General features: G+C 62.7%; 57 protein-coding genes, 4 tRNA genes, 1 pseudogene and 1 riboswitch (1 of these 63 only partly in view). Of the genes and pseudogenes, 28 read left to right on the top strand and 34 right to left on the bottom strand.

Annotated elements, in window-relative coordinates; all coding sequences use genetic code 11:
- Positions 1-275: 275 nt before the first annotated feature.
- Positions 276-527 (top strand): annotated as a pseudogene (gene miaE / locus H146_RS18135) (tRNA isopentenyl-2-thiomethyl-A-37 hydroxylase MiaE); the annotation flags it as partial.
- An 11-nt stretch (positions 528-538) separates the two neighbouring features.
- Here miaE and H146_RS0101610 read toward each other — a convergent pair.
- Both H146_RS0101610 and H146_RS0101615 read right to left on the bottom strand, forming a co-directional pair.
- The gene (locus H146_RS0101610) at positions 539-1291 is read right to left on the bottom strand and encodes a UDP-2,3-diacylglucosamine diphosphatase (protein ID WP_019950101.1); all 753 of its coding nucleotides are present in this window, start codon (positions 1289-1291) and stop codon (positions 539-541) included.
- Between the two features lie 57 nt (positions 1292-1348).
- Positions 1349-1846, bottom strand: a complete 498-nt coding sequence (locus H146_RS0101615) for a peptidylprolyl isomerase (protein ID WP_019950102.1) — start codon at positions 1844-1846, stop codon at positions 1349-1351.
- Between the two features lie 208 nt (positions 1847-2054).
- On the opposite strand from H146_RS0101615, the gene H146_RS0101620 reads away from it, so the two are divergent.
- Complete coding sequence (locus H146_RS0101620; protein WP_019950103.1) at positions 2055-3731, top strand: glutamine--tRNA ligase/YqeY domain fusion protein; 1677 nt, start codon at positions 2055-2057, stop codon at positions 3729-3731.
- Positions 3732-3763: 32 nt separating this feature from the next.
- The gene (gene cysS / locus H146_RS0101625) at positions 3764-5134 is read left to right on the top strand and encodes a cysteine--tRNA ligase (protein WP_019950104.1); all 1371 of its coding nucleotides are present in this window, start codon (positions 3764-3766) and stop codon (positions 5132-5134) included.
- 67 nt (positions 5135-5201) lie between these two features.
- Here cysS and folD read toward each other — a convergent pair whose 3' ends face one another.
- A complete protein-coding gene (gene folD, locus H146_RS0101630; protein WP_019950105.1) occupies positions 5202-6059 on the bottom strand; it encodes a bifunctional methylenetetrahydrofolate dehydrogenase/methenyltetrahydrofolate cyclohydrolase FolD in 858 nt (285 codons plus the stop codon).
- Positions 6060-6236: 177 nt separating this feature from the next.
- Here folD and H146_RS0101635 point away from each other — a divergent pair.
- From H146_RS0101635 to H146_RS0101675, 9 genes are all read left to right on the top strand, one after another.
- A tRNA-Pro gene (locus tag H146_RS0101635) sits at positions 6237-6313 on the top strand.
- 66 nt (positions 6314-6379) lie between these two features.
- Positions 6380-6456, top strand: a tRNA-Arg gene (locus tag H146_RS0101640).
- An 82-nt stretch (positions 6457-6538) separates the two neighbouring features.
- Positions 6539-6613: transfer RNA gene (locus H146_RS0101645), tRNA-His, on the top strand.
- A gap of 272 nt (positions 6614-6885) precedes the next feature.
- Complete coding sequence (gene tig / locus H146_RS0101650) at positions 6886-8226, top strand: trigger factor (protein WP_019950106.1); 1341 nt, start codon at positions 6886-6888, stop codon at positions 8224-8226.
- 85 nt (positions 8227-8311) lie between these two features.
- Positions 8312-8932 carry an ATP-dependent Clp endopeptidase proteolytic subunit ClpP gene (gene clpP / locus H146_RS0101655; protein WP_019950107.1) on the top strand — a complete coding sequence of 207 codons (621 nt, stop codon included), beginning with the start codon at positions 8312-8314 and terminating at the stop codon, positions 8930-8932.
- Positions 8933-8997: 65 nt separating this feature from the next.
- On the top strand, positions 8998-10290 hold the full coding sequence (clpX, locus tag H146_RS0101660; RefSeq protein WP_019950108.1) for an ATP-dependent protease ATP-binding subunit ClpX: 1293 nt from the start codon (positions 8998-9000) through the stop codon (positions 10288-10290).
- Between the two features lie 159 nt (positions 10291-10449).
- Positions 10450-12867 (top strand): endopeptidase La, encoded by a 2418-nt coding sequence (lon, locus tag H146_RS0101665; protein WP_019950109.1) that lies wholly within the window; start codon positions 10450-10452, stop codon positions 12865-12867.
- A 165-nt stretch (positions 12868-13032) separates the two neighbouring features.
- Complete coding sequence (locus H146_RS0101670; protein ID WP_019950110.1) at positions 13033-13305, top strand: HU family DNA-binding protein; 273 nt, start codon at positions 13033-13035, stop codon at positions 13303-13305.
- Positions 13306-13556: 251 nt separating this feature from the next.
- Positions 13557-15392, top strand: coding sequence for a SurA N-terminal domain-containing protein (locus H146_RS0101675; RefSeq protein WP_019950111.1), 1836 nt, complete (start codon positions 13557-13559; stop codon positions 15390-15392).
- 145 nt (positions 15393-15537) lie between these two features.
- Here the strand turns inward: H146_RS0101675 and H146_RS0101680 are convergent, their stop codons facing one another.
- From H146_RS0101680 to H146_RS0101710, 7 genes are all read right to left on the bottom strand, one after another.
- On the bottom strand, positions 15538-15828 hold the full coding sequence (locus tag H146_RS0101680) for a YkgJ family cysteine cluster protein (RefSeq protein WP_019950112.1): 291 nt from the start codon (positions 15826-15828) through the stop codon (positions 15538-15540).
- A 2-nt stretch (positions 15829-15830) separates the two neighbouring features.
- On the bottom strand, positions 15831-16667 hold the full coding sequence (locus H146_RS0101685; RefSeq protein ID WP_019950113.1) for a 6-pyruvoyl trahydropterin synthase family protein: 837 nt from the start codon (positions 16665-16667) through the stop codon (positions 15831-15833).
- Positions 16667-17311 carry a 7-carboxy-7-deazaguanine synthase gene (gene queE, locus H146_RS0101690; protein WP_019950114.1) on the bottom strand — a complete coding sequence of 215 codons (645 nt, stop codon included), beginning with the start codon at positions 17309-17311 and terminating at the stop codon, positions 16667-16669. Before queE ends, H146_RS0101685 begins: the two co-directional genes overlap by 1 nt.
- 2 nt (positions 17312-17313) lie before the next feature.
- Positions 17314-17997, bottom strand: a complete 684-nt coding sequence (gene queC / locus H146_RS0101695) for a 7-cyano-7-deazaguanine synthase QueC (RefSeq protein ID WP_019950115.1) — start codon at positions 17995-17997, stop codon at positions 17314-17316.
- Positions 17998-18203: 206 nt separating this feature from the next.
- Positions 18204-19232: an asparaginase gene (locus tag H146_RS18140; protein WP_156826652.1), complete on the bottom strand. Its 1029-nt coding sequence runs from the start codon at positions 19230-19232 to the stop codon at positions 18204-18206.
- A gap of 40 nt (positions 19233-19272) precedes the next feature.
- Positions 19273-19890, bottom strand: coding sequence for a CBS domain-containing protein (locus tag H146_RS0101705; protein WP_019950117.1), 618 nt, complete (start codon positions 19888-19890; stop codon positions 19273-19275).
- Between the two features lie 71 nt (positions 19891-19961).
- A complete protein-coding gene (locus H146_RS0101710) occupies positions 19962-20462 on the bottom strand; it encodes a hypothetical protein (RefSeq protein WP_019950118.1) in 501 nt (166 codons plus the stop codon).
- A 300-nt stretch (positions 20463-20762) separates the two neighbouring features.
- On the opposite strand from H146_RS0101710, the gene H146_RS0101715 reads away from it, so the two are divergent.
- Complete coding sequence (locus H146_RS0101715) at positions 20763-20975, top strand: hypothetical protein (RefSeq protein ID WP_019950119.1); 213 nt, start codon at positions 20763-20765, stop codon at positions 20973-20975.
- 207 nt (positions 20976-21182) lie between these two features.
- Positions 21183-21776, top strand: a complete 594-nt coding sequence (locus H146_RS0101720) for a hypothetical protein (protein WP_156826653.1) — start codon at positions 21183-21185, stop codon at positions 21774-21776.
- A 107-nt stretch (positions 21777-21883) separates the two neighbouring features.
- Here H146_RS0101720 and H146_RS0101725 read toward each other — a convergent pair whose 3' ends face one another.
- Positions 21884-22480, bottom strand: coding sequence for a rhomboid family intramembrane serine protease (locus tag H146_RS0101725; RefSeq protein ID WP_019950121.1), 597 nt, complete (start codon positions 22478-22480; stop codon positions 21884-21886).
- A gap of 198 nt (positions 22481-22678) precedes the next feature.
- Between H146_RS0101725 and H146_RS0101730 the strand changes: the two genes are divergently transcribed.
- The gene (locus H146_RS0101730; protein WP_019950122.1) at positions 22679-24073 is read left to right on the top strand and encodes an ethanolamine ammonia-lyase subunit EutB; all 1395 of its coding nucleotides are present in this window, start codon (positions 22679-22681) and stop codon (positions 24071-24073) included.
- On the top strand, positions 24070-24891 hold the full coding sequence (eutC, locus tag H146_RS0101735; RefSeq protein ID WP_019950123.1) for an ethanolamine ammonia-lyase subunit EutC: 822 nt from the start codon (positions 24070-24072) through the stop codon (positions 24889-24891). The genes H146_RS0101730 and eutC overlap by 4 nt, the downstream gene beginning before the upstream one ends.
- Before the next feature lie 185 nt (positions 24892-25076).
- On the opposite strand, the gene H146_RS0101745 is transcribed toward eutC, so the two are convergent.
- From H146_RS0101745 to H146_RS0101780, 9 genes are all read right to left on the bottom strand, one after another.
- The gene (locus H146_RS0101745) at positions 25077-26543 is read right to left on the bottom strand and encodes a cobyric acid synthase (RefSeq protein ID WP_033195369.1); all 1467 of its coding nucleotides are present in this window, start codon (positions 26541-26543) and stop codon (positions 25077-25079) included.
- Positions 26544-26643: 100 nt separating this feature from the next.
- On the bottom strand, positions 26644-26916 hold the full coding sequence (locus tag H146_RS20515) for a type II toxin-antitoxin system RelE/ParE family toxin (RefSeq protein WP_083920754.1): 273 nt from the start codon (positions 26914-26916) through the stop codon (positions 26644-26646).
- Complete coding sequence (gene relB / locus H146_RS0101750; protein WP_019950126.1) at positions 26906-27094, bottom strand: type II toxin-antitoxin system RelB family antitoxin; 189 nt, start codon at positions 27092-27094, stop codon at positions 26906-26908. The genes H146_RS20515 and relB overlap by 11 nt, the downstream gene beginning before the upstream one ends.
- Before the next feature lie 69 nt (positions 27095-27163).
- Positions 27164-31270: a cobaltochelatase subunit CobN gene (gene cobN / locus H146_RS0101755; protein WP_019950127.1), complete on the bottom strand. Its 4107-nt coding sequence runs from the start codon at positions 31268-31270 to the stop codon at positions 27164-27166.
- A gap of 150 nt (positions 31271-31420) precedes the next feature.
- Positions 31421-32518, bottom strand: a complete 1098-nt coding sequence (gene cobW / locus H146_RS0101760; RefSeq protein WP_019950128.1) for a cobalamin biosynthesis protein CobW — start codon at positions 32516-32518, stop codon at positions 31421-31423.
- Between the two features lie 30 nt (positions 32519-32548).
- A complete protein-coding gene (locus H146_RS0101765; protein ID WP_019950129.1) occupies positions 32549-32959 on the bottom strand; it encodes a cobalamin biosynthesis protein in 411 nt (136 codons plus the stop codon).
- A complete protein-coding gene (locus tag H146_RS0101770; protein ID WP_019950130.1) occupies positions 32956-34323 on the bottom strand; it encodes a cobyrinic acid a,c-diamide synthase CobB in 1368 nt (455 codons plus the stop codon). The genes H146_RS0101765 and H146_RS0101770 overlap by 4 nt, the downstream gene beginning before the upstream one ends.
- Entirely contained in the window at positions 34323-34934 is a 612-nt protein-coding gene (gene cobO, locus H146_RS0101775) for a cob(I)yrinic acid a,c-diamide adenosyltransferase (RefSeq protein ID WP_019950131.1), read from the bottom strand. The genes H146_RS0101770 and cobO overlap by 1 nt, the downstream gene beginning before the upstream one ends.
- Positions 34931-36826, bottom strand: coding sequence for an AAA family ATPase (locus H146_RS0101780; protein WP_019950132.1), 1896 nt, complete (start codon positions 36824-36826; stop codon positions 34931-34933). Before H146_RS0101780 ends, cobO begins: the two co-directional genes overlap by 4 nt.
- A 119-nt stretch (positions 36827-36945) precedes the next feature.
- Positions 36946-37161, bottom strand: a riboswitch (cobalamin riboswitch).
- A 92-nt stretch (positions 37162-37253) separates the two neighbouring features.
- On the opposite strand from H146_RS0101780, the gene cobT reads away from it, so the two are divergent.
- From cobT to H146_RS0101835, 11 genes are all read left to right on the top strand, one after another.
- Entirely contained in the window at positions 37254-38291 is a 1038-nt protein-coding gene (cobT, locus tag H146_RS0101785) for a nicotinate-nucleotide--dimethylbenzimidazole phosphoribosyltransferase (RefSeq protein ID WP_019950133.1), read from the top strand.
- Between the two features lie 38 nt (positions 38292-38329).
- A complete protein-coding gene (gene cobS / locus H146_RS0101790; protein WP_019950134.1) occupies positions 38330-39100 on the top strand; it encodes an adenosylcobinamide-GDP ribazoletransferase in 771 nt (256 codons plus the stop codon).
- A gap of 6 nt (positions 39101-39106) precedes the next feature.
- Positions 39107-39631, top strand: a complete 525-nt coding sequence (gene cobU / locus H146_RS0101795; RefSeq protein ID WP_019950135.1) for a bifunctional adenosylcobinamide kinase/adenosylcobinamide-phosphate guanylyltransferase — start codon at positions 39107-39109, stop codon at positions 39629-39631.
- Complete coding sequence (locus tag H146_RS18145; RefSeq protein WP_019950136.1) at positions 39624-40253, top strand: histidine phosphatase family protein; 630 nt, start codon at positions 39624-39626, stop codon at positions 40251-40253. Before cobU ends, H146_RS18145 begins: the two co-directional genes overlap by 8 nt.
- A 26-nt stretch (positions 40254-40279) precedes the next feature.
- Positions 40280-41221, top strand: a complete 942-nt coding sequence (gene cbiB, locus H146_RS0101805; RefSeq protein WP_033195360.1) for an adenosylcobinamide-phosphate synthase CbiB — start codon at positions 40280-40282, stop codon at positions 41219-41221.
- A 32-nt stretch (positions 41222-41253) separates the two neighbouring features.
- Positions 41254-42318, top strand: coding sequence for a threonine-phosphate decarboxylase (locus tag H146_RS18150; protein ID WP_019950138.1), 1065 nt, complete (start codon positions 41254-41256; stop codon positions 42316-42318).
- Positions 42315-42962 carry a 5,6-dimethylbenzimidazole synthase gene (bluB, locus tag H146_RS0101815; protein ID WP_019950139.1) on the top strand — a complete coding sequence of 216 codons (648 nt, stop codon included), beginning with the start codon at positions 42315-42317 and terminating at the stop codon, positions 42960-42962. Before H146_RS18150 ends, bluB begins: the two co-directional genes overlap by 4 nt.
- A gap of 119 nt (positions 42963-43081) precedes the next feature.
- Positions 43082-43633 (top strand): hypothetical protein, encoded by a 552-nt coding sequence (locus tag H146_RS0101820; RefSeq protein ID WP_019950140.1) that lies wholly within the window; start codon positions 43082-43084, stop codon positions 43631-43633.
- A gap of 43 nt (positions 43634-43676) precedes the next feature.
- A complete protein-coding gene (locus H146_RS0101825; RefSeq protein ID WP_019950141.1) occupies positions 43677-43832 on the top strand; it encodes a YqaE/Pmp3 family membrane protein in 156 nt (51 codons plus the stop codon).
- Between the two features lie 37 nt (positions 43833-43869).
- On the top strand, positions 43870-44514 hold the full coding sequence (locus H146_RS0101830; protein WP_019950142.1) for a metallophosphoesterase: 645 nt from the start codon (positions 43870-43872) through the stop codon (positions 44512-44514).
- A 93-nt stretch (positions 44515-44607) separates the two neighbouring features.
- A tRNA-Pro gene (locus H146_RS0101835) sits at positions 44608-44684 on the top strand.
- An 86-nt stretch (positions 44685-44770) separates the two neighbouring features.
- On the opposite strand, the gene H146_RS0101840 is transcribed toward H146_RS0101835, so the two are convergent.
- The 5 genes from H146_RS0101840 to H146_RS21820 all read right to left on the bottom strand — a co-directional run bounded on the left by H146_RS0101840 (position 44771) and on the right by H146_RS21820 (position 47933).
- Positions 44771-45904: a tyrosine-type recombinase/integrase gene (locus tag H146_RS0101840; RefSeq protein WP_019950143.1), complete on the bottom strand. Its 1134-nt coding sequence runs from the start codon at positions 45902-45904 to the stop codon at positions 44771-44773.
- A 1-nt stretch (position 45905) separates the two neighbouring features.
- Entirely contained in the window at positions 45906-46118 is a 213-nt protein-coding gene (locus H146_RS0101845) for a hypothetical protein (protein WP_019950144.1), read from the bottom strand.
- A gap of 157 nt (positions 46119-46275) precedes the next feature.
- Entirely contained in the window at positions 46276-46515 is a 240-nt protein-coding gene (locus H146_RS0101850; protein WP_019950145.1) for a hypothetical protein, read from the bottom strand.
- Between the two features lie 48 nt (positions 46516-46563).
- Positions 46564-47406 (bottom strand): DNA adenine methylase, encoded by an 843-nt coding sequence (locus tag H146_RS0101855; RefSeq protein ID WP_019950146.1) that lies wholly within the window; start codon positions 47404-47406, stop codon positions 46564-46566.
- Positions 47403-47933, bottom strand: a complete 531-nt coding sequence (locus H146_RS21820) for a hypothetical protein (RefSeq protein ID WP_026351683.1) — start codon at positions 47931-47933, stop codon at positions 47403-47405. The genes H146_RS0101855 and H146_RS21820 overlap by 4 nt, the downstream gene beginning before the upstream one ends.
- Positions 47934-48016: 83 nt before the next feature.
- Between H146_RS21820 and H146_RS0101865 the strand changes: the two genes are divergently transcribed.
- Complete coding sequence (locus H146_RS0101865; protein ID WP_019950147.1) at positions 48017-48253, top strand: hypothetical protein; 237 nt, start codon at positions 48017-48019, stop codon at positions 48251-48253.
- A 259-nt stretch (positions 48254-48512) separates the two neighbouring features.
- Here the strand turns inward: H146_RS0101865 and H146_RS0101870 are convergent, their stop codons facing one another.
- From H146_RS0101870 to H146_RS20130, 9 genes are all read right to left on the bottom strand, one after another.
- Positions 48513-48944 carry a hypothetical protein gene (locus H146_RS0101870; protein WP_019950148.1) on the bottom strand — a complete coding sequence of 144 codons (432 nt, stop codon included), beginning with the start codon at positions 48942-48944 and terminating at the stop codon, positions 48513-48515.
- Positions 48945-49269: 325 nt separating this feature from the next.
- On the bottom strand, positions 49270-50310 hold the full coding sequence (locus H146_RS22275; RefSeq protein WP_019950149.1) for a RecT family recombinase: 1041 nt from the start codon (positions 50308-50310) through the stop codon (positions 49270-49272).
- Positions 50307-51413: a YqaJ viral recombinase family nuclease gene (locus tag H146_RS0101880; protein ID WP_019950150.1), complete on the bottom strand. Its 1107-nt coding sequence runs from the start codon at positions 51411-51413 to the stop codon at positions 50307-50309. The genes H146_RS22275 and H146_RS0101880 overlap by 4 nt, the downstream gene beginning before the upstream one ends.
- A 68-nt stretch (positions 51414-51481) precedes the next feature.
- Positions 51482-51742, bottom strand: coding sequence for a hypothetical protein (locus H146_RS18155; protein ID WP_019950151.1), 261 nt, complete (start codon positions 51740-51742; stop codon positions 51482-51484).
- Positions 51739-51951, bottom strand: coding sequence for a hypothetical protein (locus H146_RS0101890; protein ID WP_019950152.1), 213 nt, complete (start codon positions 51949-51951; stop codon positions 51739-51741). Before H146_RS0101890 ends, H146_RS18155 begins: the two co-directional genes overlap by 4 nt.
- Complete coding sequence (locus H146_RS21160; RefSeq protein ID WP_156826654.1) at positions 51944-52111, bottom strand: hypothetical protein; 168 nt, start codon at positions 52109-52111, stop codon at positions 51944-51946. The genes H146_RS0101890 and H146_RS21160 overlap by 8 nt, the downstream gene beginning before the upstream one ends.
- Before the next feature lie 478 nt (positions 52112-52589).
- Positions 52590-53693, bottom strand: coding sequence for a helix-turn-helix domain-containing protein (locus H146_RS20525; protein WP_026351685.1), 1104 nt, complete (start codon positions 53691-53693; stop codon positions 52590-52592).
- A gap of 5 nt (positions 53694-53698) precedes the next feature.
- Positions 53699-54400 carry a hypothetical protein gene (locus tag H146_RS21170; RefSeq protein WP_156826655.1) on the bottom strand — a complete coding sequence of 234 codons (702 nt, stop codon included), beginning with the start codon at positions 54398-54400 and terminating at the stop codon, positions 53699-53701.
- A 902-nt stretch (positions 54401-55302) separates the two neighbouring features.
- Positions 55303-55614 carry the 3' end of a LexA family protein gene (locus H146_RS20130; RefSeq protein WP_169433450.1) on the bottom strand. Its footprint extends 369 nt past the window's final position, so the window shows 312 of its 681 coding nt (coding positions 370-681); the start codon falls outside the window, past its right edge; its stop codon occupies positions 55303-55305.

The raw sequence follows: 55614 nt of genomic DNA on the forward strand, positions 1-55614 counted from the left end.
TACCGTTGTTGCTGGTGTAGTCTGATGCAAAAATGTTCTCGCAATCGGACCAGTCGATTCTCTGACTCATTTGCACCAACTCGTGGCGCATGTTGATGACGTCATCAAGGTAGATGTTGAGCAGGTCACGCTGTGGATTCTGGCGCTGATCGCGGGGAGTCATGTCGATTTCTCACGATTTTGGCGAGGATAGACCAGATTTTACGCCGAAAAGGGAGCATCATCCAGGCGCATAATCATGATTTCACGGTGATTTTTGGTTTTTCAGGACCGACTATATCGAGGCGCGCTCCTGCGAGCGTTTCGCCTGTCTGCTACCGCATCTGGACGCCGAAATGGCGAAATTTTACCGCTCGCTGGTGAAATCGGAGGGGCGCCACTTCGAGGACTATCTGGCACTGGCGGCACAGTACGCCGGCGAGCCGATTGATGAGCGAGTGGCGTTTTTCGGTGAGGTCGAGCGCTCACTGATCGAAGCGCCCGATTCGCAGTTTCGTTTTCACAGCGGCGTACCGCAGCGCGACTGAGCGCGCGGGGGTCAGTAGGGCAGTTCGCGCAGGCTGAAGCTTTCAAGCGTCAGGGTGATGCCCTCCTGGCGCACCTCCCAGCCGATATCCTCGTTCCAGCGCCAGTCGCCTACCACGAAGCGCTTGGCCACCTCGTCGTCATGCAGGCGAAAATCGTGCACGTCGGGGCGGTGGGTATGGCCATGAAGCAGGGTGCGGACGTGGCACTTGAGCATAATGTCATCAACCGCTTCGGGAGTGACGTCCATGATGTCGTCACTTTTGCTGCTGTTGGCGGTGCCGGAGCCCTCGCGCATGCGGTCGGCGAGCTGGCGGCGCTGCTCGAGCGGCAGTGCCAGTGTCTGCTGCTGCCATTGGGGATCGCGGGTCATGGCGCGAAACGCCATGTACTCCTCGTCCTGAGTGCAGAGGCTGTCACCATGCATCAGCAAAAGCGGCGCGTCGTCGCCGAGGCTGATCAGGGCGGGATCGTCGAGCAGTACCGCGCCGGTCAGCTCGGCGAAGCGCCCGCCCAGCAGGAAGTCGCGATTGCCGTGCATCACGTAGAGGTGACCGCCGGCACGAGTATAGGCGCGCAGCGCATCGATCACCTGCTGCTCGAACTCACCGATGGCGTCGTCACCGATCCAGCTTTCGAACAGGTCGCCCAGGATATAGAGCGTATCGGCACCGCTTGCACGCCACGTCATATAGTCGAGAAAGGCCTGCGTCAGCTCCGGGGCATCCGCCTGCAGATGCAGGTCGGCAATAAAGAGTGTGGTCATGAACTCTCCTGCTGAGGCGGCGCCTTGCCTGCGGGCGCCGCTGTTTTTTTGTCGTTTTCAGTCTGCCGTGCGCCGCGCGCTGTACAGCACGACATCCTCGGACGGCACGTCGGCATGCCCGCCGCGGCGGGTGGTGGCGACCGCTTTGATACGGTCGACCACGTCCATGCCCTCGACCACTCGGCCGAACACGCAGTAGCCCCAGCCCTGTGGCGTGGGGGCACTGTGATCGAGGAAGGTGTTGTCCGCCACGTTGATGAAAAACTGCGCCGTCGCCGAGTGCGGGTCGGCGGTGCGCGCCATGGCGAGATGGCCGCGGGCATTTTTGAGGCCGTTATTGGCTTCGTTTTTGACCGGCGCGTTGGTTGGCTTTTGTACGAAGTCGCTGTCGAAGCCGCCGCCCTGCACCATGAAACCGTCGATCACGCGGTGGAAGAGGGTATCGTTGTAGTGGCCGGCGTCGACATAGCGTTCGAAGTTGGCTGCGGTCTCGGGGGCCTGATCATGAAAAAGCTCGATGGTGATGTCACCGGCGCTGGTAGAAAGAGTAATCATCAAGGTTTCCTGAGCAGAAAAAATGGTCCGACGCGCAGCAGCGTTACGGCGCGTGGCCCCGGTGGTGCATGGCATGGCCCCCCTGGGGCAGGGTATAATAGCGGCTTTGCCCGGACAGGCGAAACCTTCTGAAGTCCTTGCTGCGCCTGCCGTCTTCTCTTTCAATGAGCCAGCAAAAGCGCTTTTCAACGAGGCCCGATTCCCCCCCATGAGCACAGACAGCACCAGTGCCCCGAATTTTATTCGCAATCAGATCAGTGAAGAGCTCGAGCAGGGTCGCCTGAACCAGCTGGTGACGCGGTTCCCGCCCGAGCCCAACGGCTTTCTGCATATCGGCCATGCCAAGTCGATCTGTCTCAACTTCGGGCTTGCCGAGCAGTTCGGCGGCCGCTGCCATCTGCGCTTTGACGACACCAACCCGGCGAAGGAAGAGCAGGTCTATATCGACGCTATCCGCGACGATATCGAGTGGCTCGGCTTTCACTGGAGCGGCGATGTGCGCTACGCCTCTGACTACTTCGAGCAGCTCTACGAGTGGGCCTGCCATCTGATCCGTGAGGGGCTTGCCTATGTCGATGATCTGGATGCCGAGCAGATGCGTGAATATCGCGGCACCCTGACCGAGCCGGGTCGCCCCAGTCCGTGGCGCGAGCGCAGCGTGGCGGAGAATCTGGCGCTGTTCGAGGCGATGCGCAACGGCGATTTCGAGGAGGGCGAGAAGGTGCTGCGGGCGAAAATCGACATGGCGTCGCCCAATATCAATCTGCGCGATCCGACGCTCTACCGCATTCGCCATGCCGCACACCATCAAAGCGGCGAGCGCTGGAAGATCTATCCCGCCTACGACTTCACCCACGGCCAGTCGGATGCCATCGAGGGTATTACCCACTCGCTGTGCACGCTGGAGTTCGAGGATCACCGGCCGCTGTATAACTGGTTTCTGGAGAATCTGCCGGTACCGTCGCAGCCGCGCCAGATCGAGTTTGCCCGGCTGAATCTTAATTATACCGTTACCTCGAAGCGCAAGCTCAAGCTGCTGGTGGATAACGATATTGTCGACGGTTGGGACGATCCGCGCATGCCGACCATCTCGGGCATGCGTCGGCGCGGCTATACGCCGGCGTCGGTGCGCAAATTCTGCGATATGGTGGGTGTGGCGCGCGCCGCCGGGGTGGTTGATATTCAGATGCTCTATCACGCCATCCGCTCCGATCTGGAAGAAAACGCACCGCGCGCCATGTGCGTGATGAAGCCGCTGAAGGTGGTGCTGAGCAATCTCGAGGAAGCATTCGAGCAGCGCTTCGAGGTGGCTGGTCATCCCGCCCGCGAGGACATGGGCACGCGCTCGCTGCCGCTGACCCGCGAGATCTGGATCGATCGCGACGACTTCATGGAGGAGCCGCCGAAGAAGTTTTTCCGACTCGCCCCCGGTCAGGAGGTGCGCCTGCGCAACGCCTACGTGATTCGCTGCGACGAGGTGATTCACGACGACAGCGGCGAGGTCAGCGAGCTGCGCTGCAGCGTCGATCTGGAGACGCTGGGGCGCAACCCCGAAGGGCGCAAGGTCAAGGGCGTGATCCACTGGGTCAGTGTGGCCCATGGGGTGCCGGTCGAGGTGCGCAACTATGACAACCTCTTTACCGTCGAGGCGCCCGACCGCGATCGCGACGGTGACTTCCTCGATCATCTCAACCCCGAGTCGCTGGAGACCGTGCAGGCGATCGGCGAGCCGGCGCTGGCTGAAATCGAGCCGGAGAGCCGTTTCCAGTTCGAGCGGGTCGGCTACTTCTGCGCCGATCGCTACGACAGCGCGCCGGGGCGGCCGGTGTTCAATCGAACCGTCAGTCTCAAGGATGGCTGGGCGAAGGCGCAGAAAAAGGCGTGATGAGTGTGACAAAAGGATGCGGGGAAAACCCTATGCAGATCTACAACACCCTGACGCGGCGCAAGGAGACCTTTACGCCTCTCGATGACAACCGGGTGAGCATGTATGTCTGTGGCATGACGGTCTACGACTACTGCCATCTGGGCCATGCGCGCATGCTGGTAGCCTTCGATGTCATTGCCCGCTGGCTGCGTCAGCGCGGCTACGCGCTCACCTATGTGCGCAACATTACCGATGTCGACGACAAGATTATCGCCCGTGCCGCTGAAAACGACGAGCCGATCGCAGCCCTGACCGAGCGTATGATCGAGGCGATGCACGAGGATGAGCGCCGTCTCGGGATGCAGCGCCCCGACCTCGAGCCGCGCGCCACCGGTCACGTCGACGACATCATTGCCATGATCGAAACGTTGATCGACAGGGGGTACGCCTACCGGGCCGACAACGGCGATGTCTATTACCGGGTGCGGCGTTTTGCTGCCTATGGTGCGCTCAACAATCGCGACCTCGACGAGATGCGCGCCGGTGCCCGGGTCGAGGTGGAGGCGCACAAGGAGGATCCGCTCGACTTCGTGTTGTGGAAGCACGCAAAGAATGGCGAGCAGAGCTGGCCCTCTCCCTGGGGCGAGGGGCGGCCGGGCTGGCACATCGAGTGCTCGGCGATGTCGACCTGCTGTTTGGGCAACACCTTCGATATTCACGGTGGCGGTCCCGATCTCGCCTTTCCGCACCACGAAAACGAGATCGCCCAGAGCGAAGCGGCCACCGGGCAGCGCTATGTCAACACCTGGATGCACGCTGGGGCGCTGCGGGTCGGCAGCGACAAGATGTCCAAGTCGCTGGGCAACTTCTTTACCGTGCGCGATGTGCTCGAACACCATCATCCCGAGGTGGTGCGCTATCTTTTCGTGGCCAGCCACTACCGCAGTGCGATCAACTACGCGCCGGAGACGCTCACCGATGCGCGTCGTTCGCTGGAACGCTTCTACAACGCGCTGGAGAGCGTGACGCCGCAGCAGGGCGAGGTCGACAGCGGCTACGCCGAGCGTTTCGCCGCCGCCATGGATGATGACTTCAATACCCCCGAGGCGCTGGCGGTGCTGTTCGAGCTGGTGCGCGAGATCAACCGTCGTCAGGGCGAGGATCCGACCGCCGCGGCGGTGCTGGCTTTCGAGCTGCAGCGGCTGGGGAGCGTGCTGGGGCTGCTGCAGTACGCGCCGCGGGATTTTCTGCAGGGGGGCAGCGATATCGACGAGGCAGAGATCGAGCGACAGATCGAGGCGCGCAATGCCGCCCGGCGTGAGAAAAACTTTGCCGAGGCGGATCGCATCCGTGACGCCCTTGCCGCGCGCGGTATTATTCTCAAGGACAGTCGCGACGGCACCAGTTGGGTGGTCGAATAACCCGCCTGGACTATTGCATCGACGTCACTGAAAACCTTGATGCCCGCGGCGGGGCTGGGGCGGACTTTCAGTTGCCGTCGTGCAGCTCGGCGGCGCGCAGGGTGTTCTGCAACAGCGAGGCGACGGTCATGGGTCCCACGCCGCCGGGTACCGGGGTGATCCAACTGGCGCGCCGACGAGCGCCCTCGAAGTCGACGTCGCCGACCAGGCGGCCATCGTCCTGACGATTGATGCCGACATCGATGACAATTGCTCCGGGCCGGATCCATTCGCTTTTGACCAGTCCGGGCTGTCCTACCGCCACGATCAGCAGTTCGGCGCTCTCGACGTGCAGCCCGAGGTCATGAGTGAAACGGTGGCAGACGGTGGGCGTGGCGCCGGCCAGCAGCAGTTCCAGCGCCATCGGCCGGCCGACAATATTGGAAGCGCCCACCATGGTGGCGGTCAGGCCGCGCACTTCGAGCCCGCTCTCCTGCAAAAGCGTCATGACGCCCATCGGGGTGCAGGGGCGCAGCGTCGGTCGGCGCTGGGCGAGGCGGCCGACGTTGCAGGGGTGAAAGCCGTCGACGTCCTTGTCGGGACGAATGCGTTCCAGCAGTGGGCCGGCGTCCAGCCCCTCGGGTAGCGGCAGTTGCAGCAGAATGCCGTCGACGCTGTCATCGCCGTTGAGGCGGTCGATAAGGGCTTCCAGCTCGCGCTGCGTGGTGTTTTCCGGCAGCGCATGATGAAAGGAGGCGATGCCTGCCTGATCACAGGCGCGGCGTTTGTTGCGCACGTAAACCTGCGAAGCGCTGTTATGACCGACCAGGATCACGGCAAGGCCGGGAGGGCGTTTGTCGCGGTGCTGTCGTGTTTCGACCTCTGCCGCCACACGCTCGCGGACCCTCTGGGCGATGGCCCGGCCATCGATCAACTCTGCGCTCATCTCTTTCCTGTCCTGTTCCGTGAAGCCCGCGCCATGGCGAGGGCAGGGAAGGCGGCAATTGTCGCATCCCCCGTCGTACAGTCAATGCAGGGAGCTGCGATGGTGGCGCTTGACGATTCGAGGGGATCGGGTAAAATGCGCCTCGCACTGATAGCGGCTCGCCGAAATCCGGTGTAACGGGGTATAGCGCAGTCTGGTAGCGCGCCTGCTTTGGGAGCAGGATGTCGGGGGTTCAAATCCCTCTACCCCGACCAGTGCCCTGATTTTTAAACATTTTTTGAATGTCGGCGGTTGACGCCAGTGGCTGCGGCCAATAGAATGCGCTCATAGCTCAACCGGATAGAGCAACGGCCTTCTAAGCCGTAGGTTGCAGGTTCGAGTCCTGCTGGGCGTGCCACTCCCTGTAAGCCTTGACATCATGGGCATGACTGCAAAAGGTGCTGGTTGATAACGGGAAGTGGTGGCAGCAGTAAAAAATGGTGGGTGTAGCTCAGTGGTAGAGCCCCGGATTGTGGCTCCGGTGGTCGTGGGTTCGATCCCCATCATCCACCCCATTTTTAAAGCGGCAGGGCTTCTCGGGCCTGTCGCTGCAAGGGCAGCCAGGGGCTGCCCTTTTTGCGTTTATGGCGTCTCTCTCTTTTTCCCGCCGCATTCCAATGGCGAATCGCTCATTGATTTTGACACTCGGGTTTCAGTTGCCCTTGAAAATCGTCATGAGCGGCGCCAACTAAAGGACAAGCTTGCCAGTACCGGGCGAGGTTTCTAGAATCTTCGCCCCTGAGTTTTTCATTTCGAACACGCCACGCGAGAGGGCAGAGGATCATTCATGCAAGTTTCAGTCGAGACGACTTCACCGATCGAGCGGCGCGTCACCGTGCAGGTTCCGGCCCAGGAAGTGGACAGCAGCGTCGATGAGCGACTTCGGGATACCGCTCGCCGCGTACGCTTGAATGGTTTTCGCTCCGGCCACGTGCCCATGACGGTGGTACGGCAACGCTTTGGTCGCGACGTCCGCAACGAGGTTGTCGACGAGGTGATGCGCCAGCACTACGTGCGCGCGATCTCCGAACAGGCGCTCAATCCGGCCGGTTATCCCGCTATCGAGGCGACCGTCAACGAAGCGGGACGCGACCTGGAGTTCGTCGCGACGCTGGAGGTCTATCCCAGCATCGACCTGACGCTGCCGGAGGGCGTTGAAGTAGAGCGTCCTCAAGCCGAGATCACCGATGCCGATGTTGATGAAATGATCGAAACGCTGCGCAAGCAGAATGCCCAGTGGCAGGATGTAGAGCATGCCGCAGCCGATGGTGATCAGATCACTTTCGACTTTCAGGGCTACCTCGGTGAAGAGCCTTTCGAAGGCGGCAGCGCCGAAGGTCATCAACTGGTGCTGGGTTCGGGCAATTTCATTCCCGGTTTCGAGGATCAGATGGTCGGTGTTGCGCCCGGCGAGCAGCGCGAGGTTCGCGTGACTTTTCCGGAAGACTACCAGGCAGAACACCTCGCCGGGCAGGAAGCGCTGTTCAGGACCACCACGCACAGCGTGCAGTCGCAGCAGCTGCCGGAAATCGACCACGAGTTCATGACCCGCTTCGGCGTCGAAGACGGCGACATGGCGCGTTTTCGTGAAGAAGTGCGCAACAACATGGAGCGTGAGCTGAAAAACGCCGTCGACAACCGCGTCCGGCAGCAGCTGATCGACGCCCTCAAGGCAGGCAATGAAGTGCTGGTGCCGAGTGCGCTGCTCTCTCAGGAAGTTGAGGGCCTCAAGCGCCAGGCGGCACAGCAGTTCGGTCTCGGTGAGGACTTCGATGTCTCCCAGCTGCCCGATGAGCTGTTCGCCGACCAGGCACGTGGCCGCGTCGAGGTGGGACTGCTGCTCGCCGAGGTGGTCAGCCACTTCGAGCTGGATGCCGACGATGACGAGATTCGCGCCTTCATCGAGGAGCAGGCCGGCCAGTACGAGAATCCCGAGCAGGTGGTCGAGCACTACATGGGCAACGAACAGATGAAAAATCAGGTCAAGTCTGCCGTTCTGGAACGCAAGGCGGTCGATGCGCTGCTGGAAAAGGCCAGCGTGGTCGAGGCGCCGATGAGCTATCAGGAAGCGCTGCAGGCGGCTCAGCAACAGGGCGAGGCCGAGCAGGAAGAGACCGGCCAGGCTTGATGCCCGGGACAGCGAGTGTATTGCCCCTTACCGTGGGAGCCTCTGTGGCTCCCTCATTGGCCCATACGAATTGCAGGGTAGCCCTATGACGAGCGATTTCGATATTACCAACGCCGGTGGGCTGGTCCCCATGGTGGTGGAGCAGAACGCACGCGGCGAACGGGCCTATGACATCTATTCGCGCCTTCTCAAGGAGCGCGTTGTCTTTCTTGTCGGCCCGGTCGAGGATTACACCGCCAATCTGATCGTGGCGCAGCTGCTGTTTCTCGAGTCGGAAAACCCCGACAAGGACATTCATCTTTACATCAACTCGCCCGGTGGCTCGGTAACTGCAGGCATGTCGATCTACGACACCATGCAGTTCATCAGACCCAATGTTTCGACCGTCTGCATCGGGCAGGCGGCCAGCATGGGGGCACTGCTGCTCGCCGGTGGTGCCAGCGGCCAGCGCTTCTGCCTGCCGCACTCGCGTATGATGATTCACCAGCCGCTGGGCGGCTATCAGGGGCAGGCGAGCGATATCGAGATTCATACTCGTGAAATTCTCACTATCCGCAAGCGGCTCAACGAGATTCTGGCGCATCACACCGGGCAGGACGTTGAAAAGGTGGCACGCGATACCGATCGCGACAACTTCATGAATGCCGATGAAGCGGCCGAGTATGGCCTGATCGACTCGGTACTGGCACAGCGCCCGGTATCCTGATAGCGTAAAATTCTGTATTTGATCTGGTGGCGGCATTAGTGCCGCTGCCTTCAAGAGGTACGCGAATGGCTGACGGCAAAGGCAAGGATGAAGGCGGCAAGCTGCTCTATTGCTCGTTTTGCGGCAAGAATCAGAACGAGGTACGCAAGCTGATTGCAGGCCCCTCCGTTTACATCTGCGATGAGTGCGTTGATCTTTGCAACGACATCATTCGCGAAGAGGTCGTGGAATCCGAGGCCTCCGATGACGAAGAGCGTCTGCCCGCCCCGCGAGAAATCCGTAACACTCTGGATGACTACGTCATCGGTCAGGATCGCGCCAAGATGGTGCTGTCCGTGGCGGTTTATAACCACTACAAGCGCTTGCGCGTCGGCCAGCAGCAAAAGGGTGACGAACAGGTCGAGCTGGGCAAGAGCAACATTCTACTGATCGGTCCCACCGGTAGTGGCAAGACCCTGTTGGCCGAAACCATGGCGCGCCTTCTCAACGTGCCCTTCACGATTGCCGACGCCACTACCCTGACCGAAGCCGGTTACGTGGGTGAAGACGTCGAGAACATCATCCAGAAGCTGCTGCAGAAGTGCGACTACGACGTCGAGAAGGCGCAGCGCGGTATTGTCTATATCGACGAGATCGACAAGATTTCGCGCAAGTCGGACAACCCCTCCATCACCCGCGACGTTTCCGGTGAAGGGGTGCAGCAGGCGCTGCTGAAGCTGATCGAGGGTACCACGGCTTCGGTACCGCCGCAGGGCGGACGCAAGCATCCGCAACAGGAGTTCCTGCAGGTCGATACCGGCAATATCCTGTTCATCGTCGGCGGCGCTTTTGCCGGTCTCGACAAGGTGATCAGCGACCGCGCCGAGCGTGGCGGGATCGGTTTCAATGCGGTGGTGAAGAGCAAGGATACCGACAAGGGCGTGGGCGATGTGCTGGCCGGCGTCGAGCCCGAGGATCTGGTCAAGTATGGTCTCATTCCCGAGTTCGTCGGTCGTCTGCCGGTGATTGCCACGCTCAACGAGCTGGATGAGGATGCCCTGATCCAGATTCTGACCGAGCCGAAAAACTCGCTGATTCGTCAGTATGTGCGCCTGTTTGATATGGAGGGCGTCGAACTCGATTTCCGCGAGGACGCTCTGCGCGCGGTGGCCAACAAGGCGATGGTTCGCCGCACCGGGGCTCGCGGGCTGCGCTCGATTCTCGAATCGGTGCTGCTCGACACAATGTACGAAATCCCCTCCACTGAAAACGTGGTCAAGGTCGTCATTGACGAGAATGTGATCAGCGGTGACAGCAAACCGCTGCTGATCTATGCCAACCAGCAGGAGAGCAAGCTGGTGGTCGGCGACGAGCGATAATACGCCGCCATGGTACACAACGGGGGGCCCGGGCGGCCCCCCGTTCGTGTCGGCGTATTGAATTGGCAGTCTGACTGCATTTCCCGCCCGTGCCTCCTCAATTTTTGGGCATGAACTTCGCTCGAGGCGACCCACACATTAGATTCGAGGATGTCTGCGATGGAGTCCAGTCCCGCACAGACGTTGAATATACCCCTGTTACCGCTGCGCGATGTGGTGGTCTATCCGCAGATGGTCATACCGCTGTTTGTGGGCCGCGAAAAATCGATTCGCGCCCTCGAAGCGGCGATGGAGTCGGACAAGCAGGTGCTGCTGGTCGCCCAGCGTGACGCCGGCCAGGATAACCCCGAAATTGCCGATCTGTTCGACATTGGTACCGTGGCCAGCATCATGCAGCTGCTGCGACTGCCCGACGGTACGGTCAAGGTGCTGATCGAGGGCAGCTCTCGGGCCGATATCGACCACATCGAAGAGCATGCCGATGACGACGAAGGCTTTCCTGTCGCCAATGTGACGCTGCGCGAGAGCCAGCCGCTCACCGATCGCGAACAGGAGTCGCTGGTGCGCGTGCTGCTCGATCAGTTCGAGCAGTACGTCAAGCTGTCACGCAAGGTGCCCAACGAGGTGCTCAGCTCGCTGCAGGGCATCGAGGATGCCAGCCGGCTGGTGGATACCATCAGCGCTCACCTGTCGCTCGATATCGGTGACAAGCAGTCCCTTCTCGAGATGGATCGAGTGCGCGACCGTGTCGAGCACCTGATGGCACTGATCGAGTCGGAGATCGATCTGCTGCAGGTAGAAAAGCGCATTCGCTCGCGTGTCAAGGAGCAGATGGAGAAATCCCAGCGCGAGTACTATCTCAACGAGCAGATGAAGGCCATCCAGAAGGAGATGGGTGAGCTCGAGAATACGCCCAATGAGGTCGAGCAGTACGAGCAGAAGATCGGCGAAGCCGGTATGCCGGCGGAAGCCGAAGAGAAGGCGCATCAGGAGCTCAACAAGCTGAAAACGATGGCCGGCGCTTCGGCGGAGGCTACCGTGGTGCGCTCCTGGCTCGACTGGATGCTGGCGATCCCGTGGAAGAAACGCACCCGCGTGCGTCACGACATCAGCTATGCCGACCGCGTCCTGGAAGAGGATCACTACGGCCTTGAAGAGGTCAAGGAGCGTATCCTCGAGTATCTCTCGGTACAGAAACGGGTACGCAAGCTCAAGGGGCCGGTGCTCTGTCTGGTGGGGCCACCCGGGGTCGGCAAGACCTCGCTGGGGCAGTCGATCGCTCGCGCCACCAACCGCAAGTACACCCGCCTGGCGCTGGGAGGCGTGCGCGACGAGTCGGAAATCCGCGGTCATCGCCGTACCTATATCGGCTCGATGCCGGGCAAGCTTCTCCAGCGTATGAGCAAGGTGGGCGTGCGCAATCCGCTTTTCCTGCTCGACGAGATCGACAAGGTCGGCATGGACCATCGCGGCGACCCTTCCTCGGCACTGCTTGAAGTGCTCGATCCAGAGCAGAACGACAAATTCAGCGATCACTATCTTGAGCTGGATTACGATCTTTCGGACGTGATGTTCATCTGTACTGCCAACTCGATGAACATTCCCGGGCCGCTGCTGGATCGCATGGAGATCATTCGCATACCGGGCTATACCGAAGACGAAAAGCTGGGCATCGCGCGACGCTATCTGGTACCCAAGCAGCTCAGGGCCAACGGCCTCAAAAAGGATGAACTTGGCTACAGCGACGAGGCGTTGCTGGAATTGATTCGCTACTACACCCGCGAAGCCGGGGTGCGTGAGCTCGAGCGTCAAATCGCCAAGGTGGCGCGCAAGGTGTTGCGTGAGCGTATCGAGAATGAGCAGGCGCAGGGGGCTACCTCTACCCAGCAGCTGGATGCCGACGACATAGAACGTTATGCTGGTGTCAGACGTTACAGCTACGGTATCGCCGATCATAGTCATCAGATCGGTCGCGTCACCGGTCTTGCCTGGACATCCGTGGGCGGCGAGATTCTTAATATCGAATCGGTCGTGACCCCCGGCAAGGGGCGGATCAACAAGACCGGTTCGCTGGGCGATGTGATGAAGGAGTCGGTGAGCGCGGCGCATACCGTGGTGCGCTCCCGTGCCGAGGCGCTTGCTATCGATCCGGAGCGCTTCGAGAAGGAGGACCTTCATATCCACGTTCCCGAGGGAGCCACTCCCAAGGATGGCCCCAGCGCAGGCATTGCCATGGTGACTGCCATGGTCTCGGCCTGGACCGGTCGCCCCGTCAGAGCAGATGTTGCCATGACCGGCGAGGTCAATCTGCGTGGTGAGGTGATGCCGATCGGTGGTTTGAAGGAGAAACTGCTGGCGGCAAGACGTGGGGGAATAAGGATCGCGCTGATTCCGGAAGAAAATCGCCGCGATCTCAAGGAGGTACCTGATACTATCAAGGACGCGCTTGATATTCGTCCTGTGCGCTGGATCGATGACGTTCTCGATATTGCGCTGGTCAGTAATGACGAGACCGGTTTTGACGATAACCGCATGGATGAAAAACCGGCCAAGCAGACATCAGTCAATACGCACTGAGTGTTTTTTTGCTGATTGTTGTGCGGCAAAGCCCGCCACTGTGCGCTTTGCTGCCGACATTGCTTGACGGTATTTTCACCCATTGATATAAATTAGCTCTCGTTGTGGTTGCGTATGGTGTTTGGTTGCCGCGCTGAAAAACTGGTTACAATCAAGGGGTGAAGAGTGAACAAATCCGAACTGATTGAGGCGATTGCCGCTTCCGCCGATATTCCCAAGGCTTCGGCGAGTCGTGCGCTTGATGCCATGATCGACTCCGTGACTGACAGTCTCCGCAAGGGTGACACGGTTTCACTGGTCGGTTTTGGCACCTTTAGTGTCAAGGAGCGGGCGGCACGTACCGGTCGTAATCCGCAGACTGGCAAAAGCATCGAGATCAGTGCTGCCAGAGTTCCCGGCTTCAAGGCGGGCAAGGCACTCAAGGACGCCGTCAACTGATACGTCCTGCCAAATCCGAAGAGCGGCGTCCGACGGCGCCACAAACCTCTTCGTCGACATGGGCGCACCTTTCAATGGTGCGCCTTTTTATTGTCTGCCGGGGCGATAGACACTTTTCGCACCCCGGTTGTATGCCCATCGAAACGAGACCTCTTCAGCCACGCCGCGGTGGGTGGCATGTCGATTCAGCTCATATGTCGTTATAATCCGCCGCAACGATTTTTTACCAACCGGGAGTGGGGACCTGCCGCATGCTGCAACAGATCAGGGATCGGGCACAGGGCTGGGGTGCCAAAATCATTGTGGCGCTGATCGCACTGACCTTCACATTTTTTGGCGCAGAGTCCCTCGTAAGCTACTTCGGTAGCGGGGCCAGCGGTAACAACGCCGCGACGGTCAACGGTGAGAGCATCAGTCGTCAGACGCTGCAGACCGAGGTGTCGCGGGCCATTCGCTCCGGCAGGGTGCCGCCCGACCAGCAGGAGCAGGCGCAGCAGGCGATTCTCGACTCATTGATCACCCGCGAAGTGGTGGATCAGTACGCTCGCGAAGGAGGGATGGCGTTCACCGATCGCCAGCTCGATCAGATGCTGGTCAACCGGCAGGAGTTTCAGGACAGCCAGGGCCGTTTCTCTGCCGAGATTTTTCGCAATCGCCTCAATAGCGCTGGTTTCACGCCGGATGCTTTCCGCCAGCAGCTGCAGGAGGACATGCTCGCCCAGCAGCTACAAAACGGCCTGATTGCTGCCACCTTCGTGCTGCCCTCAGAGGCTAAGCAGCTGGCCGCGTTGCGCTTTCAGCAGCGCAGCTTTCGCTACACTCGCCTGACCGATGCCGATTTGCAGCAGCCTATCGAACTTGATGAACAGCAGCTGCGCGACTGGTACCAGTCGCACCAGCAGCAGTTCCAGCGTCCCGAACAGGTGCAGCTGGCGTGGATCGAGCTGAATCGTAACCAGCTACCGCAAAGCGATCAGTCGATCGACGAAGCGCAGCTTCAACAGCTTTATGACCAGCGTCGTGCCAATGCGCCGCGCCAGGTCTCCGACATCATTGTCAGATACGGCGATCAGCGTAGTCGTGAAGAGGCTCAGGCGCGGGTCGAGGAGATTCGTTCCAGACTTGCCAACGGCGCCGATTTCGCCGAACTGGCGCGCGAATATTCCGATGACCCCTCTACCGCCAGTCGTGGTGGCAGCCTTGGCACGGTCAATGAGGGCATCTTCGGTAACGCCTTCGATCAGGCTGTCAACAGCACGGCGCCGGGCGATGTTGCCACGGTGGAAGATGATGGTTATTTCCATGTGCTGCGCGTTGACGGTATCGATATCCCCCCTTTCGATCAGATGCGTGACGAGCTCGCTGCCGAAGTGCGTCAGCAGCGCAGCGGCGAGCGCTTCCAGCAGCTGGCGCAGCAGCTCAGCGATCAGAGCTTTTCCGCCGATGACCTGCAGAGCGTGGCCGATAACCTGGGCCTTGAGCTGCACCGCAGTGGCTGGGTGGATCGCAATGCCGATGACACGGATCAAAAGATTCTCACCGAGCCCGGCGTGATGGAGGCGGCCTTCAGTAATGAGGTGCTCAATGACGGTTACAACAGCGAGCCGATCGAGCTGGGTGACGATCGCCGCGTCGTGCTCCGCGTGCTGGATCATCGTGAAGCGACCACGCTGGCGTTTGATGAGGTTCGTGATCAGGTGCGTCAGGCGGCGCTCGAGAGCCGCCGTCAGCAGCTTCTCGCCCAGCGTGCCGATGATATTGTCAGCCAGCTGCGCCAGGGTGACACGCCCGCCGGCGTCGAGTGGAGCGAGGCGCAGAATATCACTCGCGATGGCGGCGGTGATCTGCCCGCGGCACTGGTCAGTGCGGCCTTTACTATCGCCCATCCGCAGGGCGAAGGCACCAGTTTCGGCCATCAGGTCGTCAACGGCGATCAGGTCGTCTTTGCCATCGACAGCGTCAGCGCCGACCCGAGCGATCAGCAACTGGCCAATCTGACCGAGCAGCTATGGAACCTGCGCTCGCGCGAGAACGTCAGCGATGTAACCGGAGCGCTGCGCAACGAGGCCGATATTTCAAGGCAATAAGGAAAACGCTGAATAAATCGCCGAACGAGATGAAGGGCAAGGCGGCCGGAACGCAGACTCGAAGCAACGCGTAGAGAACGCCCGTAGGGCGGCCCGTCAGGGCAAGTTGCCGAAGGCAACGCGTCACGCGAGACATAACAAAGGGTCAGGCGCTGTCGCGTTCGAGCCACTCGATATTGCGCAGCGCCTCGTCGCGATGGCTGCCGCAGAGTTCCAGGTCGAAACCGAAGCGCCGGCACACCGCCGGGCGGCGCGGGTCGCCGAACAGACGACAGAGGTTATCGTCATCGAGCTGCACGCAGCGCACGCCGGCGGGCTTGCCGTGCGGCATGTCGGGAATCGGCGAACTGATCGAGGGGGCAATGCAGCAGGCGCCGCAGCCGGGGCGGCAGCCATCGACTGCGGCCGTGCTGGTAGCAATCAGGGTAGTCGCCATGTTCAGGCGCTGCGCGCCGCTGCCACGGCGCCCTTGTCGATCCCTTCAAAGGCCTGCACCTGCACGTGACCGCCCACCAGGGCGGCGCTCTCACTGGCAATCCAGTCGGCAATGCACTCCACCGTAGTGGTGCTCGGCAGTATCTCGACCCGCTCGCCTGGCAGCTCGATCACGAAGTGGCCCTGAGGGGCGTCGTAGGCGATACGGCAGCGTTCGCTGTGCTGACGCACAATATCTTCGCGATCGGCGAGATAGATATCGTCCAGTCGCTGTGCCCAGCGCTGTTCCAGTACCGGGCTGCGCTTGCCGTTGTGGTGGATTGCCAGCCGCGAGCGGTGGCCATGGGCGATACGCTGGCAGTTGCCACGATGGCGGCGCAGGCCGTGGCTGTAGGTATAGCCGGCTCCTTCGATGACCTCTTCGCGCAGTGTCACTCTGATCTGCGCTACCCGCGGCGGCGGACGTCTGGACAGCTCATGAGAAAGATAGGTCTCCAGCCGCTCGATGCTGATGTTCGCCCAGGGCAGCAGCGAATAGGCCTGACGCGGTGCGCGCATCTCCAGCGACCAGGGGGAGCGGGTACGCAGTCGTAGCCCCTCGCGGCACTCTTCGATCTCGACACCGGGCGCCTTGGTGGGGACCAGCAGGGTGTGATCGAGGCTGTCGTCAATGCGCGACTTGATCCACGGCTTGACCTCGCCGAAATCGAACAGCATACCATCCTCGCCCAGCTCACCCTCGAGCTCGACGTCGATGTGATAGCTGGCCCCCACCAGTCCGCGGCGCGGGCACCATAGCGAGACATCCAGCGCGGTGAGTTCCTTGACGAACAGCATCATCAGTCGATACCTGCGATCTTGTGGGTCTGCAGCGACAGCCGCCACTGCGGATGCGCCATGCAGTAGGCTACCGTTTCGGCCATGGTGTTGCCTTCGCCGCCGCGCGGCGCCAGGTCCATGGGTTGCAGAAAAAAGTGTTGAAAGTCGAGGTCGCGAAACTGCGCCGGATCGGCCTCTATCTGCGGATAGACCAGTTTCAGCTCGTGCCCCGAACGCTGCTTGAGTTGTGCGCGCCCCTTGGGGCTGACGCAAAGCCAGTCGATCCCCGCGGGCGCGACGATGGTGCCGTTGGTTTCGACCGCGATCTCGAAGCGCCGGGCATGAAGCGCTTCGATCAGCTCCACATTCAGCTGCAGCAATGGCTCGCCGCCGGTAAATACCACCAGCGGCGTGGCACTGCCACCCTGGGCCGGCCACAGGGCGTCGATATGGGCGGCAAGCGACTCGGCGCCGCGAAAGCGGCCGCCGTTCCGGCCGTCGGTGCCGACGAAATCGGTATCGCAGAAGCGGCAGATGCTGCGCTCACGGTCCTGCTCACGGCCGGACCACAGATTGCAGCCGCTGAAGCGGCAGAACACCGCCGCACGTCCGGCCTGACCGCCTTCGCCCTGCAGGGTGTAGAAGGCTTCCTTGACGCTGTACACGGCTACACCCCGGACGCACGGTAGGGCAGCGGGTCGGTGATGCCCTGCTCGGCGAATGCCTTGAGACGCTCGCGGCAGCTGCCGCACTCGCCGCAGGCCAGCGCCTCGCCCAGATAGCAGGTCCAGCTGTTGGCGTAGTCGAGCCCCATCGCCAGCCCTTCGGCAAGAATCGTGGCCTTGCTCTCGTGCAGATAAGGGGCACGAATCTCCACCGGGGTGTAGTTGGCGATCGCCGCCACCGCATTCATGCGCGCGACGAACTCGGGTCGGCAGTCGGGGTAAATGGCGTGATCGCCACCGTGGGCGCCGTAGTAGCAGAGTCCGCACGCCAGGTTGACCGCATGACCTATCGCCAGCGACAGCAGAATCATGTTGCGGTTGGGCACCACGGTCGCTTTCATGTTCTCTTCGGCGTAATCGGCGCGTGGCATCTGCTGGCTGGCATCGGTCAGCGCCGAGGCGCCGATCAGGCCGTGAATGGCGCGGATATCGACCAACTGATGGGCAACGCCCAGTTCGCGGCAGACGCGTTCGGCCACCTCCAGCTCGCGGCTGTGGCGCTGGCCGTAGTGGAACGAGAGGGCGTGCACGTCGTAACCCTCGCGCAGGGCGCGGTGTAAAACGGTGTAGGAGTCCATGCCGCCGGAATAGATCACGACGGCGCGTTGAGACTGTTGGGTGGTCATGACGGAGAATTTCTTTGCCGATGGAAATCGACGCCCGGGATCCGGTCCGGACGATTGGGAAGGCGGTATTTTAACCCGGCAAGCGATATTTGTCAGCCGGCTCACTTTTTATACCGTTATCTTGCTATACGCTATAGCAACAACGCCTTCCGTAATGCGAATCGTCAAGGTAGAAACTGCGGCAACCCCATCGTGGAGGGCGCTGATCAAGGGTGGAAATTCTGCCGCAACGTGTCACCGTGATAGCCACTTGCCAGCAGCCAGTGTAGTCGGGTAAAGGCCGCTTCCGGCGTCATGTCGCTGCCGTCGATCACACCGGTAGCCGCCAGTGCCCGGCCGGTGGCGTAGTTGGCGAGGTGAGTAGCGCCAAGAGGGCACTGACTGATGACCACGATCGCCGTACCGGCCTCGATAGCCTCACGCAGCGCCTGCGCCAGCGCGGCGTCTTCCGGTAGATTACCGCTGCCCCATGCTTCCAGCACGGCGCCGTCGGCGCCTTGTAGCAGCGCCCTGGCCTGCCACGCCTCGATGCCGGGCCACAGTGTCAGCCGTACCACCTTCGTGCCGGCCGGAGAGCAGGGGAGGCTGGCTGCCCCGAGCGGGGCGCGGTGAGGCTGACGGCATCGGCCGCCGTCCTTGAGCTGCCATTGAGTGCGCCATACACCAAGGGGTTCGGCATTGGGCGTGGCAAAGGCGAGGTTATCGGCGGTATGCCACTTGCGTGCAAAACGAGCGTCGAGCAGCTCACCGCCAAAAGCCACCAGAACGCCTTGCAGCTGCGGCAGTGCGGCGGCCATCAGGGCCTGCTCGAGGTTGTCCGGGCCGTCGCTGCCGGGCGCTTCGAGCGGCCGTTGGGCCCCGGTCATAACCACCGGGCAGGGCAGTGCCGACAGTTGCCATGCGAGACTGGCGCCACACCAGGCCAGGGTGTCGGTGCCATGAATCACCACTACGCCGTCGAGGTTTGCATCCTGCTCGAGATGGTGTCGGATATCGCCAGCGATGCGATACCACTGCGCCGGGCGCGCGCTGCTGGAGTCGATGGGATCGTCGTACTCGACGAAACGCCGTGCCGGCAGCACCTGCCGGCGCGCTTCGGGCAGCTGGTTCAGGGCGTGCTCGGCACGAGCGGCGAAGTCACCGGCGGGCGCCAGCCCTGCAAAGCCGGGTCGCATACCGATGGTGCCGCCGGTTGCGATGATCAACACCCGGCGGTGGTCAGGGTCACTCGTCACTGTCTCGATTACCTGCTGGCCCGGAGTCGGACGCGACGGTTTACAGATCGTGCCCGAGTACCACAGAACGGATCGCCGAGAAGCTGTGCGCCTCGGGCGGATGATCCAGATCGATGCCCAGGGCGTGACTTACTTCACGGGCCGAAATGACCCCCCGAATGCGCAGCTCGCCGTCTTCGTTATGGTCGGTCACCAGCACGTGCCGATCGCCGGAAGTGCGCAGGGTCAGTACCAGATCGCCGACCGTGGCGCGCTCCAGGCGGGCATAATCGACGGCGTGCACGTCATCGCGAGTCAGCTTGAGCATATCGACGGTGACGTCTTCGCGGTCGATATGGCGATCCTGCATGGCACGGGTAATGGCGTTACCGCCAAAGAGAATGCGCGCGCTGACCACGCCGGTGAATTTCCCCTGACCGTTGATGACCAGCAGCATATGGATGCGATTCTGGCGCATGGTCTGCAGGGCGACGTCGGCGCTTTCGTTGGCGTTGACAGTCCAGGCACGGATTTCGAGAAAGTCGGTCAGCAGTTCGAGCGCCGGGCTTTCCATGCTCAGCGAGGAGGCCGTGGTATGCAGCCCCGGTCTCGCGATATGAGTGGCGCTGTCGATCTCCTTGAGCGGGAGCTGGGTCCAGGGGGAGGGCTGAGTATCCATGACGTAGAAGTCTCCTGATATAACGAATCGGTCGCTGTCGTGCCTGTCTCGCGGTCCGTCGCGATGGCGTTTCAGAGATGAGGCTTGAGATCGCCGCGAACCATATCCACAAAAGTGATGAAGCGGGTGTCGCCATCGTCATCGTGGCGATCCACCCGGCAACCGAGCTGCATAGTGCTCTGCACCAGTAGCTCGTCGAAAATTTCCAGCGTTACCGGCACCGCAGGGCGGCTTCCCGGTGCAATGGCGCCGTGTTCGAGAGTGAAGGTCTCCAACATGGTAGCGCGCACTTTTGTCGTACCGCCTTCGCCCAGTACACGCCGAACGAACAGCCAGCCTTCGCAGGCCAGGCTGTTCTCTTCGTCGACGCGGCGGTTGAACAGTGTACGGTAACAGGCACCTTCGCTGGCAGCACGTTCAGCCATGCTTTTGTAAGAGGCTGTCATACGGCTTGCCATGGCGCCGGACTTGGCCAGCTTCTGCACCGCCGCGCGATGCTCGCCATCCAGCTTCTCCTGTCGCGAGAAGCGCTGCCAGTGGCGATACTCCTGCAAGATTGAGGTCACATCCATCCCTGTCTATCCGCTCGCTTGATGTATCGGGTGCCTATCTTCGCCGATACGCCGGGCAAATCGCCAGCCCATCTGCAGGCGATCATGGCGCAGACACCGATTATCAGAGTGAATAAAGCCTGTGCTGCTGTGTCTGTATAAATCACGTCCAGAAAATTTTGCATTTCGGAGCGCTTTCGCTATTGACCGCTGTCAGGGAATCGTGGATTCTGTACACATGCTGTACAGGAGAGGTCGAAGGAGCGATATCTCCTGTTCGGCACCATGGAGGGAATCGCCTCACGAACAAGGAGTGTTCACATGCCGGAACTGACCTGTCACCGCTGCGGTAGCGATAGTCTTGACGTTGTAGAAGTTCCCATGGACTGGGATGAAGTCTGCTGCAGGGATTGCGGCGAATTCATCACTACCTGGGGAGCTGCTTCGCAGGACAATCAGCACTCACCACTGGTGCACGCCTGTTTTCAGACGCAGCAGCTGGCACGCAGCATGGGTATATCGCTGGCAAGCTGAATACTTGTCGGTGCAGTAAAAAAAGGGTGTTGCTATCAGGGACGATAGCCCTTGTCAGGATGACAATGCGCCCGGGCAGAAAAACGGCGAGCCAAAAGCTCGCCGTTTTTGTGTGCCCGGGCAGCCTGCCGGAATTGTGCCCGGGCGCCACGCCCTGGCTACACTGAATGCCACTGACGAAAGCGTTAACAGGGGCGGATTGAAAAGATGAGCAAGCGAACATGGATGGGTGCCGCGACGCTGCTGTTACTGGCGGGCTGCGGGCCCTCGCACTACGTTATCGACAACGAGGCATCCTCGAGCGGTGAGGTGCATACCGTTCAGGGCAGCGATGGGGTCATGATGGGCGCCGTCGCCTTTAACCGGCCTGCCACCGACGTGAACGATGCGCAGCGCCAGCGCTGTCTGCAGTCCACGCTCGAGCCGCAGCCGGTGCAGGTCGAGCGTGGTGAACTGATGACGCCGGTACAAAAGAGCGATCTATCCTTTAACACCACGGTCACTGATGATCGCAGCGAGCGCAGCGCGCTAACCGGGGCCACTAGCTGGCAGGGGCGCGATATCGCCTACCGTCTGGAATTGCAGACGCTGGCCGAGGGCAATTACTACTACTTCGATCAGCTCGGCGAGCGTGGCGTGGCCGCCGAGGGTCAGGCGCCGCGTTTCGAGCCGATCGGTGCCTGGAGCGAAGCGGCACCCATGCAGGTACATCAGGGCCTGGAGGCATTGACCGAGCGGCTGCAGAGCTGCCTTGCCGGTGCTGCAGCGGGTAGCGCCGCGGCATCGAGTGCCGGTAGCTGATCGCTGAGCATTGATGTTAAAAGCGGGGTGTCGTCAGCGACGCCCCGCTTTTTTATGTGCCTGGTCTGTCTCGGTTCTTCCGGTGCGGACGCAATGCAGCGACGGCCTCAGGGCGACAGCAGTTGCTCCATAAAGCGCGGCCCCAGTTGCGGCGCCATCCACAGCATGAACGCCACGCCATAGGCACCGCCCCACAGGTGGGCGCTGTGGTTGACGCCGTCACCGCCGCGGCGTCCGGCGTAGATCGACCAGGCGGTGTAGAGCAGTGCGAAGACAATCGCCGGCACCGGTACGACGAACACATAGAGCGTTGACCAGGGGGCGGCCAGAATGAAGGCAAACAGCACCGCCGAGACCGCCCCCGAAGCGCCAAGGCTGCGGTAACGGTTGTCACTGCGGTGAGCGAGGTAGCTGGGCAGGATCGCCACCACAATGCCGCCCAGGTAGAAGGCGACAAAGCCGATTGCGCCGATCATCGACACAAAAAAGGACTCGATGGCGCGGCCGAAGAAGAATAGCGTAACCATGTTGAACAGCAGGTGCCGGCCGTCGGCGTGCACGAAGCCGTGGGTCACGAAGCGGTAGAGCTGTCCGCGTCCGATCGCCGGTGGCCAGAACAGCAGCGCCTCCAGCAGGCGACGGTTACTGAAAGCGGGAATCGAGACCGCACAGGTCACGACGATCAGCAAAATGGTCAGGGTCATTCCTTTCTCTCCAGCAGTACGACAGCAGGGCGCCGCCCCCTTACAAGGATAAACCGCAACGCGGATCAGGTGCGGATCGATTTTGCCGCTTTACCCCGTGCGCTGCTTGTTTATGCTGAAAGATAGCCTCCCGGTCGAGGTGGGCAGGCATCACAACACACCGTAACCACAATAACGCTATTGGCGGGAGGTGGACGCATGAGTTGCTGGTACTACGACACCGGTGGTCGACGCTACCGCTTCGAGAGCCTGCGTGAGCTGATGGCCTGCGCCACACCGGCGCGCTCCGGCGATGAGCTGGCGGAAATCGCTGCGGCCAGCGGCGAGGAGCGCGCCGCGGCGCAGCTGGCACTTGCCGAGGTGCCGCTGGCGCGTTTTCTCGAGGAGCCGCTGATCCCCTACGAAGAGGACGAAGTCACCCGACTGATTATCGACCGCCACGACGCCGCGGCGTTCCGGCCGGTGGCGGGGATGACGGTGGGCGAGTTTCGCAACTATCTGCTCTGCCATGACGTGGGCAGTGAGCAACTGAGCCGACTTGCCCCCGGTCTGACGCCTGAAATGGTGGCGGCGGTCAGCAAAATCATGCGGCTGCAGGATCTGGTGCTGGTGGGCCACAAGTGTCGCGTCGTCACCGCCTTTCGTAACACCATCGGACTCCCCGGGCGTCTCTCCACCCGGCTGCAGCCCAACCACCCCACCGACAGTGCCACCGGCATTGCCGCCAGCATTCTCGACGGCCTGCTCTACGCCAGCGGCGATGCCGTGATCGGCATCAACCCCGCCACCGACAACACCGGCACGGTGGTGACCCTTCTCAAGATGCTCGACGATATCATCAGCCGCTACGCCATTCCCGCCCAGAGCTGCGTGCTGACCCATGTCACTACCGCCATCGAGGCGATCGAGCGCGGCGCACCCACCGATCTGGTATTCCAGTCGATCGCCGGCACCGAGTCGGCCAACCGCGGTTTCGGCATCGATCTCGCCGTGCTGCGCGAAGGCCATGACGCCGCACAGTCGCTGGGGCGCGGCACGGTGGGGCAGAACGTCATGTACTTCGAGACCGGTCAGGGCAGCGCGCTCTCCGCCAACGGCCACCACGGCGTCGATCAGCAGACGCTGGAGGCGCGCGCCTACGCCGTGGCGCGGGAGTTCGAGCCGCTGCTGGTCAACACCGTGGTGGGTTTTATCGGCCCGGAGTACCTCTTCGACGGCAAACAGATCATCCGCGCCGGTCTGGAAGACCACTTCTGCGGCAAGCTGCTGGGCGTGCCGATGGGTGTGGATGTCTGCTACACCAACCACGCCGAGGCCGACCAGGACGATATGGACGTGCTGCTCACCCTGCTGGGCGCCGCCGGCTGCAACTATGTAATGGGTATTCCCGGCTCCGACGACATCATGCTCAACTACCAGACCACCTCTTTCCACGATGCGCTCTACGTGCGCGAGGTATTGGGTCTGAAGGCGGCGCCGCAGTTCGAGGCCTGGCTTGCGCAGATGGGCATTACCGACCACCACGGCCGCATCGCCATCGAAGGTGAGCTGCCGCCGGCCTTTGCCCATGCGCTGGCAAGGAGCGCCTCATGACTGACAGCGAACGCACAAGCGGCGTGCCCGGCGTGATCGATAACCCCTGGCGAACGCTTTCGCGCCACACCGATGCCCGCATTGGTTTGGGCCGGGCGGGCGGCAGTCTGCCTACCGCGCCCCATCTCGAATTTCAGCTGGCCCACGCCAGAGCGCGTGATGCGGTGCATCTGCCGCTGGACAGCGAAACCATGATGGCGACGCTCAATGAGCGCTTCAGTCAGGTGGTGCGGCTGCAGAGTCGGGCGCAGGATCGCGGCGAATACCTGCGCCGCCCCGATCTGGGCCGGCTACTGAGCGACGACAGCCGCGAGCAGCTGGCGGCAATGCAGGTCGAACAGTGCGATCTGTCGATCAGCGTGGTCGACGGCCTGTCGGCGCGGGCGATTCATGAGCATGCCGCCACGCTGCTCGATCGACTGCTCCCGCCGATCCGCGAGCGCGGCTGGCATATCGGCCCGCTGGCGCTGGTCGAGCAGGGCCGGGTAGCGATCGGCGACCCCATCGGCGAGGCGTTGGGCGCGCGCATGGGAGTGGTACTGATCGGCGAGCGGCCGGGGCTCAGCTCGCCGGACAGCCTCGGTGTCTACTTCACCTGGCAACCGCGCAGCGGCCGTCGCGACAGCGAGCGCAACTGTGTCTCCAATATCCGTCCGCGCGGCCAGTCCTTCGAGGCGGCGACGACGCTGATTCTCTACCTGCTCGACGAGGCCAGCCGGCGCGAACTCTCCGGTGTCGAATTGAAGGACGACTCCGAAGTGGCGTCGCAGCTGGGTGACGGGCGGGGCAATTTTCTGCTGCCGGATAGCGCTGACTGAACAGGAGAGACCGGGATGTTTGCCCTGGAAGTGGCCGACGATCTGCGCCTCGAGCTGCTGGATCGCCCCCATGCCGACGAACTTTTTGCGCTGGTGGACAACAATCGCCGGCACCTTGCGGCCTAGCTGCCCTGGGTGGAAAAAACGCTGGCCACGCCGTGAGGCAACATCATCGCTGGTCACCATCATGACGTTGATGTCGGCACGTTCAAGCTGTAATCCGGCCAGCGCTGCCAGTCGATCGCCGCCTCGACGTGATCCGCCAGCCGCTCGATCTCGGCCAGCCGATGCGCTTCGTAGTCAAAAGGCGCCGCTGTCTCCAGTCCGGCCCACTGGAGCAGGGCGGCCAGCGCTTCGCTGTGGTCGAACAGGCCGTGCAGGTAGCTGCCCAGGATCTGGTCGTCGCACGAGCGGGCGCCGTCACGGCGGCCGTCGTCGAGCTGAAAGACGCTGGCGCCCAGCCCCGCACCGCGGCTCTCGCCGACGTGAATCTCGTAGCCGCTCACCGCCGCCCGCCGCTCGCCGAGCAGACAGTGGCCGGTCACGCGATGAAGCTGTTTGTCGGCCTTCAGAGTGGTGGCAAGGTCCAGCCAGCCCAGTCCCGGACTCTCGCCGACTTCCCCCTCGACACCCTGCGGGTCGCAAATGCGCCTTCCCAGCATCTGATAGCCGCCGCAAACGCCCATCACTCGGCCGCCGTAGCGCAGGTGGCGGGCCAGTGCCGGCGCCCAGCCGGTGGCACGCAGCCAGTCGAGGTCAGCACGCACGCTTTTGCTGCCGGGCAGAATGATCAGGTCGGTGCGCTCCAGTTCGGCGGGCGCGCGCACGAAGCGCAGATTGACCGCCGGGTGCAGGCGCAGCGGGTCGAAGTCGGTGTGGTTGCTGATGTGCGGCAGCCGCACCACGGCAACTTCGAGGGCGTCTACCTTGCCGAGGCTGTCACCGGCCATCGACAGGCTGTCCTCGGCCTCCAGATGCAGCTCGGCAAGCCAGGGGATCACGCCCAGCACCGGCTTGCCGGTGCGCGCCTCCAGCCACTCGAGCCCGGGCCTGAGCAGTTCGATATCGCCGCGGAAGCGGTTGATGACCAGCCCCACGACCCGTGCTCGCTCGCTTTCGCTGATAACGTCGAGGGTGCCGACCAGCTGGGCGAAGACGCCGCCGCGGTCGATATCGGCGATCAGCACCACCGGGCAGTCGATCGCTTCGGCAAAGCCCATATTGGCCAGGTCGTGGCGGCGCAGGTTGATCTCGGCGGCGCTGCCGGCACCCTCGACGATCACCCGCTCAAAGGTTGCCGCCAGTCGGTCGTGGGCGGCAATCACCGCTTCCAGAAGTTTCGGCTTGTGGGCGTAGTATTCCGCCGCCTGCATGCGACCGATGACGCGACCGGCGACGATCACTTGCGAACCCTGATCGCTCTCCGGCTTGAGCAGCACCGGGTTGAAGTCGACCTGCGCCTCGACCCCGGCGGCCAGCGCCTGCACGGCCTGGGCGCGGCCGATCTCGCCGCCGTCGACGGTCACCGCGCTGTTGAGCGCCATGTTCTGCGGTTTGAAGGGCGCGACCCGCAGTCCGCGGCGCGCCATGAGGCGGCACAGGGCCGTCACCAGGGCACTCTTGCCGGCGTCCGAAGTGGTGCCTTGAACCATCAGCGTACGGCTTGCGGCGAAAGATGGCCGGCGGACGGTCATGGTCGAGTTCGTCGCCACAGTAAAAAAGAGATCGGGCGTGAAAAAAGCGGTTGCGGCGTCATGGATATTGCCGGCGAGCGTGCAAAAGGCGCAGCACCGTGACCACTGTGGCGTCGATGCTATAGATCAGGATGTAGTTGGGGTGAACGACGTACTCTCGGGTGCCGACCACGCGACCCTGTGGAAAAGCATGGGGCGCTTGCGAAAGGCGCCCGACACCCGAGGCAATCGCTGCGCGCAGTGTCTCTGCTGCACGCGGGTTGGATTGTTCGATCCAGCTTTGAATGTCCACAAGGTCAAGCTGCGCCTCATCGGACCACTCAATCCGCACGTCGGCGCCGCCGCTCTGCGATCAGGCGCTCTACACGTCCCATGGCTTCGTCGTGGGGCAACCTCGGCTTGTCGCTCTCCAGCGCCGCCTGCACTCTGGCGCGGAACCAGCGGTCGTGGCTGTCAGCCTGCTCCCGGGTTGCAAACTCCGAGTCGGTAGAAGGCGAATGGTTGCTCATGAGAGATCTCCTTGAAGGCCTTCAAGTCTAGTTGGTGTTGCCGCGCCCGTACAGCTCAGGCGAAGGCTGTCAGCCCGGTGCCGCCATCTCCCGGCGCTCATCCATCTCCAGCAGCAGCGACTGCAAACGCCTTTCATATTCACCGGGCGCTTGCCACATCCCGCGCTCGATCGCTTCCATCAGCCGTTCGCCCATCTCCTGAAGCGCCCGGGGGTTATGGTCGTCGAGAAAGCGGCGGTTGTCGTCGTTAAACAGCAGCGCGTCGCTGATCTGCTGATACTGGTAGTCGGCCACCTGGCCGGTGGTGGCGTCCCAGCTGTAGAGGTAGTCGACGCTGGCGGCCATCTCGAAGGCGCCCTTGTAGCCGTGACGCTGCATGGCCGCGATCCATTTTGGATTGGTGACCCGCGCGCGCATTACCCGATTGATCTCCTCTTTCAGCGAGCGTACGGCGGGGCTGGCCGGGTTGGCGTTGTCGCCAAAGTAGAGCGCCGGGGAGGCGCCACCGGCGCGGGCAGCGGTACTCATGCCGCCCAGAAAATGGCTGTAGTCGCCGGAGTCGAGCAGGTCGTGCTCGCGGTTGTCCTGGTTTTGCAGTACCGCCTGCAGCGTGCCGAGCCGGCCGCGCAGGGCGTCGGTGGCGGGCTCGCCCTCGACGCCCTTGCCCCAGGCGTAGCTGCCATGGTTGATCCAGACCTCGGCGAGATCGCTTTCGTCCTCCCAGCGGCCGCCGTCGAGTAACGCCTTGAGGCCGGTACCATAGGCGCCGGGGCGCGGGCCGAAGATACGAAAGCCGGCCTGGCGGGCGGCGCTGTCGGCATCCAGGCCGTCGCGCACAAGGGCCTCGCGGCGCGCTGTCACGTTGGCGGCAATGGTGTTGGCGTCGCCCGGTTCGTCGAACTCGGCGACCGCGCGCACGGCGCAGTCGAACAAATCGATCAGGCCGGGGAAGGCGTCGCGGAAAAAGCCCGAGATGCGCAGGGTGACATCGACCCGCGGACGACCCAGCTGGAAGGCGGGGATCACTTCGAAGTCGGCCAGCCGCTGGGTGCCCGCCGTGCGGATCGGGCGCACTCCCATCAGGGCGAAGGCCTGGGCGATGTCGTCGCCACCGGTGCGCATGGTGGCGGTACCCCACACCGACAGGCCGATGCTGCGCGGATAGTCGCCGTGCTCCTGCAGGTGACGCATGACCAGCGCCTCGGCCGCCTTCTGCCCCAGTGTCCAGGCGGTGGCGGTGGGCATGGCGCGGCTGTCGAGGGTGTAGAAGTTGCGCCCGGTGGGCAGCGTATCGAGTCGGCCGCGGCTGGGGGCGCCGCTGGCGCCGGGAGGCACAAAGCCACCATTGAGCCCTTCGATCAGCATGGCCAGTTCGTTGTCGACGCTTTCGTGCAGCAGCGGCAGCAGGCTGTCGCGCATAAAGGCGAGCAGTGGCGCGGTTCGTTCAAGAGTACATGGCAAAAAACCGGTCGTTACGGAACCGGAAGCAGGTTGACGCAAGGGTCTTTCGCCAGGGATGGCGAAAGTAGCGCCCATGGAGGGGTTTATAGCGCCCTTGCACAAATCTGCTGCCGGTGCCGCCGGAATTCCGGCACGCTCTCCCGGTGGCGAGAACGGCGCAGGCAGGCTATCGAATCCGTCTTGCCGGGGTCCGCTTACTGTTCGGTAGGGACCTGCATTGATGACATGCGTCTCGACCAGCCGGCAGGCGAGCTGTTCCAGCCGCTCGCGGGTGTGGGCACGGGTGCGCCAGGCGCGATCGTCGAGTGCCGCCAGCGCTTGCGGCCGGGGGCCGGGCCAGGGCGCGGCGTCGCTGGCCAGCGGATCGAAATCGCGGTCCTCGGCAAAGAGGTCGAAATCCGCCGCCAGCGCGTGGATCAGCCCCTGTGCCTCGGGGCTATCGCCGCGCGGCAGGCGCACCAGCGAGATCAGGGTATCGCGCAGCGACTCGCCCTGCGGTAGCTGGCCCAGCACGTGCAGGCCGTCGCGAATCTGCGCCTCCTTGATGTCGCAGAGGTAGTTGTCCAGCGCCTGCAGAAGCTGCTGATCGTCGTCGATAATCGCCTGTGCGGACGAATCGCTGCGCTGTCCGGTGCTCGAGTGCTCGCCGCGTGAGCGCGCCGATGGCGTCTGGCGCAGCTCCTCCAGTACATGGGAGTTTTTGACCCGCTCGAGAATTGCCTCGATCAGCCACTGTGCGCGGCGTTCGTCGAGCCCTTCGGCCTGGTAGTACTCGTCGGTAAGGCGCTCCAGCTCGGCCAGATCGCCGTGGATGCCGGCACGGCTCATGGGCGGCATCAGGTGATCGACAATCACCGCCTGGGCACGGCGCTTGGCCTGGGCACCTTCGCCGGGATCGTTGACGATAAAGGGGTAGAGGTGCGGCATCGGCCCCAGCGCGATGTCCGGCCAGCACTCGCCGGAAAGCGCCGTTCCCTTGCCCGGCAGCCATTCGAGATTGCCGTGCTTGCCGACGTGGACAAAGGCATCGACGCGGTAGACGTGACGCAGCCAGAAGTAGAAGGCCAGATAGCCATGAGTGGGCGGCAGGTCGGGATCGTGGTAGGCCGCCGCCTGGTCGATGCCAAAGCCGCGCGCCGGCTGTACGCCGATAAAAGTATCGCCAAGGCGCATGCCGGCGATCATCAGCCGCCCATGGCGCTGCATGGGGTCCTGCTCGGGCTCCCCCCAGCGCGCGATGACCGCCTGACGGGACGCCGCCGGCAGGCGCGCAAAAAGCTGCCGATAGGTGGCCAGCGACAGGCTCTGCGCCGCCCCGCGACGGCGGCTGTCGGCGTCGTTGGTGACCGTCTCGGTGAGCCACTCGACCAGCGCCGTGGGGTCGTCGGGCAGCACGTCGCCGACCGGGTAGCCCTCGGTGCGCAGCCGGTGAAGAATGGCCAGCGTCGAGGCGGGGGTATCCAGCCCTACGCCGTTGCCGATGCGCGCGTCGCTGGCCGGGTAGTTGGCCAGCACCAGCGCCACCCGCTTGTCGGCGTTGGCACCGGTGGCCAGCGCCGCCCAGCGCCGCGCCAGTTCGATGACAAAGCGGCTGCGCTCGCGGTGCAATTGATAGACCACCACCTGATGCTGGCAGCGAGTGGCGTAGCGCTGCGCCGATTTGAACGCCACCGGCCGGGTGATGATGCGCCCATCGATCTCCGGCAGGGCGATATGCATGGCAATATCCCGCGGACGCAGCCCTTTGGGGTGGTCCTGCCAGGCCGCCTGGCTGGTGCCGGCCATGATCAGTTGCAGGATGGGAATGCGCCGCGTCCAGGGATGCCGATAGCGCGACAGTGTCGAGGAGGGCGCGCCGCTGGCGCCGCCCGCCAGCGCGAAACCGGTGGTGTTGAGCATCACGCTGGCGTCGCTGCGTTCGATCAGGGCATCGAGAGTATCGAGGCAGAGCGGCTCCTTGAGCGAGGCGACCATTACCGGTAGCGGGTTGAAACCGCCGCTTTCGATCTCCTCGATCAGGGCGTCGAAAACGGCGGTGTTGCCCTGCTGCAGATGGCTGCGGTAGAACACCAGCGCCGCCACCGGCCGCTCGGGCTGCCAGCGCGCGCGCCAGTCGTCGATAGTGGCCGGGCTGTGGCCGCCCGGCAGGTAGAGGCCGACGCGCGGCAGCACGCGCGGTTCGCGCCACGGCTGCGGGCGGTCGAGAAAGCGCTCGCCCAGCCAGCCGAGCAGCGAGCGGGCGTTCTCCAGCCCCCCTTCGCGCAGATAGCGCCAGACGCGGCGGGCATCTTCGTAGGCTACCGTGCCGGCGTTGAGCAGCGCCTCATCTTCCATATCCTCGCCCGGCACCACGATCAGGGTGCGTCCCGGTCGCGCGGCCCAGGCCTGCAGTTGCTCGAGGCCGTAGGGCCAGTAGGTGGCGCCGCCCAGCAGCGACAGCAGCACGACCTTCGGCCCCTGTGGCGCCTCGTCGCTGCGGGCGTCCAGCACCCGGTCGCGATACAGATCGAACGCCGCCGGCTTGAGCAGGTTCATCCAGTTGGCCAGCCGCACCGAGGGGCGCGACGCATCGTCTTCGCTTTCGATAACGGACGCGAACAGGCTCAGCACGCTATCGGCGGCGGATAGCATCACCAGCTCGGCCGACGTCTGTGCCAGGTCGATGATGCCGGCATCGTCGGTGAAACCGCCGGGCTGGGCTGTCAGAAGATGCATAAGGGCTCCTGGATGGGAAGTGCATAACCGAGAGCGGGTCTCCGCAAGGGCGCTATGACCCCTTCCCCGGGCGCTACTTTCGACGTTCTGTCGAAAGACCCTTGCTTCAACCTGCGCTCGGTTGACGCAGCAGGTCGTCTCCTGCGCGCATCACTCAACCGGCGCAGCAGCCGTTTCTGCCTCGCCCAGCGCACGTTCGAGCTGCGCCCGATCCAGTTCGCGGCCGATCACCACCAGCCGCGTCTGGCGCGTTTCATCGCCGCGCCAGGGGCGGTCGAAGTGCTGGTCGAGGCGGTTGCCGACGGCGTGCAGCACCTGGCGCATGGGCTTGCCGACATCGACGAAACCCTTGACCCGGTAGATGGTCTGGCGGGCCAGCTCGCCCTCCAGCGCCGCCGCCAGCCGCTTACCGTCGACGCTGCCCAGGGTGACCACGCAGGAATCGAAGTCGTCGTGGGCGTGGTGATGCTCGCGCCCCTCGGCGTGGTGGTCGTCGTGGTGGGTGTGAACGTCCTCGACCCGCGCTTCCGAGGCCAGCGCCATGCCCATCACCGCCGCCACGTCGACCTCGCCGTGAGTCGCCCACAGGGTCTGCACTCGTTCGGGCAGTTCAGCGCGCAGCCGCTGCTCGACGCCCTGGCGGCTCGGCGCCTCCAGGGCGTCGCCCTTGCTGATCACCACCAGGTCGGCGGAGGCGAGCTGGTCGTCGAGCAGCTCCTGCAGGGTAGGGTCGTGGTCGAGGCTGTCGTCGGCGCGGCGCTGCGCCTCGATGCGCTCGTGGTCGTGGGCGACCCGGCCGGCGGCCAGCGCCGGGCCGTCGACCACCGTAATCACGCTGTCGACGGTGCAGAACTGTTTGATGTCGGGCCAGTTGAAGGCCTGCACCAGCGGTTTGGGCAGCGCCAGGCCGGAGGTCTCGATGAGGATGTGATCGATCTCGTCGCGGCGTTCGACCAGTTTCTGCATCACCGGCAGGAACGCTTCCTCGACGGTGCAGCAGATGCAGCCGTTGGCCAGTTCGAAGACGCCCTGTTCGCGCTCTACGGCGGCCTCTTCCTCGCAGCCCTCCAGCTGGCAGCCGCGCACCAGCTCGGCGTCGACGTCCAGCTCGCCGAACTCGTTGACGATCACCGCGATGCGTCGCCCGCCGGCGTTACGCAGCAGATGCGACAGCAGGGTGGTCTTGCCGCTGCCGAGAAAGCCGGTGACCACTGTGGCAGGCACCTTGTGTAGTGTGGGGCGGGTCATGAAAACCTCCTGAAAATTGAGCCGGTCGGACTATCCGGCGGTGGCAATGGCGACCGTTGCCCAGCGGTTGTGACGGCGTGGCAGCAGCAGTCGCGCACTGCCGCCCTGTTGTTCCAGGCTGGCCAGCGCCGCCGCTTCGGCGACCCCGGGCGTGCCGTGAACGCGCCGCGCGGCCTCGCTTTTGTGGCTCAGCCGATGTTCGTAAAGTGCCAGCTGTGCCGCCGGCAGCGTTTGCAGCGGCCAGCCGTGACGCTCGGCGAGTGCCACAATGGCCGGGGTATCGGCCTTGTCGACCAGGCTGGCCAGCAGGCTGACGTCATCAACGCTCAGCCCGGCGCCCTCCAGCGCCGCGCTGACCAGTGTCGCCAGCACCTCGGGCGGGCAGTGGCGTCGACAGCCCACACCAACGGCGATACCCACCGCCTCGATTGTTGGCGTCATGCGCCGCTCGTCGCATTTTGACGCTCTTTGGGGGGCTCGACACCCGGCGGCGCACCAAACAGCGCCGCCACCGCCTGCGGCTGCGAGGGAAAAAAGAGATGCAGATAGCTGGCGGTGAGCTGACCGCGGCGGAAGATCGCCTCGCCCGGCGCCGGATGGCTGGCGCGCACGCCGTGGGCAATGGGGTCGAGAGTGTCGTGGCTGCGCGAGTGGTGGTGGGCGTGGCCACGTATCTCGCCCTCCGGCAGCGGCGCGCTCTGCATCCCCTGGCAGCCTCTTTTGCTGCGCATCTCGCCGTGACCCGGTAGCACCTCCGCCATGCGGTGGCGCACGCCCTGCTGGTCGGTAAGCGTCTGCTGTAGATACAGCATGCCGCCGCATTCGGCCACAATCGCGCTGCCGTCGGCGTCAAGCGCGGCGATCGAGGCTGCCATGCTGCGGTTGGCGGCCAGCCGCGCGGCGTACAGCTCGGGATAGCCTCCCGGCAGCCAGAGGGCGTCGAGTCCGGCCGGCAGGTGTTTATCGCGCAGCGGCGAGAAGTAGCGCAGCTCGGCGCCCATCGCTTCCAGCAGTTGCAGGTTGGCGGCATAGAGGAAGCTGAAGGCGGCGTCGCGGGCCACGCCGATGCGTCGCCCGACGAGCAGCGGCGGCGGGGGAGCGATCTCGGCGGCGGTGAAGGGCACGCTGGGCGGCAGTTCGGCCAGCGGGGTGTCGGCCAGCAGTTCGGCGGCGGCATCGAGACGGGCATCCAGCTCGCGATTATGGGGGTCGTCGCCCTCACCGGGCTGTATCAGCCCCAGATGGCGCGACGGCAGCGCCAGTTCGTCGCGGCGTGGCAGGCTGGCGAGCAGCGGCGCATCGGCGGGCAGGCTGTCGGCAATCAGCTGACGGTGGCGCTCGCTGCCCAGGGCATTGGCCACCAGGCCATGGAAGTGCATTTCGGGGCGAAAGCGGGCCAGCCCGAGGCCCACTGCGGCGGCGGTCTGCGCCATGCCGCGGGCGTTGAGCACACAGGCCACCGGCAGGCCGAAGGCGATTGCCAGATCGGCGCTGGAGGGGGTGCCATCAAAAAGCCCCATGGCCCCTTCGACGAGAATCAGGTCGGCCTCCCGGGCGGCGCGGTGGAGCTGCTGGCGACAGAAAGCCTCGCCCGCCATCCACAGATCGAGCGGCGCGACCGGGCTGCCGGCGGCGTGGGCCAGAATCTGCGGGTCGAGGTAGTCCGGCCCGGTCTTGAATACCGCCACTCGCCGCCCCTGGCGCCGGTGGTAGCGCGCCAGAGCAGCGGTCACGGTGGTCTTGCCCTGGCCGGAGGCCATGGCGGAGATCAGCAGCGCAGGACATTGAATACTGTTGGAATTCATCAATACTCGATACCCGGCTGCGCCTTGACGCCAAGACGAAAGGCGTGACGCTCATCCTGTACCACGCTGATGGTGTCGGCGATATCGGCCAGTTCACGCGCCAGGGTGCGCCCGGTCAGCATCACGTTCTGATGGCGGGGGCGATGGCTTAACGCGGTGGCGATACGCTCGGCGCTCAGGTGGCCGTACTTGATCATGTAGGAGAGTTCATCGAACAGCAGAAAGTGGTAGCGCGCGTCATTCAGATAGCCTTCGGCCAGCGCCCAGGCGGCCTCGGCAGCCTCGCGCTCCTTGTGCACGTCGCGCACCTCCCAGCTGAAGCCATGGCCCATGACGTGGAAATCGACCTGCGGCTGGTCGCGAAAGAAGCGGTATTCGCCGGTCTCGCGCTGCCCCTTGACGAACTGGATAACGGCGCAGCGCTGGCCGTGACCCAGGGCGCGCGCCATGGTACCGAACGCCGAGCTGCTCTTGCCCTTGCCGTTGCCCTTGAGCGCTATCAGCACGCCACGCTCTTCGCTGGCGCTGCGAATGCGCTCATCCACCACGCGCTTTTTGTTGGCCATGCGCCGCTGGTAGCGCGCGTCGCTGCTGTCGCTCTGATCGTTCATGGCGCATGGCCCTCCCGGGTCGAAGTCGCGGCGTCCGGCGCGGGCGCCGCCTCGAAATGGTGAAGCCGACCGCCCAGCGCGGCGGCCAGTTCGGCGGCGCGGCCGCGACGGCCCTGGCGCTGTAGCAGTTCGCAGTCGATAACGTGCACCTCGGCGGCCAGTGGAGCGATCGCGAAGTCGTCGCGGCTACAGGCATCGGTCACGATCCAGAGTCGAATGGCGCGCTCGGGATGGTGACGCCTGAGCCGAGTGATGCGTCGACGGGCGTCGAGCAGCGCCCGCCGCAGCGGCGTGCCGCCGCCGGCACCAAGCCGCTCGGCGAGGCCGTCGAGGCGGCGCGGGGCGCGCTGCGGAGCGACAAGTTCGCGCACCGTTGCGCCGCCAAAGCCGTTGATCATCAACTGATGGCGGGCGAGGTAGGCGCGTCGGCTGATCTGCTCGACTGCGCCCAGCGCCCGCTCCAGCCGTCTGGCGCCCTGTGCGCCGCTCTCCAGCGCCGAGCCGGAGGTATCGAGCAGGATAAACTCGAGCAGCTCGGGGCGCCGTGGCTCGCGCCGGTGGCGCAGCTGATCGGGCCGGCGTGGCAGGCCTGCGGCGAGGCTGGTGGGCCAGTCGATGTGGTGGCTGTCGGTACTGCGGTGGCCGCGCGGCGTACGTCGGTGACCGGGCGCGCTGACAGGCGCTGCATCGAGCCGCAGCCGGGGCGCGGCCGCGGGCGTCAGCGCTGGCGCCCGGGGTGTCTCCAGAGCGCCCCAGTCACCGGCGGCGGTGTCATGTTCATCCTGTTCGTCAGGACCGGGTTGGCCAGCAGTGGGGTCGTCGGCCGTGCTGCCGGCACTATCGCCGCCGTTGAGATCGGGGCGCCGTGACGGTGTTGCGGGCCGCTGGCGGCCGCTATAGCCGCTCGTGCTATCCTGCCCCTCGCGCTGCTGCGCCCCGTTCTCGCCGCGCTGGCCTGTATCGTCTTCCGGCTTGCTCGCGGCGTTGCCGCCGGTCGGCTCATCGGCTGTCCTGGTGTCGCGGCCGGCCAGCCAGTGCGGCGCGCGGTGGGCCATCACCAGCGCTTCGAGGGGCTCGATATCCTCGTCGGTCACCGTCTCGCGCCCCTGCCAGGCGGCGTGGGCCAGTGCCCCGCGGCGCCAGGCGAGATCGGCGCGAACGCCTTCGACCTGTGCCTCGACACAGCGTCCGGCGATCTCGCGCGCGGCCCGGTCGGAGAGCTGCACCTGCGCCAGCCGAGCGCGGGCTGCTTCGAGGCGCTGCGACAGCGCCTGCTGAGCGGGTTGCCATTGGGCGCTGAAAGCCCATGGGTCGCGGTCGAAGGCGAGGCGGCGTGCGACGATCGTCATGCGTTCGTCGACGTCCGGGGCGGGGTGGTCGAGCACGGCAAGACCGAAACGGTCGGTCAGCTGGGCGCGCAGTTCGCCCTCGTCCGGGTTCATGGTGCCCACCAGCAGGAAGTCGGCCGCGTGGTGGTGGCTGACGCCGTCGCGCTCGACGCGGTTGACACCGCTGGCGGCAACATCGAGCAGCAGGTCGACCAGCGCATCGGGCAGCAGATTGACCTCATCGATGTAGAGCACACCGCCGTGGGCTTGTGCCAGCAGGCCGGGCTGAAAGGCGACCTCGCGCTCGCCGAGGGCGCGCTGCAGGTCAAGGGTACCGGTCAGGCGCGCCTCGTCGGCGCCCAGCGGCAGGGTCACGAAGTGCGTATTGGCGGCATCCGGCAGCAGCGCCGCCAGCCCGCGCGCCAGCGTCGATTTGGCGGCGCCGCGCGGGCCGCTGGCAAGCACGCCGCCCAACCGCGGGTCGAGGGCGCACAGCACCAGCGCCAGTTTGAGCGGCGCCTGGCCGACCACCGCGGAGAAGGGAAATTCGGGGGCGTCGTTCATGCGCCACTCCCGGGCCGCAACGAATAACCGACGCCGGCCCTGGCCCCTCGGGAGGCGAACTGCCGAAGTGAAATCTGTAACATGCTGACTCCTGCGTATCGACCCGTACGCATGGTTGAAAAGGATAATATCGCCGGGCCGGTCTCCGGGCTGACGAGCAGGAGGGGGCGCCTCCACGCGCGAAGTGCCTTCCCGGTAACCTCACCGGTGGCGTCGGCTTCGCGCTGTCTCGATCACCGTTGCGGGGACAGCAGTGAAATCGCATCACTTTCCCGATTATCCCGGCCTGCGACGAGCTGTCGAAGGCGCGGGCACCCGAGCGACCTCAATCCTGAGCGGCGCGAGGGTGGGCGTCAAGCCATGGTCGTTGCTGTCGTTCGAGCGGCCTGGTAATGTCCGCGCACCCGCTCTCCATCGAGTCGAGCCGATGACATTCGATATTACCCCGCTGAGCCGCGACGCTGACGTCGACATCCGCCGCCGCATCGACGCCAGACTCAAGCCGCCCGGCGCGCTGGGCGAGCTGGAAACGCTCGCCCTGCAGCTGGTGCGACTGTTGGGCGACAGTCAGCCGCAACTGACATCACCCACGCTGTTGCTGTTCGCCGGCGACCACGGGGTGGTCACCGAGGGGGTGTCGGTCGCCGGTGCCGAGGTGACGGCTCTGATGGTGTCGCGTTTCGGAGCCGGCGACGCCTCGGTCAATGTGTTCTGCCGCCAGGCGCAGATGGCACTGCGGGTCATCGACTGCGGCATCGTGACCCCGCCGGCAGCGCAGGCATGGCTCACCGATGCGCGTCTGGGCGCCGGTACCGCGCCGCTACACCGCGAGGCCGCGATGTCCCTCGCGCAACTGGATGAGGGGCTGGCCAACGGCCGCCGGCTGGCGCACGAACAGCATCACCGCGGCAGTAATCTGATCGCGCTGGGGGAGATGGGGATCGGCAATACCACCAGCGCCAGCGCCCTGATGGCGGCGCTGACCCGGCTGCCGGTATCGGCCTGCGTCGGTGATGGCAGTGGCATCGACGCCGACACCTACAGGCGCAAGCGCGATATCGTGACGCAGGCACTGGCCCGCCACGCCGCGGTGCTGGACAGCCCGCGTGACTCACTGGCAGCGCTGGGCGGCTTCGAGATCGTCACCATGGTGGGCGCCATTCTGGGTGCCGCGGAGTGCGGCATGGCGGTACTGGTGGATGGCTTTATTACCACCGTGGCGGCGTGCTACGCCTGCCGCCTCTACCCGGCGACGCGGGACTACCTGATCTTCGCCCACTGCGGCAGCGAGCGTGGCCATCGGGCGTTGCTCGATGAACTCGAGGCGCGGCCGCTGCTGTCGCTGCAGTTGCGCATGGGCGAGGGCGCCGGTGCGGCGCTGGCGCTGCCGCTGCTGCGCTCGGCGCTGGCCTTTTACAATGAGATGGCCTCGTTTGCGGATGTGGGGCTCGATCTCTCTTCCTGATTTATACCGTTATCTTCAGATGACTTGAAAAGAGTACTATGCAGACACAGTGGCAGTGGTTCTGCCTTGCCATCACCTTTCTGACCCGAATTCCCCTACCTGTCAGGGGAGAGGTCGACAATGAGGCGCTGGCGCGCTGTCAGCGCTGGTTTGCCCTGGCAGGCGCGCTGATCGGCGTGCTGGCGGCAAGTATCTACCTGCTGGCCGCGCTGCTCTGGCCGCTGCCGGTGGCAGCGCTGATCACCCTGGTGGCGCTGCTGCTGCTGACCGGCGGACTGCACGAGGATGGCCTTGCCGACTGCGCCGACGGCATCGGTGGCGCCCGCGATGTGGGGGCGCGGCTGGCGATCATGAAAGACAGTCGGGTGGGCAGCTATGGCGTGCTGGCGCTGGTGGTCAGTTTCGTTGGACGCCTGCTGCTGCTGGGCGCGCTGTCGCCGGCACTGGCGGCGGTCGCACTGATCGCGGCACACTGCCTGAGCCGGGCACTGGCAGCGCTTTTGATGGGGGCGCTGCCCTATCTGCGCCGTGACGAGAGCAGTCGGGTAAGGGCGATGACCGGGGCGCAGCGGCCCAGCGACCGACGCTGGCTGATCGGCGTGGCGCTGGCGGTCGCGCTGGCCGCACTGGGGCCGTCGACCGCTCTGGTGGTGCTGGCGGTTACCGGCCTGGTGGGTGGGCTCGCGTGGCTTTTTTTCCGTCGTCAGCTGGGCGGCGTTACCGGTGACGCCCTGGGGGCGGCCCAGCAGGTGAGCGAGTTGGCCGTTTATCTGACGCTGACGGCGCTTTTTCCCTACCGAGATTTTTAACAGGCGATGAAAGAACTGATTCTGGGTGGCGCTCGCAGTGGCAAGAGCGCCTTCGCCGAGCGGCTGGCGCAGCGCAGCGGCCTTGCGGTGACCTACATCGCCACCGCCGAGGTGGGCGAAGACAGCGAGATGCGCGCGCGCATCGCAGCACATCGGCGGCGACGACCGGCGCACTGGGCGCTGGAGGAGACGCCGCGGCAATTGGGGGAAACCCTCAAGCGCTGCGCGGCGCCGGGGCGCCTCGTGCTGATTGACTGTCTGACGCTATGGCTGACCAATCTGCTGCTGGCCGAGGAGGGGCGCATGGCCAATGAACTCGAACGCTTCGAGCAGGCGCTGGCGGCGGCACCCGGCCCGGTGCTGCTGGTCAGCAACGAGGTGGGGCAGGGCGTGGTGCCGATAGACGCCCTGTCACGGCGTTTCGTCGATGAAACCGGGCAGCTGCATCAGCGCCTGGCGCAGCAGTGCGAGCGGGTCTGGTGGGTGGTCGCGGGCCTGCCCCAGCGGCTCAAGGGGCCGACCGATGAGTGACTTCATCACCCTGACCATCGACTGCCTGCGCCACGGCCGCTGTGAAGGACCCGAGCAGACTCTGCGCGGTCGTGCCGACGTGGCGCTGACAGCGGCTGGTCGCGATGCCATGCTGGCGGCGGGGCGGCGGCTGACCCCTGCCGGGTGCATTATCACCTCGCCGCTCGCGCGCTGTCGCGCGGTGGCCGACGCTCTCGCTGCAGAGTGGGGCACGCCGCTGGAGTGTCTGGCCGATATCGCCGAGATGGATTTCGGCGACTGGGACGGTGTTCCCACCGACACCCTGCTGGAACACGACCGCGAAAGGCTGGAAGCCTTCTGGCACGACCCGGCACAGCAGCCCCCACCGCAGGGTGAGCACTACGGTGCCTTTCTGGCACGTATCGAACGCGGCTGGCAGTCCATTATCGCACTGGCCATGGCGCACCGCGTCGAGCATCTACTGGTATGCAGCCATGCCGGTGTGATCAAGAGCTGGGTAGCGCTGCGGCTGGGTATGGCAACGTCACGGGCACGGCATTTGTACAAACTGCAGCTGCCCTACGCCGGAGTGGTGCGCTTTCAGGTGAGTATCAACCAGCGCAGTGGTGAACGCTTCGAGCAGCTCTGTAGGGTTTGCTGAATCTCGATGTTATACCGTTATCTATTATGTTGGTAACAACACTAACAGCACTGTTTCTCGATCGGTTGTGGGGAGAACCCCGGCGCTTTCACCCGCTGGTATGGCTGGGGCGGTGGGCCGACCGGGTCGAGGCCGTGTTATACGCCGAGCAGGCCGGAAAACATCAGGCCATTGCGCGTGGCGCTTTCGCCTGGCTGGGCGTCACGCTGCCACCCGTGGCGCTGGCGTTCATGCTCGATAACCGGCTTTCCGGGCTGTGGCATACGCTGTTTGCCGCTCTGATGGTTTATCTGGCGATCGGCTGGCGCAGCCTGAAAGAGCATGCCGAGCGGGTTATGGCGCCGCTGGTGCAGCAGGACATCGCCGAGGCGCGGCGCCAGCTGTCGATGATGGTGAGTCGTGATGTCGATACTCTTGAAGAGCCGCAAATCGCGCTGGCGACCTGCGAGTCGGTGCTGGAAAACGGCAGCGACGCCATTTTCGCCGCGCTTTTCTGGTTTGCAGTGGCCGGCGTACCCGGCGTGGTGCTGTACCGCACGGCCAATACGCTGGATGCCATGTGGGGCTATCGCAACGCTCGCTATCGCTATTTCGGTCGCGTAGCGGCACGCCTCGATGACCTGCTCAACTGGCTGCCGGCGCGACTGACGGCGTTGAGCTATGCGCTGGCCGGCTGGCATCGCAAGGCGTCGCGCAGCCGGCTGCGTCAGGCGCTGCGCTGCTGGAGAGAGCAGGGCGGCGGCTGGAAAAGTCCCAATGCCGGGCCGGTGATGGCCGCCGGCGCCGGCGCCCTCGGCGTGCGGCTGGGTGGGCCGAGCCGCTATCACGGCACACTGCAGCCACGCCCGGTGCTGGGCGCCGGGGCAACGCCTGACGCCAACGCCATCCGCCGCGCCTGCCGGCTGCTTGATCGCGCGCTGCTGATCTGGGTAGTCTGGCTGGCACTCATCACGCTACTGCTGTCATGACCCGAGATTACGCCCTGCCGTCGGAGCGACCTGTGCACGGTGGTGACCTGGCCACTGCCAGCGCGCGTTTCGGCATTGCACGTCAGCGCTGGCTGGATCTCTCCACCGGTATCAATCCCTGGCCGTATCCGATCACGCCCATTACCGCCGCAGACTGCCGCGCCCTGCCGGACGACGGCACCGCGCTTGTCGAGGCGGCACGCGATTACTATCTGCCGGCTGCTCACGAAAGGCTCGGTATACTGCCTGTACCTGGCAGTCAGTGGGCAATCGAGCGGCTGCCCGGGCTTTTTGAGCGCGGCGGCGTGGCGCTGCCGCATATCGGCTATCGCGAGCACGCCTGGCGCTGGCAGCAGGCCGGCCATCGGCCCTGGTTCTACAACCCCGATGACCTCCTCGATGGAGGCTTTAACATCGCACAGGCTGACGATCTGCGCGCCATGGTGGTGGTCAACCCCAACAATCCGGGCGGCCAGCATCACACACCACGGGCGCTGACCGCGCTGGCGCAGGCTCTCAGGCCGCGCGGGGCGCTGCTGATTGTCGATGAAGCCTTTGCCGATAGTGCGCCCGCTATCAGTCTGCTGCCGACGCTGCCGGACAACGTGCTGGTGCTGCGTTCGCTGGGCAAGTTTTTCGGTCTTGCCGGGCTGCGGCTGGGCTTCGCCATCGGTCAAGGCGGGGCGGATACGCCGCTTGAGCGGCTGACGGGGCAGTCCGGCCCCTGGATGATCAGCGCGCCGGCGCAGCGAGGGGGAGGCGAGGCGCTACGCGATCGCGACTGGCAGGCGACGATGCGTCAGCGTCTCGACGCGGCCTCGCAACACCAGGGCGACTGGCTGACCGAGCGGCTGGGCCAGGAGGTACAGTACCGGCGCCGCAGCGCGCTCTTCAACGCCTTCGATATGCTGCCGCAGCGGGCGCTTGACTGGCATCGGCGGCTGGCCGAGCAGGGGGTGCTGACGCGGCTGTGGCCGGTCGATACGTCGCTGTCGCTGCTGCGCATCGGGCTGCATGATGGCGCGGACGCCAGCTGGCGCCGGCTGGATGAGGCGTTTCGCTATGCAGCGGATGCCGCCATCGAGGATATTCCATGAACCGTCACGCCTACACTGACCGCGAACGTGAGGCGATCTATCGCGCCATTCGCGAACGCCGCGACATGCGCCACTTCCTGCCCGATCCGGTCGACGAGGCGGTGCTGTCACGCCTGCTGGAAGCCGCCCGGCAGGCCCCCAGCGTCGGCTATATGCAGCCCTGGCGCTTCGTCAGGGTGCGCGACGCCACCCTGCGCGAGCAGATTGCCGCTCTGGTGGACGCGGAGCGTCGGGCCACCGCCGAGGCGCTCGATGAGCGCCGCGATGACTTTCTGCGCCTCAAGGTGGAGGGGATTCGTGACTGTCCCGAGCTGTGGGTAGTGGCCTTGTGCGGCGAGCGCGAACGCTATGTTTTCGGCCGCCGCACCATGGCAGAGATGGATCTCGCCTCGGCCAGCTGCGCCATCCAGAACCTGTGGCTGGCCGCGCGCGCCGAAGGTATCGGCGTCGGCTGGGTGTCGCTGTTCGAGCCGGACGCGCTGGCACGCCTGATTGAGGCGCCACCGGGCGCCGTCCCCATCGCACTGCTCTGTATCGGCCACGTCGAGGCATTTTACGCCGCGCCCATGCTGGAGCAGGTGGGATGGGACAGCCGTCGCCATCCCGATGAGCTGATCAGCATTGACCGCTGGCCGGGGGCATAACTGACACTCCAGGCGATATCGACGGCAACTTTCTACCACTTCTGCTGGTCTACACTCTGTACGCCTCGGGTTATTATATTGAAAGGCGTTCTTCCGTGACCATTTCCGAGAGGTCCCTTATGTTGATCGTACGCAAGGGTATCGCCGTACTGGCGATTGCGGGCACCGCGCTGGCGCTTTCCGGCTGTGCCGGTTCAGCGCCGCGTGAACAGTCGCCGTCCGCCGATACAAACACGAATATCACTGCGAGCAGCAGCGCTCCCGAACAGCACTACGCGGGCTATCGCAACACCGATGCCGGCTACACCTTCATGTATCCCGAGAACTGGCAGGGCTATATCGTTCAGGACGATACGCTGGAGTGGCGACACGGGCGCCTTGATGCCGAAAACGTGATGGTGTTCTTCTACAAGGATTTCGAGCGCAACAGCGAGCCGGTACCGCTGCTGGCCCTGGCGGTCTACTCGAAAGCGGACTGGGCCGAGCTGCAGAACCGTAGCCTCGACCGTCACGGCGAAGACGTCGGTCATGCGGTCGGCGTGAAGGGAGACCGGGTGCTGGTGGCCTACATCAACAATCACAATCCTTACGATCCGCGCTCACCGATGGGGCAAGAGTTCGCCAGCCGCGTGCCCACCCCCGAGCAGGTAGCCGGCGCCATCAGTTGGTAACGCCTCTGCCGGGCGATTTTGTATCGCCCGGCCTTTTTCCCCCATGGATCCGATTTCGCTGGTTGTGCTCTCTTTTCTGATGCCGCCGCTGGCCGTGTATCTGGCGGTGGGCATCACTGATCCTTTCTGGCTCAATCTGCTGCTGACGCTGATGGGATTCGTACCCGGTGTGATTCACGCCCTGATCGTGGTGACATGACGCCAGCGTTCGCCTTCCGATAACCCGGAGCCCTACAATGCCAAGGCAATTCGAGCGCAACACCCGCGGCCATGATTATGTCGTCGGCGATCTGCACGGCCATTTCGAGCTTCTGGAGCAAGCGCTTGATGATGTGAACTTCAGGCCCGACAGAGACCGCCTGTTCAGCGTCGGCGATTTGATCGACCGCGGCCCACAGTCGATGCGCTGCCTGGAACTGGTACATGAGCCCTGGTTTAACGCCGTTTGCGGTAATCACGAGTCGATGGCGCAGCGGGCGCTGCTTGAAGACCAGTGGGGGCTGTGGCTGCTGAACGGCGGCGACTGGTCACAGCAATTCGAAACCGACGAGCTGCGCCAACGACTCAGTGACGCCATACAGAAGATGCCACTGGCAATGGAGATCGACACGGTTCACGGCCCGGTCGGTATCGTTCATGCCGAACCGCCGGCCGACTGGGCCAATATCGGTGAAGCGCCACATGAGCTGCTGCTGTGGTCGCGCCAGCGCGTCGAATCCCGCACCGTTACACCGATCGCCAATATCACGGCGGTCGTGGTAGGCCACACCCCGGTCACCGCGCCGCTGATGCTCGGTAACGTGCGCAACATCGACCTTGGTTCCTTCTTCAGCGGCCGTATCTGCATGGAGCGCCTTGATGACATTGCTGCCATGGTATGAGTACGCCACGCCGTGAATAGAGCGCTGGGCTTTCCTTTTGCAGAACAGTGCTGTAGGATACGCCTCGTTCTCGCCGATGTAGTGAGGGCGCGTCGGGACGTAGCGCAGTTTGGTAGCGCGCCACAATGGGGTTGTGGAGGTCGCTGGTTCGAATCCAGTCGTCCCGACCAAAAGATATTTTAAATCAGCCGCTTATGGTTAAACACCATGGCGGCTTTTTTGTGGAGATAAAATAGAGATAAAAAAGAGAGAAAATTCACTCTCCCAGCAGTGCGTTCAAATCAAGCGTTGCCCCCTTTGCTTCATGCCACCGAGTGCCGTGGCCATCCAAATAGTGCCTCGTCATCTCTACGTCTGCATGCCCCATCAGCACCTGAATATCCGCCTCCGGCACGCCGGCATCCTCGAGCAGATGGGAGCCCAGCGACCGCACTTCGTGAAAAGTGGGTCGCTCCTCTGGCTTGAGCCGCTTTATCTCCGGCAACTGATCCCGCAGCCTTGCAAACTCCCGCGAGATCATGTTGCCCGATACCATGGCCCAGTGATCCCGTGATCGACGTATCTGAGCTGTCACGCGATATGGAACACGATGCACGACATAGGGGGATAGGGGAGACACCTCTCTGCTACGGGCAATAACGTCTTCGATAGCAGGCGTCATTTGGATGGCGACATTGGCTGTCGCAGATCGACCGGCCGTTTTCTGGCGAACGTACCTGAGCCTGCCATCTACGATGTGGTCATAACGCATAGCCGTGACCTCGGCACGACCCATGCAGCAGATCAGCGCCAGTTCCAGCGCTATGCGAAACCAGGGTTCTGCCAATTCATGAATAGCGCGGTATTGGCCGCGCGTCAGGCGCTGCCTATTCTTCTTGTAGCTGACATCTGATTTTGCTGTCGGGGTAACCGGATTGGCGTCGACCCATCCTTTGGTGCGTGCAAACTCGAAAATCTGCGACAAAACGGAGCGGTGCTGCACATAGGCGTTTGCCAAAAAACTTTCGTCCAGGTAGGACGCGCACCAGCGAGTATCAATTTGCGAAAGCTCGGTATCGCCTCGATCTTTTATAAGCCGGTTGATGACGTAGTGTTTGTTGAGACGACTGCTCTCTTTCAGCTTCGGATTCTGCTCGACGCGCTCCTTGAAAAAGGATTCGGCGGCAGCCGACAGGGTGATGCCGGCACGCCCTTCGACCCTGGCGACCAGATCGTCACCCTTCATCAACCGAGCATTAAGAATCCGCGCCGCGGCTTGCGCTTTCACTTTGTCGCTTCCCATGCCGTGGCGCTTACCGGTCACCGGATTGCGATAGGAAAAGCTGACGCCATTGAAATACAGGTTAGGCTCCAGCCCTTTATGTCGCTTTGAACGCGGCCGTGATGCCATGTCATGCTCCTTTCTTCATGCTGGCCAGCACCTGGTCGGCAAGATCGTTTCCTGTCTGATTCTGTTCTGCGTCGATGTCGACGTACCAGCTGGCGCCGATTTTCTTTGCCGGCAGATCGCCGTTGCGACATAGCTTGCGCAGCAGACTGTCAGATGGCCCCTGACCTTCAAAACGTCGAGCCTTCCACTCGTCCAGCCGAATCAATTTACCCATGGTCTTCTCCTTTTGGTCGGCCTGACAGGGCCGGTCGCCAAGCGTAAAAAAGCCGCTTGGAGCGGCGTGTTAATTTTTTCGAGCCTTTGGTAGAGGCGCATTATCGGGATATATCGCGCCAACCGAACCGTCTTGGCGAGCGGCTGCTTTAATACCATCATTCATCAACGCTCCTGAGTACTGTCAGCAGTTTCAGTCCATCATCGACGGGCAGGGTGCCTGCCGCGCAGGCCTTTGCCCGCTCAATCGCGCGGCGCAGGCGGTGGATGTCACTTTCAGCGCGTTCCAGCTGATCGCCCAGCGCTGCCTTCTCGTCTTCCAGTTCGTCGTTGCGCTGCATCACCGCATCGCAGATAGCGCACTCGGCGGTGCATTGCGCAGCCTGTGTTATTGCCATGAACACTCCTGTCAGGCAGCTTCAGGGGTAGGCCCGTGAATAGGTAGATCAGGCGCTGGCGAAGATATCGCGCTGGCGCTGTTGTTCGGCGGTACGGGGAGAAACCCAGAGACATTCGGTGCGGCTGACACTACCCATTCGGCTGGATCCCGAAGTTGGTAGCGAAAACTGTGTCCAGCCGCTCAGGCGATTGTTGTAGAGCACCGAGTCATAGCCGCTCATCACGACCATGCCGCCAAGTCGACGCACCGCCTCAAGCAATTCTTCGTGATCTTCAACAGTCATCTCGTGCCGGTAGTAGCGCGAGCTGCCTTGAGAGCGCGTTTCAGGCAGGTAGGGCGGATCGATATAGTGCAGCGTTTCTTTGCTGTCGTGCTGCAGCATCACATCGATCGCGGGTCGATTTTCAATCACCACGCGGCGAAAGCGCTCAGCAAATTCCGGTATCGCGTCAGCAACGCGAGCCCAGGCGTGTGCCACGCCCAGATAGACGCCATCCGGGCGCGTAAACGTTCGCATTCCTGAATTGCCACGAGTGGCCCCGGCAGAGCCGAAGCTGGCCCAGGCGCGGAGCAGGGTGCGCCTTGCTTGCTCGACAGGGGCTTCAGTTTGTTCCTGCGACAGATTGAGCTCTGAGCGGGCGAAGGGCGTGAAACGGCAAAGTTCTACCAGGCGCTCAGCCAGGGCGCGATCGCGCAGCACACGAAATACGTTGACGATCTCTCCATCGAGATCGTTGTAAACCTCTGCTGACGAAGGTGGCTTCTGCAACAGAACACCTGCAGCGCCGCCATAAGGCTCGACATATACCCGGTGCTTTGGAAAGTGCTGAATAACCCACTTTGCAATTCGCCACTTACCGCCGTGGTAGCGCATGATGGGGTGATTCACGCGGCCTCCCGTTGCTCGCCGTTGGCTGCGAAAACCGCTCGAGCAAAACCCGGCGGGGTGGCACTGCGGATGTTGCCGCGTTCGTCACCCGGTGCGCATTTATGGATTCGATCGTCCGGTATCTCATCGCCGACGAATGGATATTCAGGGGGCATGACGAATCCATTACCCGACCACAGGCAGGTTTTTTTGACGTAGTTATCGCCCGGATGCCACCCGATGTGCGGCCGCTCGTTGCCGGCTGCGGCCTGGATGTCGGCAGGCGTGGCCTCTCTCCAATCTGCCGGTGGCTCGGCGCCGTGAAAGGCGGTGTACTGGTCCCGGTCGAACAGGTCGAGCACCGTTCCCGGGGTGCCGGTCAGTTTGCCGAAGTCGGCGATAGCCGCCGGGTCGGAGTCGATACCGCCAATGCAGCGGAATCGGGCTTCCATGGTACCGACTCGGGCATGCCCGCGGTTGAAGCCAGCGGCACCGCCGCCGAGGCCGCAAAAAAGGTGGAAGTGACGGATATCGCGGGATTCAATCATGGTAGCTCCAAAAAGCGGCTGTGCATGCGTGGCCGGTGAGGGTAAGTTGAAGGTTCATTTGCTGAGAGTTATGAGTGACAGAGATGAACAACGAGACTTACACCAATGAGTACGAAGGTCGCGAATACACCGTTTTCGTACAGGAAATCAGGCATCCCAGCGGGGAAGCGTCGGCTTGGAAAGTCAGCTGCCGTGTCCAGAACAGGAATGGAGAATGGCTGCCGGAACGTGAAGAGAGGGAAAAAGGCGCTTCAAGCAAACAGGAAGCCATTCGAATCGGGGAAACGCTTGCCAAAGTGCTGATTGACTCCCAGCGCTAAGCTGAAATGTGTAGCTGACGCCCGACCGAGGCCGGACGCTGGCGGCCGCGTTAAGTTGCTGGCGCAGGCTGTGCCGTCATCGTCGTTGTCGATATAGTTGGAATGGCCTTGCGAACGCCCACGCTGCTGCAAAGAGTGGGGCGAGACAGGCCGCCCCGGTAACTGCCCATATCACCCAGCCAGCAATTGGTTCTCGGTGTCCATGGGTCACTCCAGATCGGGCGGCGCGGGTGGGCTTCTCGTCTCGCTGCGGCTCGCCTCATGCCGAATGCTCCAGCGGTGGCGTCTTGTCCATATGCCGGAACATCTCTGCCAGGCGCTCCTCGCTGGCTTCCTGGAAGCGATGGAAGGCCGCCGTCTTGCAGCCCTCCATGAGCGTCGGCAGCATCTTGTTGAACAGGGCGTCGTCGAGCTGGAACCACTCGCCCTGGTCGGTGAGGACCGGGATGCGCACCAGGCGCATCCCGGAGCGCTTCTCGGTGACGTTGATCTCGTGCCCCTGGGGCGCCTTCTCAAGCCAGGCGAAGGCCTGGATGGTGCGTCCCGCCATCTCGCCCTCGACCACCTCGGCCGATAGCTCGCCAAAGGCCTTCACCTCGGCGGAGTCCTCGGTGTCGCCATCCAACACTTTGATCAGGCGGATGTTGTTCTCGTCGTCGCCGATGATTCGGCTTGTCTTGTTCAGCTTCATTGTCGTGCCCTCCCGGCTCTTGCCAGCACCTCCGGGTGCTGCTGGGAAATGAGCGGGCCCCTTAGGGCCCGGCGGTGGGTTAGGGGCTGAAGGTGCCCAGCAGGCACTCGCAGCTTTCCAGCTCGCCCTTGATCTTCTTGGCAAACGTTAAGGGTGGTGAGCGCCCCTTGACGCGGTGGCATACGGCGCACGCCTCCCCCTGCCGCAAAGCGCGGTCAACTCGTCCGGCTGCGAGTCATGCCGGGTAGAGCAAGGAGCTCGGGGAATCGTGCGCTGCGCCGGTTATGGCCCACCGGGCAGCTGGGGCTGATGCGTCAGGAGAGGGTTAGCTGCTTTCTGACTGCTGGCGCAGCTGCTGCACGCGACCTTCATAGGCGTGGCGGGCGACACTCTTGTCTTTCTCCGGCAGATGGCGTGCCATGTCGGCAGCTTCATCCAGCTGCTCTTTGTTCTGGGCTTTCTGAATCTGCTCGCAGACATAGGCACAGGTGATCTTGCCGCCCGGGCCGGGGGTGCCGGAATTTTGAGACTGGCCATCGTTTACGGTTTTGGGCTCGTCTGCTTCGTTGGCATAGGTCTGCCCACGTTTCTGGCGTCGCTGGCGCAGCTTGTCCTTGCCGCGAGCGGTGCCACCGGCAGTCCCGCCGCCGACCGTTTTTTCGCCGGATCGCGCCGCGGTGCTGCTCATTTCATCGGGCGTGTAGACGCCGAGGATGACATCGGGGCAGTAAAGGCGAGACCAGCGTTTGATTGCCAAATAGGCCAGTTGCTGCTTGGGGTCGCTTGCCCACAACGTGGAGTTGCGCACCTGTGCCTGCGTCAGCAGTAGATCAAGCACTCGCGGCTCTTCTTCTCCCTTGAGCGTCGCCCATACTTGAATGCCGCATCCTTTCTCGTCTTTAAAGGACCATGCAGGCGCCTGATATTCCTTCCCCTGGTTATTCTTCCGCACTTCGAATTTGCCAATGACGTTTTCCCAGGGGCCATACCACTCATACTCAAGCCGGTTTTCAGTCGGCGCCATGCTGGTAATGACGGCATTGACCAACTGGGCCTCGTAACCCAGCGTGCCGTTGACGAGGTGGGTCTTCTGCGCGACTGCGAACGGATTCATGCGCCACTGGGCAGCCTGCATCACGACCGCCATGCAGTCGCCGGGATTGCCCTGCAGATGCTGAGGCACGGTGGCCTTTCCCCTGGCCATCAGATTCGCCAGCCGCTCCATGTGGTTCATGGCGTCGGTATTGAAAAGCAGGTCCTGAATTCCTTGCCCGGGGGCGCTTCCCGCAGGCGCTTCGGGCAGATGAGTTTCAGGCTCCTGCAGGCCGTTGACGGCCTGCTGCTGGGCTGTCGTTGTCTCGCTCATGCCGCTTCATCCTTTTCGCTGGCCTGCTGCTGTGTTTCGCGCGCCTGGTCAATCAGTTGCTGATCGGCCTTGTTGATTTTGCCGATGCGAACGTCAATAAACTCGGTCGGCGCCACTTCGCTGATATAGCCCTTGCGCTGCTGAACCTTGCGGCTGTAGCGCATGCCATCTCCGAAAAGACCCAACGAAGACGGCCCCATGCGCTCAAGAACGTGCGCCCGCGCCTTGCGTTTGGTGACTTCCAGCTCCTTGATTTCTTCGCGGCAATCGGATTCGACCCTGATCCAGTGCTCGATCCCTGAAAGATCAGCGACGGTACCGTCAGTGCCGGGATAGCGACGCTTGAGGATGTCGATAGCGTTCTTGTGCTCAATATCTATTTCGGGAAGCTCTCCGCGCTTGATCAGCCCCCACAGGTCGGCTTCCGCCTCGATGATCATGCTGATGTACTCGTCATCGCGCAGAATCGGGTAGAAGCGTGTTTCCCAGCCGCCAATGGTCACCACCAGGAACGCCCATTCGTAGCCAGTCACGGCCAGCTGGTGCTGTACCTGGGCTTCATAGTCCTCCGGGATTTCGCCGGTAGAGCACAGGCCGCCGGTTTTTTTCACGTCATCCGGGCGGCCCCAGCCACTGGCAAACTCGACGTTTTTCAGTTCGACCACGCCGGGGCCGGTAACGGTCTCTCCGAAAACCATTTCCAGCCATGCCGACTGTTCCTCGGTCACACCTACCACCCGGCGATCAATGTTGGCCATCATCCATGGCAGGTCTTCATGCGTTGCCATGTAGTTGTGGTTCTGGACATTCAGCCCGGTCTCTGCGGAAAATCGAAGCGCCGTCACCGGCTCCATGACATGGCCCATTTCCATTTTCATACGGCGTCGGTAGCTGGCTTCTTCGTCTTCTTCCCCAATACCCAGCTTGCGCTCGGCAATCTCGTACGCCGTGCGATGCTCACTGATACCGATGGCCGCTGCGGCCTCGCTGGCGCCGATGCCGTAGCCGCGTAGCTCAAGCCAGACATCGCGGTCCATGCCAAGCGTCGAGACCCGCCCCTTTTTGCGCAGCTGTTCCAGTGCGTCCTGAACGGTGATCGTCATGTGATAAACTCCTGTCGGGTTGCGTTTCGTTGTGGTTTCGTTGCCCCGCCCGCTCTGCCAGGCGGGCGTCATTTCAATGCATCGATATAGGCATCGATGTGTTCCTCATCCCGCGCGCCGCGCAGTTCATCTTCGTGCTGCTCGAGGATGGCGATGTCGTCGTTCTCGGTACGCTTTCCGTCCAGCCATGCTGCGGGGCGGCCCCGGCGGTCATAAATGCTGTATTCAATCTCGGGACCGCTCGGCGGCTCGAAAAATGTGCCGGCGTGGTACGGCTCGTAGTGCGTCACTTCGACGATGCAGGGGATGCCCGCGATGCGCGTGTTCATGACGCCCTCCAGATCGGAATGCGAGCCTCTTTCAACCCGTCGCGCCGACGGCGGTACTCCTTGAGTCGTTCGGCATTGGCGTGGTCGAGAAAGCAGTGCCGGCCGGCGAAAGCGGCGTCGCGGGCTTCAAGCGCCAGCCCCGTAGAGTGGGCAGTGCCCAGCCTTGCGCGGGCTATGTCAGCGCTGGTGTACGTCCTTGCGTCAGCCATCGGGAATCCTCCGTTTCACTGCGACCACTTCGGTGGTGGCCGGTAATTTCGCCGCGGCGCGCTTTGCCGCTTTTCTTGTCAGATACGGTGAGCCGGGCAGATCGCAGCGCGGCACGACATGCGGCTCATGTTTTTCACGGACGATGTAGCGAGCGCTCATCCCATACCTCCCTTTGCTCTCTGGCCAGCCGGCGATCATCCAGTAGCTGGTCGATCTGCAGGCGGCGGCGGAATCGCGCGAGCCTTGATTCGGGCGCGCGCTCGGACAGGCCCAGCCGTTGCCGGGCTACTTTTGCGGTATTGGTCATGGCTGGACCTCAAGAAGAAAAAAGCCCGGCAAGGGTGTGGCCGGGCAAGCAGGGGACCGATCCGATGAGGATCGGTGTGGCGCCTCGATGAAGCGCCACGCCGATCGTCACAGCCTGGAAAAAGGGCGGCCGGGAGGCGGCCGCCAAGGGGGCGGAGATGCAGAGGCATCGATGAGCGCTCCCGCCGGCGGGGCGGTGCGGCGAGAACGCTCGTTGATGCGGGCTATTGAAAGGGGGGATTAGGCCTAACCGGGATTGCTTGGTAACATCGGTTCGTCATTGAAATGAAAGCCCGGCTAATTCCGGGCTCTAGCATAGACTGTTTTTCGTTTAGACCAAGGAAAGTTTTGCGCTCTCCGGGCGAGCCGTTTTACGAAGTAATACGCCCTGTATGAGAGTGTCTACTTCATCCTCAGGAAGGTTGTTTTCCTTAGCCAAGTCTGAAAGCGTTTTCCTTTGAGTCATCAAGAGATTAAGCATTTTCTCTAAAATGACTGAACGTTCTTTTTCAATCTCTTCTGGCTCATTTCTTCGATACCCTCTGACGCTGATTTCCTGACATATTGCACGATATCGCCAGTCAGTGAGAATACCTAAGTCAAAGCATTTGCGAGCCAAAGCCGCAACTGATACCCTCCAGCGCTTTTTTGCGTCAATCAACTGGTCCAGGTTTCTTACTATTGGCAAATGATCTTTAACGTCCTCAGGAGGCATTAGAAAATTGGACGCAAATTGATCTGCTTCCTTTTCCTGCCGCCTTATGTTGTCAGGATGGTTTTCTTTGGCGTCAGGATTAGATGCCTCACCATCGCTACCAATATGCATATGCATAATCAAATGCCCTAGCTCATGAGCCAGGTTAAATCGACTGCGCTCAGCAGATTTAGAGTTGTTCAGCATGATATAAGGCTGACTCCCTCGATAGAAGGAATATGCATCGACCATCGAATTGTCTCTGTCAAGTGAGAAAATTCTCATTCCTTTCATCTCCAGAAGCTTTAAGAGATTGGGTATGGGTCGATTGCCTATACCCCAGTAGCTGCGCAAAGCATGTGCTGCTACAGCAGGATCTTCGAATCTCTCATCCGCCAATTTAAAAGTCGGGAGGCTGAAATTCTTGTTCATCCAGTCGTTTAGTGCCAGGGCGAGCGTACCCGCCTGGATTGCACGGTTTCGATCACGAGCAGTTAAAGAAGAAAGATTTCTAAAGCTAACATTCTCTTGCACTAACTGGTCAGATGGCTCATCAAGGAAAAAAGACTTTGGATATTCCAATGCTGCTGCCAAGCTGCCAATGGCTGCATCATCAGGTATATGTTTTCCTTTGATAACCCTCGTCAAGTGCTCTGGTGTAAGTCCAGCTTTGACGGCAAGTTCTTTTTTAGTCAGTCCCCTCCGCTCTCTCGCAATTTCTAAGCTTATGGTGGAGAACATTTCACTTACCCTGTGCGTAGATCCAAATCGAGATCACCCAACTCTGAGTCGAACGAATTGTCAATGGGCGGCGTGCTGTATCTGTCTGTCTTGTATGTAATTGGATCGCTAGTGGTTTTGATGGCTAATCTTGCTTCAAAACCCGAAAAATAATTGTTTTTCAAGATGGGTAGCGATAACTCAATTTCCATGTTGTCGCTAGCATGATCCTTGTCAAATGAACAGCAAAGAAACCACACCTGCGGTGCAGGGGGGAATATTGGAAAGGTATAATTCACGGGCGTCGTGATGAGTTGCGTTGTCTCAGATCCAAATCCCGTATTATTTTTCGGTAGGCGGTTGCGATCAGCTGCGCAATCCACATTCCTATAAAAGATGATGATATTTGCGTCTGAGTTATATGCGTAGCGTAAGTGTCCACTTCTTATCGGCTTCCATTCTCCATGCCTTGAAAGAAGCCTGTTCAACTCCTCGGTTCCTTTGGAGTGAGCTTGCCTCATCTTGTCTCCAGGCGGAGCATTGTTGCCTACTTGGCCCGCTGCGTTTGAGGCAGCGATCGCGACATTTTCAAGGTCTTCAGCCACGAAGGTAGACATAAAGTGTTCAGCGATAATCTTGTTGATATGCTCGACATTGCTTACATATCTAGCCTGGGCTTGATCGGTGAGCCCTGCGATTACCACCGGCGAGTGCTCAATCTCTGACACCTTCGAATTCGACACGACGACCCCCTCATCAATTTTTCACGGCTACATTGTAGGTCGGAAAAATTGATGAGACAACTCCCATCCCTAAACAGCCTCAGCGAAGCCGCTTGGGGATGCGCCCTGGTTCCAGGGCGATCCGTTGTGACACGACCCGGCATCGCTCTCTGCCGTGGGGAGCCATCCCCGCTACGCCATGGCCCTCGATTGCCTGGCGCCCGCTTGGTCGATCGTGCCCCCGCGCCTGCTGTTGCACTTCGAGCCTCTGCTGGAGGCGGCGCGAGCCCCATGGGTCCCATGGGGTGGAGATCCTGAGTTGTTAAAGAGCGTGGCCGTCCGGCCGGTGATGCTTCCTTGGCCTGGCAGGGCCAATTGTGTTGTTGCCGTGGTTAAATATCACGTTTCGTGAATCAATAGTCAACACATAAAGTGATATTTTTTGCGGCATCTGTGTTATGTACTTGACCTGATGGGAAAAGATTTTTCGTGAGGTACAAAAAAGCCCGCCTCCGAGAAGAGTGCGGGCCGGGCAGGATAGGCTTTTCTATCAGTGGCCTTTGGAATCAGGCCAGTATTATCAATAACCTGCGGCTATTTTAATCTCTTGAGGATGAAATAGAGAACAACTGCAATGATGGGCCAAGAGATCATTTGGCCCTCTCTGTCCAGGCCCATGGCGCCCGCAACGGGCACAGAGATAGCAACCACCACGCAAGCATAAATTGCGAACCAGAAGGCATTCACAGCGAGGCTTACCGCGCCCCCAATAATCGCCTCGGTTAGTTTTGGGGCCTTGCGAAGGCAGAAGCCCAAAATGAGAAAGCCGATGAGCCCTAGTATGAACAGGATGACGAGGACGCTCCCCGGCCCTCCCATGCTGATTCCATCGTACCGCATTCAGATACCTACCTTTGTCGCAATTCCATCTGGGCCATGACGACGCCTGTCACGCGGCAGTTCCCGTTGATAGAGATGTAGGGATCCTTCCAGGCCGGGTTGCGTGCCTTGAGCATGCATCCCACGCCTGGCTCCTCCAGGTACTGCTTGAATGTCGCCTCGCCGGTTTCAGTCATAACGGCGATCACGTCGTCGCCGGACTCTGGCACCACCTCGGGGTCGATGAAGATGATCCGGCCTGGCGGGTACTTGTCGAGCATGCTTTCCCCGACCACCTTCAGGGCGAAGGTGTGGGGTCCGCAATTTGGCGGGCGCGGATA

Source organism: Kushneria aurantia DSM 21353, assembly GCF_000382245.1.
GTDB lineage: Bacteria > Pseudomonadota > Gammaproteobacteria > Pseudomonadales > Halomonadaceae > Kushneria > Kushneria aurantia.

Coding starts and splice junctions, on each gene's coding strand:
- H146_RS0101610 (WP_019950101.1), bottom strand. CDS start 1,291: ATGACCACACTCTTTATTGCCGACCTGCATCTGCAGGCGGATGCCCCG.
- H146_RS0101615 (WP_019950102.1), bottom strand. CDS start 1,846: ATGATTACTCTTTCTACCAGCGCCGGTGACATCACCATCGAGCTTTTT.
- H146_RS0101620 (WP_019950103.1), top strand. CDS start 2,055: ATGAGCACAGACAGCACCAGTGCCCCGAATTTTATTCGCAATCAGATC.
- cysS (WP_019950104.1), top strand. CDS start 3,764: ATGCAGATCTACAACACCCTGACGCGGCGCAAGGAGACCTTTACGCCT.
- folD (WP_019950105.1), bottom strand. CDS start 6,059: ATGAGCGCAGAGTTGATCGATGGCCGGGCCATCGCCCAGAGGGTCCGC.
- tig (WP_019950106.1), top strand. CDS start 6,886: ATGCAAGTTTCAGTCGAGACGACTTCACCGATCGAGCGGCGCGTCACC.
- clpP (WP_019950107.1), top strand. CDS start 8,312: ATGACGAGCGATTTCGATATTACCAACGCCGGTGGGCTGGTCCCCATG.
- clpX (WP_019950108.1), top strand. CDS start 8,998: ATGGCTGACGGCAAAGGCAAGGATGAAGGCGGCAAGCTGCTCTATTGC.
- lon (WP_019950109.1), top strand. CDS start 10,450: ATGGAGTCCAGTCCCGCACAGACGTTGAATATACCCCTGTTACCGCTG.
- H146_RS0101675 (WP_019950111.1), top strand. CDS start 13,557: ATGCTGCAACAGATCAGGGATCGGGCACAGGGCTGGGGTGCCAAAATC.
- H146_RS0101680 (WP_019950112.1), bottom strand. CDS start 15,828: ATGGCGACTACCCTGATTGCTACCAGCACGGCCGCAGTCGATGGCTGC.
- H146_RS0101685 (WP_019950113.1), bottom strand. CDS start 16,667: ATGATGCTGTTCGTCAAGGAACTCACCGCGCTGGATGTCTCGCTATGG.
- queC (WP_019950115.1), bottom strand. CDS start 17,997: ATGACCACCCAACAGTCTCAACGCGCCGTCGTGATCTATTCCGGCGGC.
- H146_RS0101705 (WP_019950117.1), bottom strand. CDS start 19,890: ATGGATACTCAGCCCTCCCCCTGGACCCAGCTCCCGCTCAAGGAGATC.
- H146_RS0101710 (WP_019950118.1), bottom strand. CDS start 20,462: ATGGATGTGACCTCAATCTTGCAGGAGTATCGCCACTGGCAGCGCTTC.
- H146_RS0101715 (WP_019950119.1), top strand. CDS start 20,763: ATGCCGGAACTGACCTGTCACCGCTGCGGTAGCGATAGTCTTGACGTT.
- H146_RS0101720 (WP_156826653.1), top strand. CDS start 21,183: ATGAGCAAGCGAACATGGATGGGTGCCGCGACGCTGCTGTTACTGGCG.
- H146_RS0101725 (WP_019950121.1), bottom strand. CDS start 22,480: ATGACCCTGACCATTTTGCTGATCGTCGTGACCTGTGCGGTCTCGATT.
- H146_RS0101730 (WP_019950122.1), top strand. CDS start 22,679: ATGAGTTGCTGGTACTACGACACCGGTGGTCGACGCTACCGCTTCGAG.
- eutC (WP_019950123.1), top strand. CDS start 24,070: ATGACTGACAGCGAACGCACAAGCGGCGTGCCCGGCGTGATCGATAAC.
- H146_RS0101745 (WP_033195369.1), bottom strand. CDS start 26,543: ATGGTTCAAGGCACCACTTCGGACGCCGGCAAGAGTGCCCTGGTGACG.
- relB (WP_019950126.1), bottom strand. CDS start 27,094: ATGAGCAACCATTCGCCTTCTACCGACTCGGAGTTTGCAACCCGGGAG.
- cobN (WP_019950127.1), bottom strand. CDS start 31,270: ATGCATCTTCTGACAGCCCAGCCCGGCGGTTTCACCGACGATGCCGGC.
- cobW (WP_019950128.1), bottom strand. CDS start 32,518: ATGACCCGCCCCACACTACACAAGGTGCCTGCCACAGTGGTCACCGGC.
- H146_RS0101765 (WP_019950129.1), bottom strand. CDS start 32,959: ATGACGCCAACAATCGAGGCGGTGGGTATCGCCGTTGGTGTGGGCTGT.
- H146_RS0101770 (WP_019950130.1), bottom strand. CDS start 34,323: ATGAATTCCAACAGTATTCAATGTCCTGCGCTGCTGATCTCCGCCATG.
- cobO (WP_019950131.1), bottom strand. CDS start 34,934: ATGAACGATCAGAGCGACAGCAGCGACGCGCGCTACCAGCGGCGCATG.
- H146_RS0101780 (WP_019950132.1), bottom strand. CDS start 36,826: ATGAACGACGCCCCCGAATTTCCCTTCTCCGCGGTGGTCGGCCAGGCG.
- cobT (WP_019950133.1), top strand. CDS start 37,254: ATGACATTCGATATTACCCCGCTGAGCCGCGACGCTGACGTCGACATC.
- cobS (WP_019950134.1), top strand. CDS start 38,330: ATGCAGACACAGTGGCAGTGGTTCTGCCTTGCCATCACCTTTCTGACC.
- cobU (WP_019950135.1), top strand. CDS start 39,107: ATGAAAGAACTGATTCTGGGTGGCGCTCGCAGTGGCAAGAGCGCCTTC.
- H146_RS18145 (WP_019950136.1), top strand. CDS start 39,624: ATGAGTGACTTCATCACCCTGACCATCGACTGCCTGCGCCACGGCCGC.
- cbiB (WP_033195360.1), top strand. CDS start 40,280: ATGTTGGTAACAACACTAACAGCACTGTTTCTCGATCGGTTGTGGGGA.
- bluB (WP_019950139.1), top strand. CDS start 42,315: ATGAACCGTCACGCCTACACTGACCGCGAACGTGAGGCGATCTATCGC.
- H146_RS0101820 (WP_019950140.1), top strand. CDS start 43,082: ATGTTGATCGTACGCAAGGGTATCGCCGTACTGGCGATTGCGGGCACC.
- H146_RS0101825 (WP_019950141.1), top strand. CDS start 43,677: ATGGATCCGATTTCGCTGGTTGTGCTCTCTTTTCTGATGCCGCCGCTG.
- H146_RS0101830 (WP_019950142.1), top strand. CDS start 43,870: ATGCCAAGGCAATTCGAGCGCAACACCCGCGGCCATGATTATGTCGTC.
- H146_RS0101840 (WP_019950143.1), bottom strand. CDS start 45,904: ATGGCATCACGGCCGCGTTCAAAGCGACATAAAGGGCTGGAGCCTAAC.
- H146_RS0101845 (WP_019950144.1), bottom strand. CDS start 46,118: ATGGGTAAATTGATTCGGCTGGACGAGTGGAAGGCTCGACGTTTTGAA.
- H146_RS0101850 (WP_019950145.1), bottom strand. CDS start 46,515: ATGGCAATAACACAGGCTGCGCAATGCACCGCCGAGTGCGCTATCTGC.
- H146_RS21820 (WP_026351683.1), bottom strand. CDS start 47,933: ATGATTGAATCCCGCGATATCCGTCACTTCCACCTTTTTTGCGGCCTC.
- H146_RS0101865 (WP_019950147.1), top strand. CDS start 48,017: ATGAACAACGAGACTTACACCAATGAGTACGAAGGTCGCGAATACACC.
- H146_RS0101870 (WP_019950148.1), bottom strand. CDS start 48,944: ATGAAGCTGAACAAGACAAGCCGAATCATCGGCGACGACGAGAACAAC.
- H146_RS22275 (WP_019950149.1), bottom strand. CDS start 50,310: ATGAGCGAGACAACGACAGCCCAGCAGCAGGCCGTCAACGGCCTGCAG.
- H146_RS0101880 (WP_019950150.1), bottom strand. CDS start 51,413: ATGACGATCACCGTTCAGGACGCACTGGAACAGCTGCGCAAAAAGGGG.
- H146_RS18155 (WP_019950151.1), bottom strand. CDS start 51,742: ATGAACACGCGCATCGCGGGCATCCCCTGCATCGTCGAAGTGACGCAC.
- H146_RS0101890 (WP_019950152.1), bottom strand. CDS start 51,951: ATGGCTGACGCAAGGACGTACACCAGCGCTGACATAGCCCGCGCAAGG.
- H146_RS21160 (WP_156826654.1), bottom strand. CDS start 52,111: ATGAGCGCTCGCTACATCGTCCGTGAAAAACATGAGCCGCATGTCGTG.
- H146_RS20525 (WP_026351685.1), bottom strand. CDS start 53,693: ATGTTCTCCACCATAAGCTTAGAAATTGCGAGAGAGCGGAGGGGACTG.